This window comes from Pseudomonas gingeri, assembly GCF_013386165.1.
GTDB lineage: Bacteria > Pseudomonadota > Gammaproteobacteria > Pseudomonadales > Pseudomonadaceae > Aquipseudomonas > Aquipseudomonas gingeri_C.
Genome location: NZ_JACAOS010000001.1, coordinates 341,318 through 398,988 on the forward strand (window position 1 = coordinate 341,318; position 57,671 = coordinate 398,988).

Genomic DNA, 57,671 nt, shown 5'->3' on the forward strand with positions numbered 1-57,671 from the left:
CACGATATTTTTGGGTGAGACGCGGTCCTGTAGGAGCCGGCTTGCTGGCGATGGCGTCTGCAAGAACACTGCAAGGCTCAAAGGCCTCATCGCTGGCAAGCCAGCTCCTACAAGGAGCGTGTCGATCGCCATTGTGCGTAAGCGGGCAAGACGGGATCTGCCGGGGAGACGGTCCCGGTCACAGCTGTGGCGGCTGCTCGGTCGGCTTGGTCTTGTCCACACCCGGCACATGCAGGTTGCTGTCCGCCACCTGGCTGCCTTCCAGCTGCGGCTGGGTCACCCAGGTCAGGATGTCGTAGTAACGGCGGATGTTGGCGACGAAGTGCACCGGCTCGCCGCCCCGCGCATAACCGTAGCGGGTCTTGCTGTACCACTGCTTCTGCGCCAGACGCGGCAGCATCTTCTTCACGTCCAGCCACTTGTTCGGGTTCAGGCCTTCCTTCTCGGCCAGCTTGCGCGCATCGTCCAGATGGCCGCTGCCGACGTTGTACGCCGCCAGGGCAAACCAGGTGCGGTCCGGCTCTTCAATCTGTTCGTCCAGCTGATCCTTCATATACGCCAGGTACTTGGCCCCGCCGCTGATGCTCTGCTTCGCATCCAGCCGGTTGGACACGCCCATCGCCTGGGCCGTGCTCTGGGTCAGCATCATCAGGCCGCGTACGCCGGTCTTGGAGGTGACCCCCGGTTGCCATAGCGATTCCTGGTAACCAATGGCCGCCAGCAGCCGCCAGTCGACTTTCTCTTCCTTGGCCGACGCCCGGAAATGCTTCTCGTACTTGGGCAGCCGCTGCTGCAAGTGCTGGGCGAAGGTATAGGCGCCGACGTAACCCAGTACATCGACATGCCCGTAATAACGATCTTTCAGGCGTTGCAAGGTGCCGTTCTTCTGCACCTTGTCGAGGTAGGCGTTGATCTCGTTGAGCAGGCTGTTGTCTTCCCCCGCAGCCACCGCCCAGCGCTGGCTGCGGGCGTCGCCGAGGTCGAAGGCGACCCGCACGTTGGGGAAGTAGACCTGGTTCATCGCCACTTCGTTGGAGTCCACCAGGGTCAGGTCGATCTGACCTTCATCGACCATGCGCAGCAGGTCGACCACCTCAACGGCGTCGGACTCTTCGTATTCGATAGCAGGATTCTGCTTTTTCAGCTCGGCGAGTTGTTCGGCATGGCTGCTGCCCTTGAGCACCGTGATGCGTTTGCCCACCAGGTCCGCCGGTGTGGTGGGGCGGGACTGGCCATTGCGATAGACGATCTGCGGGGTGACTTCGAGGTACGGGTGGGAAAAACGTGCTTGTAATTTGCGTTCGTCGCTGCTCACCAGACCGGCGGCCGCCAGCACCGGACCGTTGGGTTTGCCCAGTTGGCTGAACAGATCGTCGAGGTTGTCGGCGGTTTCGATCTCGAGCTTGACCCCCAGGTCATCGGCAAAGCGCTTGACCAGCTCGTACTCGAAGCCGGTTTCGCCGTTGCGATCCTGGAAATAGGTGGCCGGGCTGTTACGGGTGATCACCCGCAGTACACCGTCCTCCTTTACGCGCTCGAGTGTGCTGGGTTTATCAACACAGGCACCGAGCATCAGGAAGATTCCGGTTGCGATGAGCCACCTGGCACAGCGCGGGCGGAAAGCAGTAGGGAAGAACATTGGCGCAGTATACGCAAAGGACCCCGGCCGCCATATCTCGACAGAATCACGCCGGTCTGCTAGCGATCCCCGGGAAAGGCTGGAGGCTGTAGGAATGGGCTTTTGAGGGTGTATGAACTTTATAAAATAGTGCTTATGAATAATGGTAATGATATGTAGGAATGGGTGATTAGGCGTTGAGAGGCATTTGCTGTGAGGCAAGCGTGCCGTTTCGGGTGCCGTCGCGGGCGGTTTAGGCTAGAATGCACGGCCTCAAAGCACACCCCCTTCCCGAGGCTGTCCCGAAGATGTTGATCCTGCGCGGTGCTCCTGCCCTTTCCGCCTTTCGCCACAGCAAACTGCTCGAGCAACTGAGCCAAAAGGTTCCGGCTGTCAGCGGCTTGTATGCCGAGTTCGCCCATTTCGCCGAAGTGACCGGCGTGCTGACTGGCGACGAACAGCAAGTGCTGGCCCGTCTGCTGAAATACGGCCCGAGCGTGCCGGTCCAGGAGCCGACCGGTCGTCTGTTTCTGGTGTTGCCACGTTTCGGTACCATTTCGCCCTGGTCGAGCAAGGCCAGCGACATCGCGCGTAACTGCGGCCTGGGCAAAGTCCAGCGCCTGGAGCGTGGTATCGCTTTCTACGTCGCGGGCCAATTCAGCGAAGCCGAAGCCGAACTGATCGCTGCGACCCTGCATGACCGCATGACCCAGATCGTGCTGAGCACGCTGGAACAGGCTGCCGGCCTGTTCAGCCACGCCGAGCCGAAGCCGCTGACGGCCATCGATCTGCTGGGCGGTGGGCGCGCCGCACTGGAAAAAGCCAACGTCGAGCTGGGCCTGGCCCTGGCGGAAGACGAGATCGACTACCTGGTCGATGCGTTCAACGGCCTCAAGCGCAACCCCCACGACATCGAACTGATGATGTTCGCCCAGGCCAACTCCGAGCACTGCCGTCACAAGATCTTCAACGCCAGTTGGGATATCGACGGCCAGAGCCAGGAAAAAAGCCTGTTCGGCATGATCAAGAACACCTACCAGATGCACAGCGAAGGCGTTCTGTCGGCTTACAAGGACAACGCCTCGGTGATCGTCGGTAATGTCGCCGGACGTTTCTTCCCGGACCCTGAAACCCGCCAGTACGGCGCGGTGCAGGAGCCGGTGCACATCCTGATGAAAGTCGAGACCCACAACCACCCGACCGCGATTGCCCCGTTCCCGGGTGCCGCCACCGGTTCCGGTGGCGAGATCCGCGACGAAGGTGCAACCGGTCGCGGCGCCAAGCCGAAAGCCGGCCTCACCGGTTTCACCGTATCCAACCTGCAGATCCCCGGCTTCGAACAGCCGTGGGAAGTGCCGTACGGCAAGCCTGAGCGCATTGTGACCGCGCTGGACATCATGATCGAAGGCCCACTGGGTGGCGCCGCGTTCAACAACGAATTCGGTCGTCCGGCCCTGACCGGCTACTTCCGTACGTTCGAGCAATCCATCACCACGCCTCGTGGTGATGAAGTGCGCGGTTACCACAAGCCGATCATGCTGGCCGGCGGTATGGGCAACATCCGCGCCGAACACGTACAGAAAGCTGAAATCGTCGTCGGCTCCAAGCTGATTGTCCTCGGCGGCCCGGCGATGCTGATCGGCCTGGGCGGCGGCGCGGCGTCCTCCATGGCCACCGGCACCAGCTCGGCGGACCTGGACTTCGCTTCGGTACAGCGCGAAAACCCGGAAATGGAACGTCGCTGCCAGGAAGTCATCGACCGTTGCTGGCAGCTGGGCGACAAGAACCCCATCAGCTTTATCCACGACGTGGGTGCCGGTGGTCTGTCCAACGCCTTCCCGGAACTGGTCAACGACGGTGATCGCGGCGGTCGTTTCGAACTGCGCAACATCCCCAATGACGAGCCGGGCATGGCCCCGCACGAAATCTGGTCGAACGAATCCCAGGAACGTTATGTCCTGGCGGTCGGCGCGGCGGACTTCGAACGCTTCCAGGCCATCTGCGAGCGCGAGCGCTGCCCGTTCGCCGTGGTCGGCGAAGCCACTGCCGAGCCGCAGCTTACTGTCACGGATAGCCACTTCGGCAACAGTCCGGTGGACATGCCGCTGGAAGTGCTGCTGGGCAAGGCCCCGCGTATGCACCGTTCGGCGGTCCGTGAAACCGAGCTGGGCGACGATTTCGATCCGAGCACCCTGGCCCTGGCCGAATGCGTGGAACGTGTACTGCATCACCCGGCCGTGGCCAGCAAGAGCTTCCTGATCACCATCGGCGACCGCACCATTACCGGCCTGGTCTCCCGTGATCAGATGGTCGGCCCGTGGCAGGTCCCGGTGGCTGACGTTGCCGTCACCGCCACCAGCTTCGACGTCTACACCGGTGAAGCCATGGCCATGGGCGAGCGCACGCCGCTAGCCCTGCTCGACGCGCCGGCTTCCGGTCGCATGGCGATCGGCGAAACCCTGACCAACATCGCGGCTTCGCGGATCGGCAAGCTGTCCGACATCAAGCTGTCGGCCAACTGGATGTCCGCTGCCGGTCATCCGGGTGAAGACGCCCGCCTGTACGACACCGTCAAAGCGGTCGGTATGGAACTGTGTCCTGAATTGGGCCTGACCATTCCGGTGGGCAAGGACTCCATGTCCATGGCCACTCGCTGGAACGACGAGGGCGCCGACAAGAGCGTGACCTCGCCGCTGTCGCTGATCGTTACCGGTTTTGCGCCGGTTACCGATATTCGCCAGACCCTGACCCCGCAACTGCGCATGGACAAGGGCACCACCGATCTGATCCTGGTCGACCTCGGTCGTGGCCAGAACCGCATGGGGGCCTCGATCCTGGCCCAGGTCTACGGCAAGCTCGGCAAAGTGGCTCCGGACGTCGACGACGCCGAAGACCTGAAGGCTTTCTTCGCGGTGATCCAGGGCCTCAACGCCGACGGTCACCTGCTGGCCTACCACGACCGTTCCGATGGCGGCCTGCTGACTTCCGTGCTGGAAATGGCCTTTGCCGGTCATTGCGGCCTGCACCTGAATCTCGACGGCCTGGCGGAAACCTCCGCCGACCTCGCGGCCATCCTGTTCAACGAAGAGCTCGGTGCGGTGATCCAGGTTCGCCAGGACTCCACCCCGGACGTGTTGGCGCAATTCAGCGCTGCCGGCCTGGGCGACTGCGTATCGGTGATCGGCCAGCCGTTGAACAATGGCGAAGTCAGCATCACCTTCGACGGCGACACGGTCTTCACCGGCGAGCGTCGTCTGTTGCAGCGCCAGTGGGCGGAAACCAGCTACCGTATCCAGCGCCTGCGCGACAACGCCGAATGCGCCGACCAGGAATTCGACGTCCTGCTCGACGAGGGCAACCCGGGCCTGAGCTACAAGACCAGCTTCGATGTGAACCAGGACATCGCCGCGCCTTACATCAAGAAAGGCATTCGTCCACAGGTTGCCGTGCTGCGTGAGCAGGGCGTCAACGGCCAGGTGGAAATGGCTGCGGCGTTCGACCGTGCCGGCTTCAACGCCATCGACGTGCACATGAGCGATATCCTCGCCGGTCGCGTCGACCTGAACGACTTCAAGGGCATGGTCGCCTGCGGCGGCTTCTCCTACGGCGACGTGCTGGGCGCCGGCGAAGGCTGGGCCAAGTCGGCCCTGTTCAACGCCCGTGCCCGCGATGCCTTCCAGGGCTTCTTCGAGCGCAGCGACAGCTTCACCCTCGGCGTGTGCAACGGTTGCCAGATGATGTCCAACCTGCACGAGCTGATTCCGGGCAGCGAGTTCTGGCCGCACTTCGTGCGCAACCGCTCCGAGCAGTTCGAAGCGCGGGTGGCGATGGTGCAGATCCAGGAATCGAATTCGATCTTCCTGCAGGGCATGGCCGGTTCGCGCATGCCGATCGCCATCGCCCACGGCGAAGGCCATGCCGAGTTCGAAAACGAGGAAGCCCTGCTGCAAGCCGACCTGTCGGGTTGCGTGGCGATGCGTTTCGTCGACAACCACGGCAAGGTCACCCAGGCCTACCCGGCCAACCCGAACGGCTCGCCGCGCGGGATCACCGGGCTGACCAGCCGCGACGGTCGCGTCACCATCATGATGCCGCACCCTGAGCGAGTGTTCCGTGCCGTGCAGAACTCCTGGCGCTCGGAAGACTGGAACGAAGACGCGCCATGGATGCGCATGTTCCGCAACGCCCGGACCTGGGTTAACTAAGCGGTCATGTACAAGCTCAGCTTTTTCGTTCCGCCGAGCCATGTGGAACAGGTCAAGAGTGCCGTATTCGCCGCCGGAGGCGGGCGGATCGGTGCTTATGACCAGTGTGCGTGGCAGGTGCTGGGTCAAGGCCAGTTTCGCCCGTTGGACGGCAGCCAGCCGTTTCTCGGGCAGACCGGTGTGGTCGAGCAGGTGGAAGAATGGAAGGTTGAGCTGGTGGTGGCGGACGCCTTGATCGAGGCGGTGGTGTTGGCGCTCAAGCAGAGCCACCCCTACGAAACACCGGCTTATGAAGTCTGGCGTTTGGCGGATTTCTGACCGGTTGCCGGTCTGTGGGCCGTTTCACCGCTTTCACAAAACCCGCCACCTCGGCGGGTTTTGCTTGTCTGGAGATAGCCCGTTTCCAGTGCCTCGCAATGGCTTCCAATCGTGGGGAACCCCTCGATCGCTAGTCTTGAGGCGGAGGCATCTTTCTCTCGCCGACGCACTCGACCGGCAGGCCCACACCTTTGTCGAACCGGCACGCAGACGTCAGCAGCTCGGCCTTGATACCGCCGATGAACGCGACAGCGCCTTCACGTCCGCCGGTGTTAGGTCCTGACAGATCCACCGCCACGCTATCGGGTTTGACTTCATACACCCAGCCACCGTTCTGCGCATCCGCGACCGCCCAGTTCCGGGCGTCGGTATAGTCGCGAAACGCGACGACGACCGAGTTGGTGAAGGCGGGCGATTCCGGGTTGCTCGCCAATCTCAAGTTGGGTGCCAGTGAGTTCCTGGCTCGCAATCCATGGGCCAGTGCGTCCGCTCCCTGTACGGGGTTGATGATCGAGGAGCCGACTGCCCAGAAGGAACGTGTGCTCGTGACCCATGCCAGGCCTTCTGGAGGCGTCACCTGGCTCCAGTCTATGGACATTGCCGCGACCTCCAATCGGCTCTCCTGGCCGGTGGGTTCGCGGTAGGCCGGGTTCGTGACGCAATCAGCGGCATTGTCCTTCTTGCACGCCTGCTTGATAAAGCGCCCTTTGACCCCGCCCGGGAAGCTGATCTCTTCCTCACTGACAATCGGTCCTCCCGATTTTTCCTGGTCGATGCCATGGGGGGCCCTGAACTCGAACACCCATTCCTTGGCGAAACTCTGGGCGATCCGCTGGCTGCGTGTCGTGCTGCTATAGACCGAACGTGCCGCCCCGGCCCCGTGGTTGAACCAGTCGTACATCCACTCGTTGCCGGGGAAATTCACGGCTTTAGGCAAGAGCCCGACCTGGAAGGCCTCAAGCCCCTGATCCGTGGTGTCGCCCCGATAGAGCGTGTCCATGTCGGTTCGCCAATGCAGGGAGGGTTTGCTTTCGCGGATCGGCACGCTGGCATCCGCCGTCACCTGAAGCCAGGCTTGATACCAGGGCTCCTCGTCTCCCTGAGGCGTTCCCGCGCCCCACACGTGGCTGCCCGGTTGCCAGGCAGCTGCCAATACCACCACGGCGACAGACGCCGCCCGTATAAAACCGCCATGTTTCTTCATGATTTGATGCCTCATCCAGAACGCTCAAGCCATGCCGAATCACATACGTCATGACTACACATTCTTCGACGTGACACCTTTCACTGCTTCTGCCGGATAAGGCTCCGCTGAACGGAGCCTCGGTCCACAGCGTGAACCCTGAGTGTAGATTGTCGTCGCGACTAGAGCGGCGCGGCACAGGTTTCCCTGCGGTTCAGTAGCGCCCTCAATGCTTCACTGATGCCGCCGGCCTGGTTTCCCACCAACACATGCCAGGCTCCGCCTTCCACCTGGCTGACACCCTGGCAGCCGAGGACTTTCAGGTCCGCTTCCGATAGCCGCCGGACATCCTCGAGCTGTACCCGCAGCCGCGTCTGGGCGACACACTCCAAGGTGAGCACATTGTCTTTCCCACCCAGCGCGTCCAACCATTGCCCGAGCTGTTGCGCACTGATTGCAAGCGACTCGGCAGGCATCGGTGCACTCGCTACCTTGTCGATCGAACCCGTCACGGGCAAGGCCAGACGGATCTCATCGGCAATGCTGTCGGCCAGTGGCCCGACCACCACTTGCAGACTGCCGCCGTGGCCCGGCCGTACCACCGCCACCGCCCCAAGGTTTTTCAGCTCGGCGTCCACGGCCTTGTCCCGATCCAGCAGTTCCAGCCGCAGGCGGGTGGTGCAGGCACCGACCGTCAGCAGGTTGGCGGCGCCGCCCAGGGCCTGGATATAAGCGGCTGCCCGTTGGTTCTCGCTGAGGATCCGGGTGGCGGTAGCGCTGGCGATGTTTTCGCGTCCGGGCGTCTTCAGGTCGAAGCGACGGATGCAGAAGTCGAACACAAAGTAGTAGAGCAGGGCATAGGCCAGACCCACCGGGAACACCAGCCAGCCGTTGGTGGACTTGCCCCAGCCCAGGGCCATGTCGATGGCGCCGCCGGAGAAGGTGAAGCCCAGGTGGATGTTCAAGGCATTGGTCACCGCCATCGACAGCCCGGTCAACAAGGCATGCAGCACATACAACATCGGCGCGAGGAACATGAAGGCGAATTCGATCGGTTCGGTCACCCCGGTGAGGAACGAGGTCAGGGCCATCGACAGCAACAGCCCGCCCATCAGCTTGCGCCGCTCCGGCAGGGCATTGCGGTACATCGCCAGGCAGGCCGCCGGAAGGCCGAAGACCATTACCGGGAACATGCCGGTCATGAACTGCCCACCCTTCGGGTCGCCGGCGAAGTAACGCGCCAGGTCACCGGTGACCACCAATCCGGTTTCGGGCGAGGTGTAGCTGCCGAACACGAACCACATCATGTTGTTGAGGATGTGGTGCAACCCGGTGACGATCAGCAGCCGGTTGAAGAAACCGAAGACAAAGGCCCCGAGGCTGCCGCTCTCGACCATCAGCAGGCCGAGGCTGTTGATGCCGCTCTGGATCGGCGGCCAGATAAAGCCGAACAGCACCCCCAGGCCCACCGCCGAGAACCCGGTGACAATCGGCACGAAGCGCCGCCCGCCGAAAAACGCCAGGTATTCCGGCAGCTTGATGTCCTTGAAGCGGTTGTACAGCGCGCCGCCCAGCAGGCCGCTGATGATCCCGGCGAGCATGCCCATGTTGATGCTCGCATCGAGCACCTTGAGGGTGGCGATCAGCACCAGGTAACCGATGGCCCCCGCAAGACCTGCAGTGCCATTGTTGTCCCGGGCGAAACCCACGGCGATGCCGATGGCGAAGATCAGTGCCAGGTTGGCGAAGATGGTATTGCCGGCATCGTGGATGATGGCGATGTTCAGCAGGTCGGTATCGCCCAGGCGCAGCAGCAAGCCGGCAATCGGCAGGATGGCGATGGGGAGCATCAACGCCCGTCCCAGGCGTTGCAGACCTTCGATGAAGAACTGGTACATGACGTGTCTCCTTCTTGTTGTTGTGGGCAGGCCTTGGATCAATCAGCCCAGGGGCCAGTGTTGGCGACAGGCTTCACGGACTTTCGCGGCGCTGCCCAGGTGCAGCAGCGACGGAACGATCCGCCGACATTCGGCGGCATCCAGGCTGCGTACCCGGGCCTTGATCTCGCCAATTTGCGGAGTACTGACGGACAGCTCGGTGACCCCCAGGCCAATCAGCACCGGGGTCGCCAGCGGGTCGGAGGCCAGCGCGCCGCAGACCCCGACCCAACGTTTATGCAGGGCGGCACCGGCACAGGTCTGGGCCATCAGCCGCAGTAGCGCCGGGTGCAGGGCGTCGACCCGGGCGGCGAGGCCGGCGTGGTCGCGGTCCATGGCCAGGGTGTACTGCGACAGGTCGTTGGTGCCGATGGACAGGAAGTCCGCATGCTCGGCCAATTGTTCGGCCAGCAGGGCCGCCGAAGGCACTTCGATCATCACCCCCAGCTCCGGGCGCAGGTTGAGCCCCATCTCGCCGGCCAGTTCGTCCAGGCGTCGACGCACCTGCAGCAGTTCGTCGACTTCGCTGATCATCGGCAGCAGGATCCGGCAACGTTGCAGTGGGCTGACCTGCAGCAGGGCGCGCAGTTGCTGGTCGAGCAGTTCCGGTTGCGCCTGGCCCAGGCGGATGCCCCGCAGGCCCAGCACCGGGTTGGCTTCCACCGGCAGCGGCAGGTAATCGAGTTGCTTGTCGCCGCCGACATCGATGGTGCGGATGATCACCGGGCGGTAGCCCATGGCGTCCATCACGCCCTGATAGGCACGGCGTTGTTCCTCTTGATCCGGTGCGCTGCGGCGCTCGACGAAGAGGAACTCGGTGCGCAACAGGCCGACGCCGTCGGCACCGTGGCGGTGGGCCTCGCCGGCTTCGCTGGCCGAGGCGACATTGGCCGCCACTTCGATCGTCAGGCCATCGCGGGTCTCGGCCGGTAATTGGGCCTGGGACTGCTGTTGCTGGCGGCGCAATTGCTGTTGCTCGTGGGCCTGGGCGACGCCTTCGCGGCGGGCCGCATCGGGCCTCAGTTCAAGGCGGCCCCGGTCGGCGTCGAGGACCACCACCTGGCCGGGGGCGATGTCCAGCAGGTCGGCGCCCAAGGCCACCAGGCAGGGCAGGCCCTTGCTTCGCGCCAGGATCGCCACGTGGGAGGTCGCACCGCCGCTGGCCATGCACAACCCGGCCACCTGTTGCTGGCTGAGCAGCAACAGGTCCGAGGGTGTCAGTTCCTGCGCGGCGACAATGGCGCCGGGATGCAGGTCGTAGTGCGCGGCCTCGCCCAGCAGGGCACGCAACACTTGTTGCCGGAGATCGCGCAGGTCGTTGGCGCGCTCGGCCAGCAGCGGATTGCCGAGATTGAGCAGGACCTGGCATTGCGCTTCGATCGACTGGTCCCAGGCATGGGTCGCGGCCTGGCCGGTTTCGATGGCGTGGCTTGCGGCATCCAGTAGAGCGGGGTCTTCGAGCAAGGCCAGGTGGGCGTTGAAGATGTCCTCTTCTTCGCTGTCTTTGCGCTGGCGGGCCTGGATCAGCGTGCCGTGGATGTCCGCGCGGACTTTTTCCAGGGCGGCGTCCAGCGCTTGCAATTGTTCATCGGCAATGTGCCCGCCGGTGTCCGGCGCCAGGGCGATGGCGCTCAGGCGTACCAGTGGGCCACTGACCAGGCCGGGTGAGGCGCACACACCCTGGAGCACGCCATCTTCCCTCGGTTGTTGCGCGGTTGCCTTGAGCTGGGGCAGCGCCGAATGGCCGGCATTGCCCAGGGGTGTACGCAACACCTTCAGCAGAGCCTGCAACGCCGCCTCGCGGTCCGGGCCACGGCAACTGATCTGCACTTCCTGCTGTTCGCCGACGCTGAGCCCCATGATGCCGATCAGGCTGTCGAGGGCGGCGGATTGATCGCCCAGGTGCAGGCGGGCGCTGCAATTGAAGCCCTGGGCGGTCTGGCGCAGCAATGCCGCCGGACGCGCATGCAGGCCGCCGTGATGGGCGACCCGGGCGCTGCCGCGAACTTCGTCGGTGTCAGTGGTCGGCGCAGTCGCGCGCTGTTCGGCGTTGCGATGGGCGACGATGTGCAGCAAGGGTTCGCCGACCTTGACCTGGGTCCGGGCGACGGGCTGCAGGTCGTAATGCTCGCCGTTGGTCAGGATCACCAGGCTCACCAGGCTTTTGCACTGGCGGGCGACCTTGTCCAGGTCGACCCGCAGCAAGGCCTGGCCTTCCTGCACCCGCTCGCCTTCCCCGACCAGCAGGGCAAAACCCTCGCCTTGCAGCTCGACGGTATCCAGGCCCAAGTGCAGCAGCAGCTCGGCGCCGTTATCGCTGCGCAGGGTCAGGGCGTGCCGGGTTCGGGCGATATGGATGATCTCGCCGGCACAGGGTGCATGCAGGCAATTGTTGAGCGGGTCGATGGCCAGTCCCGGACCCATGGCGCCGCTGGCGAATACCGCATCGTCGACGTCGGCAAGCGGGAACACGGGACCGCTCAACGGTGCGCTGAGGGTGATGTTGTTCTTGTTATGCATGGCGCTGTACTCGTCAGTGGGTACGGGTGACTTTGCTCAGGTGGCGCGGTTGGTCGGGGTCCATGCCACGGGCCACGGCCAGGTGGGCGGCCATCACGTAGAAACTCTGGATGGCCAGGATCGGGTCGAGGGCCGGGTGTTCGGCGCAACACAGGTCCAGGTCACGTTCGGCCACGTCCGGCGGTGCCGCCAGCAGCACCCGGGCACCGCGCTGGCGCATCTCGGCGGCGAGCTTGAGCAGCCCGGCCTGCTCGGCACCCCGTGGGGCGAAGACCAGCAACGGATAGCCGGCGTCGATCAGGGCCATGGGGCCGTGACGGACTTCCGCGCTGCTGAAGGCCTCGGCCTGGATCGCCGAGGTTTCCTTGAATTTCAGTGCCGCTTCCTGGGCGATGGCAAAACCGGCGCCACGGCCGATCACCATCAACCGTTCGCAGTCGCGCAGGGTCTCGATGGCTTTGCTCCAGTCGCGGGTGGCGGCCTGGCGCAGGCCTTCCGGCAGGGCCTGTCCGGCGGCGAGCAGCGCCGGGTCCTGGTGCCAGTGGCCGAGCAGTTGGGCACTGGCGCTGAGGGTGGCGATAAAGCTCTTGGTCGCGGCGACGCTTTGTTCCGGCCCGGCCAGCAGCGGGATCGCGTATTCGCAGGCGGCTTCCAGGGGGGAGTCGGGCGCATTGACCAAGGCCACCGTCAGGGCGCCGCGTTCGCGCAGCAGGCACAGGCTGTCCACCAGGTCCGGGCTCTGGCCGGACTGGGAGAAGGCCAGCACGGCCTGGCCGCTGACCTGCAGCGGCGAGTGTTGCAGGGTCACCACCGACATCGGCAGGGACGCCACCGGGACCCCGGTCTGCTGCATGGCGATATAGGCGAAGTAGCTGGCGGCATGGTCGGAGCTGCCCCGGGCGACGGTCATCACCACCTGTGGCGGTTGCTCGCGCAGCCGTGCGCCCAGGGCCATCAGCCGCTCATCGAGCTGCTGCAACTGGCGGCTGACCGCCTCGTGGGCCGACAGCGCCTCTTCAAGCATTCTGGAAGTCAACGGCTTCTCCTTCGACCATGATCGAGGTCAGTGTCAGTGAACGGTCCAGGCGCACACAGTCGGCCCAACTGCCGGGTTGCAGGCGCCCGCGCTCGGGCAGGCCGAGGTAGTCGGCGGGAAATTGCGACAGGCGTTGCGAGGCTTCGGCTAGGGGCAGGCCGATCTTCACCAGATTGCGCAGGGCCTGGTCCATGGTCAGGGTGCTGCCGGCCAGGGTGCCGTCGGCCAGGCGCACGCCGCCCAGACATTTGGTCACGGTGTGGCTACCGAGCTTGTACTCGCCGTCCGGCATGCCGGCCGCCGCCGTGGAATCGGTGACGCAATACAGGCAGGGAATCGAGCGCAGGGCCACGCGCATGGCGCCGGGGTGCACATGCAACAGGTCGGGGATCAGTTCGGCGTAGCGGGCGTGGGCCAGGGCGGCGCCGACGATGCCCGGCTCGCGGTGATGCAGCGGGCTCATGGCGTTATACAGGTGGGTGAAGCTGGTGGCGCCGGCTTCGAGGGCGGCCACGCCTTCTTCATAGCTGCCCAGGGTATGGCCGATCTGCATGCGGATGCCACGGGAACTGAGGTCGCGGATCAACGGCGCGTGGCCGGCGATTTCCGGGGCGATGGTGATCACCCGGATCGGTGCCAGGCGCAGGTAGTCCTCGACCTCGGCGCTGATCGCGGTGTGGGCGAAGTTCGGTTGCGCCCCCAGTTTGCCGGGGTTGATGAACGGACCTTCCAGGTGCACGCCGAGGACCCGGGCGGTGCCGGGCTGGCGTTGTTCGCAATAGACCCCGAGTTGGCCGAGGATCAGGCTGATTTCCTCGGGCGGCGCGGTCATGGTGGTGGCCAGCAGCGAGGTGGTGCCGAAGCGCAAGTGGGTGCGGGCGATGGTCTCGAAGGCGTCGCCGCCCTCCATGATGTCCTTGCCGCCGCCGCCGTGGACGTGCAGGTCGATAAAGCCCGGCAGCAGGTACGGCAGGTCGTTTTCCTGCGGATCGCAGGGCGTGCCCTCGATCTGCGTGACCTTGCCGTGCTGGTGCAGCAGGCGACCGCGAATCCAGCCTTGCGGGGTGAGAATGTTGTCTTCGGACATGGCAGGCTCTCTGAACAGGCTAACGCCGCAGTTCGGCGACGAAGTCGTAGTAATCGTTACGGCAGTAGGTGTCGGTCAGCTCGATGGGGGTGTTGTCCTCGAGGTAGCCGACACGGGTCATCAGCAGCATCGCGGTGCCGGGCTCGATGCCCACCAGCGCGGCGAATTCGGCCGAGGCGTTGATCGCGCGAATATGTTGCAGGGCCCGCACCACGGGACGGCCGATGCTGTCGAGAAAGGCGTAGAGCGAATCGCCGATGGCCTCGGGGTCGGGCAGCAGGGCGGCGGGCAGGGTGCTCATCTCGATGGCCATGACGGTGTCGTCGGCGGTACGCAGGCGCTTGAGCCGAGTGACCTGGTCCCGTGGCGACAAGGCCAGGCGGATCAATTCCTCATGGCTCGGCAGGGCGATTTCACGCTCCAGCCAGCGTGAGCCGGGGACAAAGCCCTTGGCCCGCAACCGTTCGCTGAAACTCGACAGGCGTGACAGCGGTTGTTCCAGGCGTGGGGTGATAAAGGTCCCGGAGCCTTGGCTGCGGCGGATCAGGCCTTGTTCGAGGAGAATTTCCAGGGCTTTGCGCGCGGTGACGCGGGAAATGCTCAACAGCTCGCTCAGGTTGCGCTCCGAGGGCAGTGCCTGTTCGGCTTTCCACTGGCCGGCATGGATCGCCGCTTCCAGGTTGCGTGCCAACTGCAGGTACAGCGGTGTCGGCTGGGACTCGTCGGGTCGCAGGGCGAGGATGTCGTTCATATAGGATTTTTCCTGTGCGTTTGTTAGATGTTTTGCACTCGGACAGTGGTGATGAAAGTAATACCACTTGAATACCATGTCAATGCCAGTGGTTTCGTGCGAGTGCAATAAAAACGCCCGTCATGGGGGACATGACGGGCGTCGGATAGATCAGTGGTATCAGGATGGTGTGGTCAGATCAGGGGCGGATTTCCACCATGGTGCCGTCCTTGACCAGTCCCCAGACCTCGCGCATGTCGACATTGCGCATGGCCACGCAGCCGTCGGTCCAGTCCAGGGTGTGGAACAACTGCTCCGGGTAATCCTCGGAGTCCGGGGTGCCGTGGATCATGATCATGCCGCCGGGGTCGACATTTTCACGGCGGGCGCGGGCCGAATCGCTGATATTGGGGTAGGACAGGTGCATCGACAGGTTGTATTTGTCACTGGTCTTGCGCCAGTCCACCCAATAGAAACCTTCGGGTGTGCGTCGGTCGCCGGCGATCAGTTTCTGCCCCTTGGGGTTTCGCCCCAGGGAAATACGGTAGGTCTTCAGTGGCTTGCCGTCGCTGATCAGTTGCAACTGATGGGCGGACTTGAGGACCAGGATCTTCTCGATGACCCTGCCGTTTAGCGGATCGGCGGCAGAGGCCTGGGACAGAGTGGCGAACGACAGGCAGAAGACAACGAACAACCAGCGCATTAAAACGGTATCCCTGAAGGTGAAGCGTTTCTGATTATTTATTCGGGGGTGCTGCGTGGCATCATCGGCGGCACGGCTTCGCTGCGAACCGGGTACTGCTCGGTCGGGCGGTCGGCGTAGAAGCATTCCAGGGTCCGTCCCACGGTGCGGAACGCCAGCTCGGACCAGGGGATCTCATGTTCTTCGAACAGGCGGACCTCCAGGCTTTCTTCGCCGGCGGCAAATTCCAGGTCCACCAGTTCGGCACGGTAGAACACATGCACCTGGTTGATGTGCGGCACGTCGATAAGCGTATAGATGCTCAGGTTACGCACCTGTGCGCAAGCCTCTTCCAGGGTTTCCCGGCGAGCGGCCTGTTCCACGGTCTCGCCGTTTTCCATAAAGCCGGCGGGCAGCGTCCAGTAACCCCGGCGCGGCTCGATGGCGCGGCGGCAGAGCAGGACCTGAGTACCCCAGACCGGCAGGCAGCCGGCGACGATATTCGGGTTCTGGTAATGAATGGTGTCGCAGTGGTCGCAGACAAACCGCAGGCGTGTGTCGCCCTCGGGTATGCGTTGACTCACCGGTTTGCCGCATTGGCTACAGAACTTCATGCTGGATTCTCTTGGCGATACGCCTATCTTCGCGTGGGCGGCGGTCTGTCGGCAAGTTGTGCTTTCGCGACATGCCCGTGTCGGGGGCTTGGGCAGTTCACTTCTTTTGGTGCATGATGCCGGGTAAGCCGCAAATCGAGATCAGCCATGCTGGATGAGTTACTTCGACGGGTCAGCAGCCATACGCCCCGCCCCCTGGAAACGGACCGTCGTTTTCCCGAGGCGGCGGTACTGGTGCCCATCACTCGCAGTGACGAACCGGAACTGGTGCTGACCCTGCGCGCCAGCGGTCTGTCGACCCACGGTGGCGAAGTGGCTTTCCCCGGTGGCCGCCGTGACCCCGAGGACCCGGACCTGATCTTCACCGCCCTGCGCGAAGCCGAAGAGGAAATCGGCCTGGCCCCGGGGTTGGTGGAAATCATCGGGCCGCTCAGTCCGCTGATCTCCCTGCACGGGATCAAGGTCACGCCTTATGTCGGGGTGGTGCCGGACTTTGTCGACTACCGGGCCAATGACGCCGAGATCGCCGCGGTGTTCAATGTGCCGCTGGCGTTTTTTCGCGAGGACCCGCGCGAGCATACCCACCGTATCGACTACCAGGGCCGCAGCTGGTACGTGCCCAGCTACCGCTTTGGTGAGTACAAGATCTGGGGGCTGACGGCGATCATGATCGTCGAGTTGGTCAACCTGTTGTATGACGCCCGGATCAGCCTGCACAATCCCCCCGAGCGTTTTATCAATATCTAGAATCACCGTTCAGGTGGTCGCAAGCCGTGAGGAAAACCCTATGAAATACCGTCTGGGCGATGCCCGGGTCGAGACGCATCCGCAAAGCTGGGTGGCGCCCAATGCGACCCTGGTCGGCAAGGTCCGGCTGGAGGAGGGTGCCAGTGTCTGGTTCAATGCTGTGTTGCGCGGCGACAACGAGCTGATCCTGATCGGCCGTAACAGCAATGTGCAGGACGGCACGGTGATGCACACCGACATGGGCTATCCGCTGACCATCGGCACCGGGGTGACCATCGGTCATAACGCCATGCTTCATGGTTGCACGGTGGACGATTACAGCCTGATCGGTATCAACGCGGTGATCCTCAACGGCGCGAAGATCGGCAAGCATTGCATCATCGGGGCCAATGCCCTGATCGGCGAGAACAAGGAAATTCCCGACGGTTCGCTGGTGATGGGCTCGCCGGGCAAGGTGGTCCGCGAGTTGACCGAGGCGCAGAAGAAAATGCTCGAAGCCAGCGCCGCCCACTATGTGCACAACGCCCAGCGTTATGCCCGGGACCTGGCGGTCGACGAGGCATGAGTACGATCGAACGTCCGGTGGCGTCGCCTTGCGTGAGCGTTTGCGCGCTGGATGAGCAGGACATCTGCATCGGTTGCCAGCGCACGGTGGCGGAGATCACCCGCTGGAGCCGGATGGACAATGTCGAGCGGCGCGAGGTGCTGGCGCTGTGTCATGAGCGGGCCCGCGCCAGCGGCTTGCTGTGGATACCGAACGCCAAAACCTGATTAGCCGGTTGTGGCGACTGGCCCTTGTGGCGAGCGGGCTTGCCCGCGTTCGGCTGCGAAGCAGTCGTAAAACCATGGTCTCCGTTATTTCTGATACACGGTGATTGCAGATTTTAGGGCCGCTTCGCGCCCCAGCGCGGGCAAGCCCGCTCGCCACACTTGTGTGATCCCTTCAAGGCTTTGGGGTAACCTATACGGCTACATAGACAAGGTAGTCTGCAACCCATGCTCTTTCTTATCGCCTACATCGCCAGCGTCGTGCTGATCAACTTCGCCTTCTCCGCCGCGCCGCACCTGGACATCATCTGGTCGGCTTGGGGCGGCTTGGTGTTTATCCTGCGCGACATGGTGCAGACCCGCTTCGGTCACGGCGCGATTGTCGCGATGATCGCGGCGCTGCTGCTGTCCTACTTCACCTCCGAGCCGGCCATCGCCCTGGCGAGCGCCACCGCCTTCGCGATTTCCGAATGCATCGACTGGCTGGTGTTCAGCATCACCAAGCGCCCGCTGCACGATCGCCTGTGGATAAGTTCGGCACTCAGCATCCCGCTGGACACCTTTATCTTCTTCGGCCTGATCGGCGCGCTGACCCCGGGGGTGATCCTCACGGCCCTGGGCTCGAAATTCGCCGGGGTGACCTGCGTCTGGCTGGCCATGGCCTGGCGGATGCGCAAGGCCGCGCTTTCCAGCTGAAGTCGCGCCCGTTCGGTTCATGTCCCGCTCAGTTCATGTAAAATGCCGGCCTTTCTTACCGACAGGTGCCTGATTGTGCAGGCGCCGTCGCTGATCTTGCTTCCTTGAGGACCTGAAATGACCCGTATCGGAACTCCACTGTCGTCGACCGCGACCCGCGTATTGCTCTGTGGCTGTGGTGAGCTGGGCAAGGAAGTGGTGATCGAGCTGCAACGCCTGGGCGTCGAAGTGATCGCCGTCGACCGTTACGCCGATGCGCCGGCCATGCAGGTGGCGCATCGCAGCCACGTGATCAATATGCTCGACGGCGCGGCCCTGCGGGCGGTGATTGAGGCCGAGAAGCCGCATTTCATCGTCCCGGAAATCGAAGCCATCGCCACCTCGACCCTGGTGGAACTGGAAGCCGAAGGTTTCACCGTGGTGCCGACCGCCCGTGCCGCGCTACTGACCATGAACCGTGAAGGCATCCGTCGCCTGGCCGCCGAAGAGTTGCAACTGCCGACTTCGCCTTACCACTTCGCCGACACCTTCGAGGCCTACAGCCAGGCCGTCACGGACCTGGGCTTCCCGTGTGTGGTCAAGCCGGTGATGAGTTCGTCGGGCAAGGGCCAGAGCTTGCTGCGCAGCGTCGACGACGTGCAGAAGGCCTGGGACTACGCCCAGGAAGGCGGGCGTGCCGGCAAGGGCCGGGTGATTGTCGAAGGGTTTATCGACTTCGACTACGAAATCACCCTGCTGACCGTTCGTCATATTGGCGGCACCACGTTCTGTGCGCCGGTCGGCCACCGTCAGGAGAAGGGCGACTATCAGGAATCCTGGCAGCCGCAGGCCATGAGCCCGTTGGCCCTGGCCGAGTCGGAGCGGGTTGCCAAGGCGGTGACCGAGGCCCTCGGTGGTCGCGGGATGTTTGGCGTCGAGTTGTTTATCAAGGGCGACCAGGTCTGGTTCAGCGAAGTATCGCCGCGTCCCCATGACACCGGCATGGTCACCATGATTTCCCAGGACCTGTCGCAATTCGCGCTGCACGCCCGGGCGATTCTTGGTTTGCCGATTCCGTTGATCCGTCAGTTCGGTCCGTCGGCGTCGGCGGTGATCCTGGTGGAAGGGCAATCGACCCAGACCGCGTTTGCCAACCTCGGTGTGGCATTGAGCGAGCCGGATACCGCCTTGCGTCTGTTCGGCAAGCCGGAAGTCAACGGCCAGCGCCGCATGGGCGTGGCCCTGGCGCGTGACGAGTCGATCGAAGCCGCACGGGCCAAGGCGACCCGCGCTGCGCAGGCGGTTGTGGTCGAGCTGTAACCGCGGCGCGCCCATCGCCAGCAAGCCGGCTCCCACAAGATTGCGTCGTCCACCACAGGGTGGTTTGACGCAAATCCTGTGGGGCCTGCTGATTTCTGCAAGGTCATGCCGTTCACATTCATGCGGTATGACACAAGTCCTGTGGGGCCTGCTGATTTCTGCAAGGTCATGCCGTTCACATTCATGCGGTATGACACAAATCCTGTGGGAGCCGGCTTGCTGGCGATCCGCCAAAGGCGGCCATTCCCCCGTAGCGCTTCAGCCCACCTTGTTCAAATCGTTGTAGCGCGTTTCCTTCAAACAGAAAATCGCCATCAGGCTCAGCACCGCCGCCCCCGACACATACCCGCCGACCCAGCTCAATCCCCCCATCGTCACCAGCTTCTGGGCAAAGAACGGCGCCGCCGAGGCCCCGACGATTCCCCCCAGGTTATACGCCGCCGAGGCGCCGGTATAACGCACGTGGGTTGGAAACAGCTCCGGCAGCAACGCGCCCATCGGTGCGAAGGTAATCCCCATCAGGAATAGCTCAAGGCACAGGAACAGCGCGACTCCAGTGGTCGAGCCATGGCCCAGCAACGGCTCCATGCTGAAACCGGACAACAGCGCCAGCACGCCACCCAGAATCAGCACCGGCTTGCGCCCGAAGCGGTCGCTGGCCCAGGCTGCCAGTGGCGTTGCCGCGGCCATGAACAGCACGGCGAAACACAGCAGCCCGAGGAAGGTCTCGCGACTGTAGCCGAGGTTGGCCACCCCGTAGCTCAGGGAAAACACCGCCGAGATATAGAACAGCGCATAACACACGACCATGGCCAGCGAGCCGAGCAGCACCGGTGCCCAATAGTGGCTGAACAGCTCGACCAGCGGCATCTTCACCCGCTCCTGGCGGGCCACGGCATTGGCGAAGATCGGCGTTTCCTCAAGCTTGAGGCGCACATACAGGCCGACCATCACCAACGCGGCGCTGAGCAAAAACGGAATACGCCAGCCCCAGGCGCGGAACTGTTCGTCGCTCAGGGTCATGGCCAGGATCAGGAACAGACCGTTGGCGGCGAGAAAACCAATGGAGGGACCCAATTGCGGAAACATGCCGAACCAGGCGCGTTTGCCTTCGGGGGCGTTTTCGGTCGCCAGCAGCGCGGCCCCGCCCCATTCCCCGCCAAGCCCCAGGCCTTGACCGAAGCGCAGCAGGCACAAGAGGATCGGTGCCCAGGCGCCAATGGTGGCATAACCCGGCAGCACGCCAATCAGCGTGGTGCAGACACCCATCAGCAGCAACGAGGCGACCAGCGTCGATTTTCGCCCGATGCGGTCACCGAAGTGGCCGAACAGGATCGAGCCCAGCGGGCGGGCGAGGAAAGCGATACCAAAGGTCAGGAAGGCCGAGAGCATCTGTGCGGTGCCGTCGGTCTGGGGGAAAAACACCGGCCCGATCACCAGGGCGGCGGCGGTGGCGTAGACGTAGAAGTCGTAGAACTCGATGGCTGTGCCGATAAAACTGGCGGTCGCCACGCGGGCGGTCGAGTTCAGCGGTTTGTTCGGTGTGGTTGTTTCAAAGGTCGTGCTGGAAGTCATTGCGGGCGTCCCTGAAGGTCTTGCTCGTGCGAATTATTAGTATTGAACGCCCAGGGATAAGGGCTGGTTGCAGTGCGGCTCGGGGTGGGAGACGGCATCAAGCGCTGGCGGATAGGCCGGCTTGATTATAGGAAGGCGTTTGTCGATCAAACAAGGGGAGGTTTTGCCGACTAGCGCGCAATAGCGCCCAACGCGGTCTCTGTAGGAGCGAGCTTGCTCGCGATGGTAGCCGGGGCACCGTGTGGCGTCAGGTTTCCCGCGTTTTCGTTGACGCCCATCGCGAGCGAGCTCGCTCCTACAGGAACCGCCGGTCTACAGGGGCGCGGGCAACCAACTGGTGTGCCAGATCAGCACCCGGCTGACCCGATTGTCCTCGGTCTCGAGGATTTCCAGGCGGTAACGGCCGATCTTCAGGCACACGGCGCTCTCCGGGATGGTTTCCAGCGCTTCGGTGACCAGGCCATTAAGGGTTTTCGGACCATCTGAAGGCAGGTGCCAGCCCAGGCTCTTGTTCAACTCACGAATCGATGCCGCCCCTTCAATCACCAGCCGACCATCGGCCTGGGGATGGATATGCGGGTTGTCGAGGCTGTGCTCGCTTTCGAATTCGCCGACAATCTCTTCAAGGATATCTTCCAGGGTGACGATGCCCAGCACTTCGCCGTATTCGTCCACCACCATGCCCAGGCGTCGCTGCTGCTTGTGGAAGTTCAGCAATTGCAGTTGCAGCGGGGTACTTTCCGGGACGAAATACGGCTCGTGGCAGGCGGCGAGCAGGGCGGCTTTGGTCAGGCTGGCATCGAACAGCAGATTGAGGATCTGGCGGGTATTGATCACCGCCTCGACCTGGTTGATATCGTTGTGGAAGACCGGCAGGCGGGTACGGCGGTTCTTCAGCAACTGGGCGGTGATTTCCTCGATGGAATCGTCGAGGTTGATCCCGTTCACTTCGCTGCGGGGCACCAGGATGTCGTTGACGGTGATGTTGTCCAGGGCCTTGATGCTCGACAGCGACGGGTTGCGCGGCAGGTGCTCCGGTTCGTCTTCCGGGTCGAGGGGCGGCTGGTCTTCATCGATCTGCTTGACTGCGCCGGCCTTGCTGATAAAAGGCCGCAGCAACAGTTGCGCGATACCGCTCAGCAGCCAGGCCGCCGGATAGATGATTTTCAGCGGAATCCCCAGCAGGGCATTGCCGGTGGCCAGGATCGGTTCGGGATAACGGACGGCCAGTTGGCGCGGCAGGTAGTCGGCGAAGACCAGCAGCAGGACCGTGGCCCCCAGGCAGGCCATCCAGGGGCCGTGTTGGCCCCACAGCAGGATCGACAGCAGGGTGGCGATGATGACGACCACGATCCGGCACAAGGTATTGCACAGGATCAGGCTGTCACGGGGGAACTTCAGTCGGGCTGCCGGTTTGTCACCCGAGCGCGAGGCGGGACGCAGGGCGGCGAGTTGTTGTTGCGCAACTTCAACGGCGGTAAACAGCGCCGACCAGAGAATCAGCAGGGCCAATACGGCGAGCATTGGCCCGATGGGCAGGTTGTCCATGGTCTCGTATGCCCGTCAGATGTGCAGGATGTATTCGCGGACCAGCTTGCTGCCGAAATAGGCCAGCATCAGCAGGCAGAAACCTGCCAGGGTCCAGCGAATCGCCTTGTGTCCGCGCCAGCCCAGACGATTGCGCCCCCACAGCAGCACGCTGAAGACGACCCAGGCCAGGCAGGCCAGCAGGGTCTTGTGCACCAGGTGCTGGGCGAACAGGTTTTCGACGAACAGCCAGCCGGAGATCAACGACAGCGACAACAGGCTCCAGCCGGCCCAGAGGAAGCCGAACAGCAGGCTTTCCATGGTTTGCAACGGCGGGAAGTTGCGGATCAGCCCGGAGGGGTGCTTGTTTTTCAACTGGTGGTCCTGCAGCAGCAGGAGCAGGGCCTGGAACACCGCGATGGTGAACATGCCGTAGGCCAGGATCGACAGCAGGATATGGGCGAGGATGCCCGGCTCCTCATCGATGATCTGTACCGTGCCCGAGGGCGTGAACTGCGCCAGCACCACGGTCAGGAAACCCAGAGGGAACAGCAGGATCAGCAGGTTTTCCACCGGAATGCGCGAGCAGGCCACCAGGGTCAGGGCGATCACGGCGACGGCGATCAGGCTGGCGGCGTTGAAAAAATCCAGGCCCAGGCCGATCGGCGTCATCAGGTGGGTGAGCAGGCTGATGGCGTGGGCGATCACGGCGATCACGCCGAGCCCGACCAGCAGGCGTTTGTTCGCCTTGGCGCCCTGGCGCAGGCGGGTGCCTTGATAGAGAGTCGCAGCGGCGTAGATGAAGGCGGCGGCGAGGCTGGTCAGCAAACTGGGTGACAAAGGGAGCATAAGTCCTGTTAGGCAAGCCCGAAAGGCGCTGAGTTTGGCATAGAACCCCCGGTCCACGAAAGACCGTGGCGCTAGTGGCCGCATGCAGTCTCCGCTATAATCCGCGACCTGCCCACGCCGCAGGCTCGCCAGGCGCTGTTTTTCCTTGTTCCGGCAGCCATCACTTCGGTCTCCATATAGGGCCTCAAAGGATCGCGCATGTTTGAAAACCTGACCGACCGTCTCTCGCAGACGCTGCGCCATGTCACCGGCAAGGCCAAGCTGACCGAGGACAATATCAAAGACACCCTGCGCGAAGTGCGCATGGCGTTGCTCGAAGCCGACGTCGCCCTGCCGGTGGTGAAGGACTTCGTCAATTCGGTCAAGGACCGTGCGGTCGGCACCGAGGTGTCGCGCAGTCTGACGCCGGGCCAGGCGTTCGTGAAGATCGTCCAGGCCGAGCTCGAAAGCCTGATGGGCGCCGCCAACGAAGACCTGAACCTCAGCGCCGTGCCGCCTGCGGTGGTGCTGATGGCCGGTCTGCAAGGTGCGGGTAAAACCACCACCGTCGGCAAGCTGGCGCGCTTCCTCAAGGAGCGCAAGAAGAAAAGCGTGATGGTGGTGTCGGCCGACGTTTACCGTCCGGCAGCGATCAAACAGCTGGAAACCCTGGCTGGCGACATCGGCGTGACCTTCTTCCCGTCCGATCTCAGCCAGAAGCCGGTGGACATCGCTGAAGCGGCTATTAAAGAAGCCCGCCTCAAATTCATCGACGTGGTCATTGTCGACACCGCCGGTCGTCTGCACATCGACGACGAGATGATGACCGAGATCAAGCAGCTGCACGCGGCGATCAAGCCCGTGGAGACGCTGTTCGTGGTCGACGCCATGACCGGCCAGGACGCCGCCAACACGGCCAAGGCCTTTGGCGATGCGTTGCCACTGACCGGCGTGATCCTGACCAAGGTCGACGGCGACGCCCGTGGCGGTGCCGCTCTGTCGGTACGGGCCATCACCGGCAAGCCGATCAAGTTCATCGGTATGGGCGAGAAGAGCGAAGCGCTCGAGCCGTTCCACCCGGAGCGGATCGCCTCGCGCATCCTCGGCATGGGCGACGTGCTCAGCCTGATCGAGAAGGCCGAACAGACCCTCGACAAGGAAAAAGCCGACAAACTGGCTAAAAAGCTGAAGAAAGGCAAAGGCTTCGACCTCGAAGACTTCCGCGACCAGCTGCAACAGATGAAGAACATGGGCGGCCTCGGTGGCCTGATGGACAAACTGCCGAACATCGGCGGGGTCAATCTGGCGCAGATGGGCAATGCCCAGGGCGCGGCCGAGAAGCAGTTCAAGCAGATGGAAGCCATCATCAACTCCATGACCCCGGCCGAGCGCCGCGACCCTGAGCTGATCAGCGGTTCGCGCAAACGCCGGATCGCCATGGGCTCCGGCACCCAGGTGCAGGACATCGGACGCTTGATCAAGCAGCACAAGCAGATGCAGAAGATGATGAAGAAATTCTCCGCCAAAGGCGGTATGGCCAAGATGATGCGCGGCATGGGCGGTATGTTGCCCGGCGGCGGCATGCCTAAAATGTAAAAGATTCGCGTCGGCCTGACGGCCGGCGCTACCCCCGCAGGGATGCGGGGGATCGCCAGTAAACCCGCGTTTAGCGGGAGCTGACCTGCCGTCTTGACGACGGCTCTATAGCAAATCTTGATTGCATGGCGCCAGGCGCCGGAAAAAGTCATTTGCAAAAGTCCGGATATTCCTTAGAATATGCGGCCTTTCGGGCACCCATGCCCGCTGTGCATTTAGATTTGCAGCACCGACTACAGGAACGATGTTCACATGCTAACAATCCGTCTTGCCCTTGGCGGCTCCAAAAAGCGCCCGTTTTACCACCTGACCGTAACCGACAGCCGCAACGCTCGTGACGGTTCGCACAAAGAACAAGTGGGTTTCTTCAACCCAGTTGCTCGTGGTCAGGAAGTTCGTCTGTCCGTGAACCAAGAGCGCGTAGCCTACTGGCTGAGCGTTGGTGCACAACCATCTGAGCGTGTTGCTCAGCTGTTGAAGGAAAACGCTAAGGTTGCGGCCTGAGCAATATGAACGCGACGCCGGCTTCTACCGATGATTTGATCGTTATCGGCAAGATCTATTCTGTTCATGGCGTTCGCGGCGAAGTGAAGGTGTATTCCTTTACTGATCCAATTAAAAACCTGTTGGACTACAAAACCTGGACGCTCCGGCGCGAAGGTAGCGTGAAACAGGTAGAGCTGGTCAGCGGACGCGGGAACGACAAGTTCCTGGTCGCAAAGCTCAAGGATCTCGATGATCGTGAAGAAGCGCGTCTTCTGGCCGGTTATGAGATCTGTGTGCCGCGCAACCTGTTCCCAGACCTGACCGACGGCGAGTACTACTGGTACCAGCTGGAAGGTCTCAAGGTTATCGACACCCTCGGACAACTGTTCGGGAAAATCGATCACCTGCTGGAGACTGGCTCGAATGATGTCATGGTGGTCAAGCCTTGCCCGGGCAGCCTGGATGATCGCGAACGCCTGTTGCCCTATACGGAGCAATGCGTGTTGGCTGTCGACCTTGCCGCTGGCGAGATGAAGGTGGATTGGGACGCGGACTTCTAAGCGATGGCTAGCCTACGCGTAGAAGTGATCAGTTTGTTTCCCGAAATGTTTTCCGCCATCAGCGACTACGGCATCACCAGTCGTGCGGTGAAACAGGGGCTCTTGCAGCTGACCTGTTGGAATCCGCGGGACTACACGACGGATCGACATCACACTGTGGATGATCGCCCATTTGGCGGTGGTCCGGGCATGGTGATGAAGATCAAGCCCCTTGAGGACGCCCTGGTTCAGGCCAAGGCAGCAGCAGGGGAGGCGGCGAAGGTCATTTACCTGTCGCCCCAAGGCCGACAACTGAATCAGTTGGCGGTACGCGACCTGGCGAACGAGGATGCCTTGATCCTCATTGCAGGTCGTTATGAAGGCATTGACGAGCGCTTTATAGACGCTCATGTCGATGAAGAGTGGTCGATTGGGGACTATGTTCTTTCCGGTGGCGAGCTGCCGGCGATGGTCCTGATAGATGCGGTTACACGGCTGCTGCCTGGAGCTTTAGGGCATGCGGACTCCGCGGAGGAAGATTCCTTCACGGATGGTTTGCTGGATTGCCCGCACTACACCCGTCCGGAGGTGTATGCGGATCAGCGTGTTCCCGACGTGTTGCTCAGTGGCAACCACGCACATATCCGGCGTTGGCGTCTGAAGCAGTCCCTTGGCAGGACCTCGGAACGACGCGCCGATCTTCTGGAAAGCCGCTCGCTTTCTGGAGAAGAGAAGAAGCTGCTCGAGGAATACATCCGCGAGCGGGACGATAGTTAACAACGTATCGATGGTAGATCGAACGATTTACCTTAGGAGCACAGCATGACTAACAAAATCATTCTGCAACTCGAAGCCGAGCAGATGACCAAAGAGATCCCTACCTTTGCCCCGGGCGACACCATTGTCGTTCAGGTGAAAGTGAAGGAAGGCGACCGTTCGCGTCTGCAAGCGTTCGAAGGCGTGGTAATTGCCAAGCGTAACCGCGGTGTGAACAGCGCGTTCACCGTACGTAAAATCTCCAACGGTGTTGGCGTAGAGCGTACTTTCCAGACCTACAGCCCGCAAATCGACAGCATGGCTGTCAAGCGTCGCGGTGATGTACGTAAGGCCAAGCTGTACTACCTGCGTGACCTGTCGGGTAAAGCAGCTCGCATCAAGGAAAAACTGGCTTAAGTCCAGCTTCCGATGCAGAAAAAAGCAGCCTACGGGCTGCTTTTTTGTTATGTGCCATACCGTGTGTGAGCGTTATCTACCTGGCTGGCTGTGCTGATCTCTACCGTTACGGGGAGCAGTTTGGGTAGCATGGGGGCTTCAGCTGTCGCATCAGCCTCTGAGGTTCAAGCGTGAGATTGCCGGACACTATTCCCCCTCGACTCAATACAGGTACCGCGCTGGGACAGGCCTTGATTTCCATGTTCAAGTCCGTCGAGGCTGAACTCGAGCTTGAAGGCGCTGAGCCGGGTGCAGTCAAGGTGATCGTATTCGGTGGATGTGCTGTTCACTTGTACACAAATCATCGTGTTTCCACGGACGTTGATGCCGAGATTTATGAGGCTAATGTGCCTGAAGGGCTCCATCTTCAAACCTTGCTCGCAGAGGTCCCTGAGCAGTTTGTCGATGAGCGATCGGGGCGGCTGATGGAGTTGAACTACGACCTTCAGTACAATACGAGCTTTGGTCCAGTCCATGAGGACTATTGGGAGCGAAGCCTTCCCCTTCCAGAATTTCCTGTTGGATCTGCGCTGCACCTTCACATTGCTGCGCCTGTCGACATCGCCATTTCCAAGCTGGGTAGGGCCACGGATCAGGATATTGGCGATATCATCGCGCTGCTCAGGGCCGGCTTCATAGTGACCGACGAGTTCCGTCGGCTGGCATTGCAGGCGATTGATGTGTATGTTGGCAACAAAGAGCCCCCAATATCCGTTCTTACCAATATTTTGCGGGACTATCTGGAGACTACAGATGACGAAGCCCCGTAATGGCCACGTCCTCTCATCCGCTTTGGACACATTGGCCAAGAGCCCTTTGAATCAGGCAGATGATGCTGCGCTTGTGAGTGCGGCCAAGGCTGTTTGGTACTCCGATTTGAATCTTGTCAATGAAGCCAGGGTTTTCCTGAGTCGTCATACCAATGAGTTGGAGGTTCGGCGCGCGGGCTATTTGCTTGAGCGGTTCACACGGTTTTCGTGCGTAACTGATAGCCGTGTGGCGGAAACCTTCAATGCCCTTGAGCTTTTTGCGCGCAAGACCCCTAAGCGGGATGTTGAGCCAAAGGTAGCGGTTTCATTGCGAAAGCGCCGTGATGAGCTGGCCTTTTCCTGGGGGCTAAGCGAGGGGCTTGGGTTGAAGGTACAAACCCTCATGCCCTTGCAGACTCGACATTATGAAGCTGAGCAGCGCGCAGCGTTTGCCTGAGTTTCCGGCTTCGGTTTTCGAGTTTCTATGTCCGCCATCGACCATCCCCTTATCGATCAATTCCTCGACGCTTTGTGGCTCGAAAAAGGTCTCTCCGACAATACCCGCGACGCTTATCGCAGCGATCTGGCGCTGTTCAACGGCTGGTTGCAGGAAAAAGGCGTGGAGCTGGACAAGGCCGGTCGCGAACTGATCCTCGATCACCTGGCCTGGCGTCTGGAACAAGCCTACAAACCGCGCTCCACGGCACGTTTTCTCTCCGGTGTGCGGGGTTTCTACCGTTACCTGTTGCGCGAGAGGCTGATTGCCGTCGATCCGACCTTGCAGGTCGAGATGCCGCAGTTGGGCCGGCCGCTGCCAAAATCCCTGTCGGAAGCCGATGTCGAAGCGCTGCTGGCTGCCCCGGACTTGAGCGAGGCCATCGGCCAGCGTGACCGGGCCATGCTCGAAGTGCTCTACGCCTGCGGGCTGCGGGTTACCGAACTGATCAGCCTGACCCTGGAACAGGTCAATCTGCGCCAGGGCGTGTTGCGGGTCATGGGCAAGGGTAGCAAGGAACGGCTGGTGCCCATGGGTGAAGAGGCGATTGTCTGGGTCGAGCGTTACCTGCGCGATGCCCGGGTCGAACTGCTCGGCGGGCGCCCCAGCGATGTGCTGTTTCCCAGCCTGCGGGGCGAACAGATGACCCGCCAGACCTTCTGGCACCGGATCAAGCACCAGGCCAAGGTCGCCGGGATCGGCAAATCGCTGTCGCCACATACCTTGCGCCATGCTTTCGCCACGCACTTGCTCAACCATGGCGCGGACCTGCGGGTGGTGCAGATGTTGCTCGGTCACAGCGACCTCTCGACCACGCAGATCTACACCCATGTGGCCCGGGCACGCCTGCAGGATATGCACGCCAAACACCACCCGCGCGGCTAAGCCACACAGGGGTTCGGCCCCGCCGGGCTTATGTGATAGGCTCTATCGGTTTGCAAAGCGGGCGCTTGAAACCGATCCGTTTCCCCGTGGTCGTATCAGCCTCGGCCCCTTTGCCCGCCTTCAGGAGTTCCCATGCGTTTGACCCAGATTTTCGCCGTCGCTGCCCTTGCCCTGGTCAGCTCCCTGGCCTTGGCCGACGACACCGCCGAGCAGGCGATTCGCAAGAGCCTCGAGAGCCTTCAACTGGAAACCCCGGTGGACAGCATCAGCCCCAGCCCCCTGGCCGGCTTGTATGAAGTCAAGCTCAAGGGCAGCCGCGTACTCTACGCCAGTGCCGACGGCCAGTTCGTCATGCAGGGCTACCTGTTCCAGCTCAAGGACGGCAAGCCGGTCAACCTCACCGAGAAAACCGAACGCCTGGGCGTGTCCAAGCTGATCAACGGTATTCCGGTAGCTGAAACCGTGGTCTACCCGGCCATCGGCGAAACCAAATCGCATATCACCGTGTTCACCGACACCACCTGCCCGTACTGCCACAAGCTGCATGCCGAAGTGCCGGCGCTGAACAAGATGGGCATTGAAGTGCGCTACGTCGCGTTCCCGCGCCAGGGCCTCGGCTCGCCGGGCGACGAGCAGTTGCAGGCGGTCTGGTGCTCGGCCGACAAGAAAGCGGCGATGGACAAGATGGTCGAAGGCGACGATATCAAGGCGGCCAAGTGCGCCAACCCGGTGTCCAAGCAATTCGCCCTCGGTCAATCGATCGGTGTCAACGGCACGCCAGCAATTGTTTTAGCTGATGGTCAGGTAATTCCGGGCTACCAGCCGGCGGCACAAGTTGCCAAACTGGCACTGTCCGCCAAGTAATTCAGCCTCGTCATGCTCAACCTTTGACGAGCATGGCCCGCGGAACGGGTTCCCGGGTCATCAATAGCGAGCCGCTGGCAGTCCAGCGGCTGTTTTCCACGGCCGACCTCGTGTCGGCCGTTTCATGGGGAGTTCAGAGTGAAACCGGTCAAAGTAGGCATCTGTGGGTTAGGTACCGTCGGTGGCGGCACCTTCAACGTACTTCAGCGTAACGCCGAGGAGATTGCCCGCCGTGCCGGGCGTGGAATCGAAGTGGCTCAAATTGCCATGCGTACGCCAAAGCCTCAGTTCCAGACAACCGGTATTGCGATTACCAACGATGTATTCGAAGTCGCGAGCAACCCTGAGATCGATATCGTCGTCGAGCTGATGGGCGGCTACACCGTGGCCCGCGAGCTGGTGCTCTGCGCCATCGAGAACGGCAAGCACGTGGTCACCGCCAACAAGGCGCTGATCGCCGTGCACGGTAACGAAATCTTCGCCAAGGCCCGCGAGAAGGGCGTGATCGTCGCGTTCGAAGCGGCAGTGGCCGGCGGTATCCCGGTGATCAAGGCGATTCGCGAAGGCCTCTCGGCCAACCGCATCAACTGGGTCGCCGGCATCATCAACGGCACCGGTAACTTCATCCTCACCGAAATGCGCGAGAAGGGCCGTACCTTCGAAGACGTGCTGGCCGAGGCCCAGGCCCTGGGTTACGCCGAAACCGATCCGACCTTCGACGTCGAAGGCATCGACGCCGCGCACAAGCTGACGATCCTGGCTTCGATCGCTTTCGGTATCCCGCTGCAGTTCGACAAGGCCTACACCGAAGGCATCACCAAGCTGACCACCGCTGACGTCAACTACGCCGAGGCCCTGGGCTATCGCATCAAGCACCTGGGCGTGGCTCGTAGCACCGCCGCCGGTATCGAGTTGCGGGTTCACCCGACGCTGATCCCTGCCGACCGTCTGCTGGCCAACGTCAATGGCGTGATGAACGCCGTGATGGTCAACGGCGATGCTTCCGGTTCGACCCTGTTCTACGGCGCCGGTGCCGGCATGGAGCCGACGGCTTCATCGGTCATTGCCGACCTGGTGGATGTGGTTCGTGCCATGACCAGCGATCCGGAAAACCGCGTCCCGCACCTGGCCTTCCAGCCGGATTCGCTGTCGGCTCACCCGATACTGCCGATCGAAGAGTGCGAAAGCGCCTACTACCTGCGTATCCAGGCCAAGGACCATCCGGGCGTGCTGGCCCAGGTCGCGAGCATCCTGTCGGAACGCGGCATCAATATCGAATCGATCATGCAGAAGGAAGTCGAAGAACACGACGGCCTGGTGCCGATGATCCTGCTGACCCATCGCGTGCGCGAGCAGCATATCAACGACGCCATCGCGGCGCTGGAGGCCCTGCAAGGCGTGGTTGGCCCTGTCGTGCGGATCCGCGTCGAACATTTGAATTAAACAAGCAGCTGCGAGCTGCAAGCTCCAAGCGGCAAGCAAAAGCCCAGTTGCTTTTGGCTTGCGGCTCGGAGCTTGCAGCTCGCAGCCCAAACCGAAGGTTTGCTCTCATGCGCTACATCAGTACCCGCGGCCAGGCACCGGCCCTGAACTTCGAAGACGTGCTGCTGGCCGGTCTCGCCAGCGACGGCGGCCTGTACGTGCCGGAAAACCTGCCACGTTTCACCCAGGAAGAAATCGCTTCCTGGGCCGGCCTGCCGTATCACGAGCTGGCATTCCGGGTCATGCGCCCGTTCGTCACCGGCAGCATTCCGGACGCCGACTTCAAGAAAATTCTCGAGGAAACCTACGGCGCTTTCTCCCATGGCTCCGTGGCGCCATTGCGCCAGCTGAACGGCAACGAATGGGTGCTCGAGCTGTTCCACGGCCCGACCCTGGCGTTCAAGGACTTCGCCCTGCAACTGCTCGGTCGTCTGCTCGACTATGTGCTGGCCAAACGTGGCGAGCGCGTGGTGATTGTCGGCGCCACCTCCGGTGACACCGGCTCGGCCGCCATCGAAGGCTGCAAGCACTGCGAGAACGTCGACATCTTCATCCTCCACCCGCACAACCGGGTGTCCGAGGTGCAGCGTCGGCAGATGACCACCCTGTTCGGCGACAACATCCACAACATCGCCATCGAAGGCAACTTCGACGACTGCCAGGAAATGGTCAAGAACAGCTTCGCCGACCAGAGCTTCCTCAAAGGCACGCGCCTGGTCGCGGTGAACTCGATCAACTGGGCGCGGATCATGGCCCAGATCGTCTACTACTTCCACGCTGCCCTGCAGTTGGGCGGCCCGGCCCGTTCGGTGGCGTTCTCGGTGCCGACCGGCAACTTCGGCGACATCTTCGCCGGCTACCTGGCGCGCAACATGGGCCTGCCGATCAGCCAGCTGATCGTCGCCACCAACCGCAACGACATCCTGCACCGCTTCATGAGCGGCAACCAGTACGTCAAGGACACCCTGCACGCGACCCTGTCGCCGTCCATGGACATCATGGTTTCGTCGAACTTCGAACGCCTGCTGTTCGACTTGCACGGGCGCAACGGCGCGGCCATCGCCGGCTTGATGGACACCTTCAAGCAAGGTGGCGGTTTCAGTGTCGACCAGGACCGCTGGAGCGAAGCGCGCAAGCTGTTCGACTCCCTGGCCGTGGACGATGCACAGACCTGCGAAACCATCGCTGAAGTCTTCGCCCAGAGCGGTGAAGTCCTCGATCCGCACACCGCCATCGGCGTACGTGCGGCTCGCGAGTGCCGACGTAGCCTGGACACCCCGATGGTGATCCTGGGGACCGCGCATCCGGTCAAGTTTCCTGAGGCAGTGGAGAAAGCTGGCGTAGGAAAAGCACTCGAACTACCTGCGCACCTTTCCGATTTGTTTGAGCGAGATGAGCGTTGCACGGTCTTGGCCAATGACTTGAAAGTCGTTCAGGCCTTTGTCAGCCAGCATGGTAACCGTGGTAAGCCGCTCTGACAGACTAGAACGGTCACACATTAAAGCCCGCCCCTTGGCGGGCTTTATCGTTTTCGCATGTCAAACTTGCCTTGTTTTTTTGCCATTTCTTGAAATGGGCCGAAGGGGGCAAGTCGTTCGTCATGGTGTTTTTGGGTCGATCCATACAATCCGTTCTGGGCATTCTGTGCGGGTGGCTGCTGCTGTGCGTGCCCGTCAGCGCACTGGCGGCCCAGGGCCTGCCGTTCAGCTTGCCGCCCTCGTTCGTCGAGGTCGAGCGCCTGCCCCTGAGTCCGGAGGAGGAGCAATGGCTGGGGCCCGAACGAACCTTGCGGGTGGGGATTTCGGTCGCCGACTATGAGCCCGTCGATATCACCAACGACCGCAACCGCTACCAGGGCATCAGTGCCGATTACGTCGGGCTGATCCGCGATCGCCTGGGGGTGGGGGTCCAGGTGCTCGGCTTCGGCGAGCGCGACCAGGCCGTCGAGGCATTGCGCAACGGCCAGATCGATATTCTCACCAGTGCCAACGGCTACGAGCGCGGCGTGCCCGGGCTGACGTTCTCCAGCGACTATATGCCGGACCGTTCGGTGATCGTCGGCCGCGCCGGCGGCCATGGCTTTCACGATCTGAACGGCAAGAAGGTGGTGTTGCTCGACGGTTACGCCGATGCCCAGGTGGTACACGCGACCTATCCGCAGAGCGAGATCATCCTCGCCCCGACCCTCTACAGTGCCCTGGAGGCATTGTCCCAGGGCGAGGTCGAGGCGTTTATCGGTAACGAGGTGATCGTCCGGGCCTACAAGAGCCTGCGGCCCTACATGGGCGTGCACATCAAGGACAAGAGCGAGTTGCCGCCGATTGGCTTCGCCTTTGCCACGCGCCAGTCCGATCACGTGCTCAGCGACCTGGTGGAGCGGGTCCTGGACAATACCGACAACGCCACGCGGCGGGAGATCCTCGCCCGCTGGACCACCGGCTTCGGCTCGGACATCACCCAGCAGCGCATCAGCCTCACCGCCGCGGAGCTGGCCTGGATCGACCGCCATCCGCGGGTCTCGGTGGTGGCCCAGCCGTATCCGCCACATATCTACAGGGACGGCCATAACCGCTGGGTCGGTCTCAATCCGGACCTGCTGTCGCGCATTTCGCGTATGACCGGCCTGGAGTTCGAGTTCCGCGAAACCGGCTCCACCGCCGAAAGCGTCGATCTGCTGCACGACGGCAAGGCGTTGATGAGCACGACGTTGGCCGAAAGTGTCGAGCGCAAGGCTTTCCTCAATTTCACCTACGCCTTTGGCGGCAGCGCCTGGGTGTTCGTGGTGCGCGTGCACGACTCGCCCCTCGGCTCGCTTTCGCAGTTGTCCGGGCGGGTGCTGGTAATGCCGGAAAAACATGCGCTGGAACCGATGATCCGCAAGAACTACCCGGACATCGAACTGATCACGGTCAAGACGCCGGAGGAGGCCCGGGCGATGGTCGAGCGTGGCGAAGCGACCGCAACGATCCAGAGCGATACGCGGGCCTACCTGTATCCGCCGGGGCGGCTGAAGGTCGGGCGCAGTGTCGAAGGGCTCTGGTCGGCGGACAGTTTCTCGGTGGTCAAGACCGAGCCGGAGCTGCTGAGTATTCTGAACAAGGCCCTGGAGGCGTTTCCCGTGGCCGAACTGCGCGCGCTGCGGATCAAATGGCACGGCGCGATCGGTGTCGCGCCAATGCGTCCGGTCTGGGAACGGGTGCCGCGTTGGGTCTACGTTCTGACGGCGGTGATGATCCTGCTGGGGGGGGTGTCCCTGGCCTGGAACCGTCGGCTGAATATCCAGGTTCGCCAGCGGCGCCGGGCCGAACAGGAACTCAGCGATCAACTGGCTTTCCAGCGCGCCCTGCTGGACGGTATCCCCAATCCGATTTTCGTGCGCGACCTGGACGGTCGCATGATGACCTGCAATCGCAGTTACCAGGAACGTCTTTCCACCACCCTGGAACAGGTCCAGGGCCGACGGATCACCGAAGTGGATATCTTGCCCCAGGCCACCGCGGAGCAACTGCATGCCGAGTTTATCCAGCTGTTCGAGGACCAGCAGCCGCAGTTCAAGGACCGTCAGCTCGACTTTGCCAGCGGTCGGATCGACATCTATCAGTGGATGGTGCCGTTCTATTCGGCGGAGGCGCAATTGCAGGGACTGCTCGGTGGCTGGATCGACATCACCGAACGCAAACAGCTCGAGGCCCAGTTGATGGAGGCACGCCAGCAGGCAGAGCAGGCCAACCAGGCCAAGAGCGCGTTCCTGGCGACCATGAGTCATGAAATTCGCACCCCCATGGTGGCGATCATCGGCCTGCTTGAACTCGAGCGCGAACAGGTCCGGGCTGATGGGCAGGAACTCTCCCAGGCGCTGCAGGTGGCGTACCAGTCGGCACAGGAACTGACGGACTTGATCGGCGACAGCCTCGATCTGGCCAAGATCGAGGCCGGCGGCATGCACCTGGCGTTGCGCGCCGGCTCCCTGGTCGAGCATCTGGAAAGCGTACGGCAACTGTTCGAGGCCACGGCGCGGGGCAAGGGCATCGAGTTGGTCCTGGAGATGGAACCGGGTTTGGCGGGCGATTACTGGTTCGACCCGCTGCGTTTGCGCCAGGTGTTGAACAACCTGATCGGCAATGCACTGAAATTTACCGCCGAGGGCTCCGTGCGTATTCACGTGCGCAGGGCGGCGTCGACAGTAGAGCTGGAAACCTTGCATATCAGCATCGAAGACAGTGGCAAGGGGATCGGCCTTGAACAGCAGAAAACGCTCTTCACCCCCTTTGTCCAGATCCGTGGTCAGGCCGATGAAGAATACGGTGGTACCGGCCTGGGCTTGAGTATCTGCAAGCAACTGGTGGAGTTGATGGGCGGCAGCATCGCCTTGTTGAGCCGGTCGGGAGAAGGCACGCGGGTGCGTATCGAACTGGCCCTCAAACCCGTGGGGCAGGCCCCTGCCGTGCCTCCCTTGGCGGAGGCACCCAGGCCTCGGCTGGCGTCGCTCAAGGTGTTGATTGTCGACGACCTGTCCGCCAACTGCCTGGTGCTCAACCAGCAGTTGCGTTTTCTCGGCCAGCAGGTCGTCGCCTGCCAGAGTGGCGAGGCCGCGTTGCAGGCGTTGCAGGAGGAGCCCTTCGATCTGGTGATCACCGATTGCAATATGCCGGACATGAGCGGTTATGCACTGGCCGAGGCGATACGCCGGATCGAGGCCCGGGAGCAGCGAGCGCCGTGCCCGGTGGTCGGTTGTACGGCCAATGCCATGAGCGACGAACGTCAACGTTGCCTGCAGGCGGGGATGACCGAACTGCTGGTCAAGCCGGTCTCCCTGGATGAGCTGGCGCAACTGCTGGCGAGCATCGAGCCTGAACAGTCCTTTGATATTCAGGCCTTGAGCGCCATGACCTGTGCCAACGCGCAGGTCATGCGCCGGATGTTGCTGGAACTGCGCAAGAACCTCGAACAGGAGCGCGGGGCACTGGAGGTCGCGGCGCAGGTGCACAACTGGGAAGGCCTGGCGGTGGCGGTCCATCGGCTCAAGGGCATCGCCTGCCTGATTGATGCCATCGCCCTGGCACATGCTTGCGCCGACCTCGACAGCAGTGTGCGGCTCAAGTCCAACGAACGGGTGGCGGCGGACTGGCAGGCACTCAAGCACGCCATCGAACGGGTTCTCGACGATATCGAACCGCATCTGCGGGCGGATATTCCGGCACTTTAGGACTTGTCCTATGGGGCGCGGATGGGGTGGTTGATTAAGATCGAGGGTCATTGCGGAGTACGGCCGCCTCATTGTGTGGAGACCCTCGATGCGCGCACTCAAAGTCCTGATTCTCGAAGACAACTCTTTTCAACTGATGGCCCTGCATCAGATGCTCAATGCCGCTGGTGTCTTTGATGTGCTGACGGCGGAAAGCGTCGAGAGCGCCCGGCAGTCGTTGGCCAATCGTGGCCCTATCGATGTGGCTATCTGCGACCTGCACCTGGAGGCGGGGGATGGCCTGACGTTGATTCGTTCCCTGGCCGAGGGGCAGGAAGCGCAGGCACTGATCATCCTCAGCAGTGCCGAGCAGGAGGTGCTCGAGGGGGCTGCGCATATGGCCCGCCAGCAGGGGCTGCATGTCCTCGGTTGCCTGCGCAAGCCAGCGTCGGCCGCGGCCCTGGCGGAATTGCTGGCGAGCTATCAGCAACGTTTCGCCCGACAGCGCCCCGGCCTGCCGCTGGCCCAGGTCTGCGAGTTGCTGTCGCTGCACGAACTCCAGGCCTGCGCCGGGGCTTCGGCCATCGAAAAATACGCGACCGCGCACTTTCAACCCAAGCTGACCCATGACGGCCGAGTCGCCGGGGTCGAGGTACTGCCGCGTTGGCAACACCCGGAACAGGGGCTGTTGCTGCCCGGCAGTTTCATGCCGGTGTTGGAGTACGCCGGGCTGGCGCAGACGCTGATCTGGCAGGTGCTGGAGCAGGCCGTGAGCCTGTCGGCCGAGGTGCGTTTCGCCACGGATGAGGCCTTGCCGGTCACGGTGAGTCTTCCGGGGAACGTGCTGGAACAGCTGGACTTCTCTGAGCAACTGAAGGCCTTGCTGGAGCGTTTCGAACTACCCGCCGAGCGCTTGACCCTTGAGGTACTGGAAACCGCCGAGTCCAGCAGCGTGGCGTTGACTGAAGGCTTGCTGAGGTTGCGCATGCTCGGTTGCCAGTTGTCCGTCGGCGATTTCGGCCTGGGCGGCGGTAGCCTTCAGCGCCTGCTCGAACGGCCCTTCACCGAGCTGAAGATCACCTCGCCCTTCGTGGTCGGGATGGCGGCGGACGCGCGCAAGTCGGCGATTGTCGCCGGCGCCTTGCGCATGGCCCGGGGCATGAACTTGCAGGTGGTACTCAGCGGGGTCGACAGCGAAAGCGACTGCCTGGCGGCCAAGGCCCTGGGCGATTCGCTGATACAAGGAGATTTCGTCGCCGTGTCCATGAGTCGCGCGCAACTGTTGTCCTGGCTTGAAGTGGCGGGTTTCGGTCCGGTTTACCCGCTGTCCGGGCCTTTGAAATACGCCGCCATGAACAGCGTCAATCTGTAGCCGCCGACCCATTCAGGCCAGCCCATGTTCCTGCAGATAGAGAAACAACGCCGCATCGTTGGACAGCCCGAGCTTGCGCATGGCGCTGACCTTCTGCGCACTCACGGTCTGCTTGCTGCGGCACAGTTGCGTGGCGATTTCACCGACGGTGCGCCCGGCCGCCAGCAGGCGCGTCACCTCCAGCTCCCGGGGTGAAAGTTTCTCCTGGTCGCCCAGACGGTGCTCACCGACCTCGCCGGCCAGCGCCAGGGTCTGGCGAATCGAATTGGCCACATAGGGTCGTCGGTGACGTACCTGGGCAATGGCCTCCGGCAGCTCGGCGGCCAGGCTGGCCTTGCTCAGGAGCCCCATGACCCCGAGATCGAGAATGGAACGGAACAGCCCGGCATTGTTGAGCATGGTCACCACCACGACCGGTAGCCGCGGGTGTTGCCGAGTCACGCTTTCGAGCATGCGCAGGCCGTCGTTCTGCTGTTCGACCGGCATCATGAAGTCGGTGACCAGTACTTCGCAGGCGCAGCTTTGCAGGCGCTCCAGAAGGTCCTGCGGCGAGCTCGCCTCGCCCACCACCTTCAGGCCGGGGTCGCGTTCGAGGACGACGCGCAGGCCGATCAGGAAAATCGGATGATCGTCCGCGAGAATGATGCGCAAGGGCGGCGGGGACGTTGAGTCGGGTTGTTTTCTCTCTGTCATCTTTCTCGTTCATGCTCGCAATGGAACGGTAGGAACAGCGGCTGGATGTTCGGCTTGCACGGATATCAGGTTAGCTGGCTTGACGAACTTTCTTCTCTGACTGGCGGTCTTTGACTTCAACCCCTTTGTTTTTGACCTGTCGGGTTTTGACTATTGAGTGGTGATCGAGATGGAAAGTATCAGTCTGTTGCTGAATGAAGCATTGAGTCCTTATCCCGTGACCCTGACACCCTCGGGCAGCCAGGGTGAATGTCTGCTGACCGTGAACAACCGCGCCGGTCTGCTCCTGCTGACCCGTGAAATCAGCCACGCACAATTGAACGACAAGCGCCTGTTGACCGATGTGGTGGATGGGCTGCATCGCGATCTGCGCATTGCCGAAGGGCGCCTGGAACCCTGTGTGATCGCGGCTTTGCGTCATGCGGCCGAGGACAAGATGTTCCGTTCGGCTCGCGTGTAAAATTTTTTGGGAACCTTTTTTCCGAAAGGGTTGTCGTATTTATAACGGCAGGATCAAGCATTGTGCTCCGGTGCTTGTAGCTTGTCGTACTGGTCTTTGTAGGCCACGTTTAACCCCGAGTTGTTTCCCCACTTCTCGGGGTTTCTTTTGTCCGGCGTTTGTCACTGGTCTTCCGGGGCCAGGAAAAACTGCTTGGCGTCTTCCCGATAGGCGTCCCGTTGCTGCGGGTCGAGCCATTGGGCATAGAACTCGACCAACTGGTGCTGGCGCAGCTCTCGCAGGATCCGGTTGACGTGGGCGATCGCCGCGCGCCCCTGTTCCGTATCGGAGCAACCGACGCGGATGAACTGGTACTTGGCGACGCCCTTGATCGGATAGGACACCAGGTCTTCGGTGGCGATGCCTTGTTGCCGGGCCAGGTAGCGGACTTCCGGCCAATAGCCGAGCAGCGCGGTCAGTCGTCCCAGGCGCTGCATTTGCAACAGGCTGCCCAGGGCATCGTTACCGTAATGCGGCGCCAGGTTTTCGACGGGGGTCTGGCGCAGCAGGTCGTCGATCAGCTGGCCATAGCTGCGTTCGGCCACAATCCCCAGTTTCGGGTGATCGCTGGCCAGCAGGGCGGCGAGGTCCACCTGGCCGTCCTGCACAAAGGGTTCGATCAAGGCCCGGTCTGCCTGGCGCACGACCAGCACGTTGCTGACCTGGCCAATGCTGGGAATGGAGAACACCATCTTCTTCGCCCGTTCAGGGGTCCAGAGCAGCATCGGGTCGCAGGTAAACGACGGCTCGGCGAGCATCTGCGTGGCCCGCGCCCGGTTGACGCGCAGGCTCACGTGTTCATATTCGGGCATGGCGGCGACCAGCAAGGGCCGTAACTGATCGATGGCGCCCTGGCCCTTTTGCGGTCCCTCGAAAATGCTCAGCGGCGGCAGGTCGCGCAATAGCCAGATCAGCGTGTCCTTGGCCTGGGCCGCACTCGGCAGGGCACAGGCCAGCGCCGCCAGCAGGGCCAAGGCGGGTGGTCGACAGAGCACGTGTTGCCAGAGAAATCGAGGACTCATGCGGTCCATACCTTCTGCGCAGTCAGGTCAAAGTCTTGCCATGACGGCACTAGATCGCGCCACTTTCACGCAGGCGGGCAATCTGTGCGGCGTCATAGCCGAGGTTACCCAGTACGTGGTTGTTGTGTTCGCCCAACTCCGGCCCCACCCATTCGCTGGAGCCCGGTGTCTCCGATAGTTTTGGCACAATCCCCGGCATCTTGAAAGCCTTGCCGTCGGGCAGCTTGGCCTGGATAAACATTTCCCGGGCGAGAAATTGTGGGTCGCTGAACATGTCTTCGGCGCTGTAGATCCGGCTGGCCGGCACCTCGGCCTGGTTCAGGGTGGCGAGCAGCGCGTCCAGTGGCTGGCTGTTCACCCAGCGATCGATCACGCCGTAGATTTCGTCGCGCCGGCTGTCGCGGCCATCATTGCTGCTCAGTTGCGGATCGTCCGCCAGGTCGTCACGGCCGATGGCCTGCATGAAACGCTTGAAGATCGCGTCGCCATTGGCGCCGATCTGCACATGTTTGCCATCGGCGCTGGTGTGGATTGAGGAGGGCGTGATCCCGGGCATGATGTTGCCGGTGCGCTCGCGGATAAAACCGAACACGTCGAACTCCGGGACCATGCTTTCCATCATGGCGAAGATCGCTTCATACAAGGCCACGTCCACCACCTGGCCGCTACCGCCGTTGACTTCGCGATGACGCAGGGCCATGAGCGCGCCGATCACGCCCCAGAGCGCGGCAATCGAATCGCCGATGGAAATGCCGGTGCGCACCGGTGGGCGATCCTCGAAGCCGGTGATGTAGCGTAACCCGCCCATGGACTCGCCGACCGCGCCGAAACCGGGTTGGTCTTTCATCGGTCCGGTCTGGCCGAAGCCCGACAGGCGCACCATCACCAGTTTCGGGTTCAGGGCGTGCAGGGTTTCCCAGCCGAGGCCGAGTTTTTCCAAGACCCCGGGGCGAAAATTCTCGATGAGGATGTCCGCGTCGCTCAGCAACTGCTTGAGGATGGCCAGGCCGTCCGGGTGTTTCAGGTTCAGGGTCAAGGACTGCTTGTTGCGCGCCTGGACAAACCACCACAGCGAAGTGCCCTCGTACAGCTTGCGCCATTTGCGCAGCGGGTCGCCGCCGTCCGGCGATTCGACCTTGATCACCTGTGCGCCGAATTCGGCGCAGATGCGTGAGGCGAAAGGGCCGGCGATCAGGGTTCCAAGCTCAATGACCTTCAGGCCGGAAAGGGGTTTGGCGGTGAGCGGCATGGTGAATCCTGTTGGACAACACGGGGGCAATGAAGCTTTTTATCATGGCTGGGCGAATCAGCCTAACGGCGAGCAGTCGTTGCTTGCCCTGCGTATCGGTTAGACTGGCCGCCTTTCCTCGTCTTTAGAAGCCCCGTTCATGGCCCAGCCGTCCACGACCTACAAATTCAACCTGACCCTTACCGACCTGGATCGTGGGGTCTACGAGAGCGTCAACCAGACCATCGCCCGCCACCCATCGGAAACCGAAGAGCGCATGACCGTGCGTCTGCTGGCCTACGCCTTCTGGTACAACGAGCTGCTGGCCTTTGGTCGCGGTCTGTCGGAAGTGGATGAGCCGGCACTGTGGGAAAAGAGCCTGGATGATCGTGTCCTGCACTGGATCGAAGTCGGCCAACCGGACGCCGATCGCCTGACCTGGTGCTCCCGTCGCACCGAGCGCACCAGCCTGCTGGCCTACGGCAGCCTGCGGGTCTGGCAGACCAAGGTGGTCGATGCAGTGAAGAACCTGAAGAACGTGCATATCGCCGCCGTGCCCCAGGAGATCCTCGAGACCCTGGCCAAGGACATGCCCCGGGTGATCAAGTGGGACGTGATGATCAGTGAAGGCACGATCTTCGTCACCGACGATCGCGGCCAGCATGAAGTCCAGCTGGAATGGCTGATGGGCGAGCGCGGTTAATTATTCCCATGCGTATCGAACCCCGCCCGCTGCCCGCCACACTGCCGTTTCTCGGTGATCTGCCGCCATTGTTGACCCGCCTGTATGCCGCCCGCGGCGTGGTGTCCGAGGACGAGTTGGACAAGAGCCTGGCGCGGCTGATTCCCTTCCAGCAACTCAAGGGCATCGACGCGGCGGTGGACCTGCTGGTGACGGCGCTGGAGCAGCGCCAGCGGATCCTGATCGTCGGCGACTTCGACGCCGACGGCGCCACCGCCAGCACGGTCGGGGTTTTGGGCCTGCGTTTGCTCGGGGCGGCGCATGTCGACTACCTGGTGCCGAACCGCTTTGAATACGGTTATGGCCTGACCCCGGAAATCGTCGCGGTGGCCTTGCAGCGCGAGCCGCAGTTGCTGATTACCGTGGACAACGGTATTTCCAGCATTGAAGGCGTGCTGGCGGCGAAGGCGGCGGGGCTCAAGGTGCTGGTCACCGACCACCACTTGCCCGGCACCGAATTGCCGCTGGCCGATGCCATCGTCAACCCGAACCAGCCGGGCTGCGAGTTTCCGAGCAAGGCTCTGGCCGGCGTCGGGGTGATTTTCTACGTGTTGATGGCCTTGCGTGCGCGTTTGCGCAGCCTGGGCCATTACGCCAGCAAGCCGCAGCCGAATATCGGTGAACTGCTCGACCTGGTGGCGTTGGGCAGCGTCGCCGACGTGGTGCCGCTGGACGCCAACAACCGCATCCTGGTGCACCAGGGCCTCGAACGCATTCGTGCCGGCCGTGCGCGGCCGGGGCTCAAGGCGATCCTGGAGGTGGCCAAGCGCGAGCATTCGCGGCTGACCTCCACCGACCTCGGCTTTATCCTCGGCCCGCGTCTGAACGCGGCGGGGCGTTTGGACGACATGAGCCTGGGGATCGAATGCCTGCTCTGCGAAGACCCGGTCCTGGCCCAGGAAATGGCCGTCCAGCTCGATGAAATGAACAAGGACCGCAAGTCCATCGAACAGGGCATGCAGCGCGAAGCGTTGGCCCAGCTCAAGGACTTGCCCCTGGAGTCGATGCCGTTCGGCTTGTGCCTGTTCGAGCCGGACTGGCACCAGGGCGTGATCGGTATCCTTGCTTCGCGTATGAAAGAGCGTTACCACCGTCCGACCATCGCTTTTGCCGACGCGGGCGACGGCATGCTCAAGGGCTCCGGTCGTTCGGTGCCGGGCTTCCATATTCGCGATGCCCTGAGCGTGGTTGCAGCGCAACACCCGGACCTGATGGGCAAGTACGGCGGTCATGCCATGGCGGCGGGTCTGAGCCTGCCGCAGGAAAACTTCCCGTTGTTTGCCGAAGCCTTCGATGCCGAAGTGCGCCGTCAGCTGTCCGAAGATGACCTGACCGGGCGCTTGCAGACCGATGGTTCGCTGTCGATCGAGGAGTTCAACCTGGAGTTGGCCCGGGCGCTGCGCAATGCCGGTCCCTGGGGCCAGCATTTCCCCGAACCGCTGTTCCATGGGGTGTTCCAGCTGGTGGAAAAACGTATCGTCGGCGAGCGGCATCTGAAGGTGGTGCTGAAAAGCGAATGCGGTTCGCTGAAACTCGATGGCATTGCCTTCGGCATCGATCCGGAGTTGTGGACCAATGCCCGGGTCGACTGGGTGGAACTGGCCTACAAGCTCGACCTCAATGAGTTTCGCGGCAAGGAAAGCGTGCAACTGATGATTGCCCATATCGAGCCGCGCTGAGACCTCTGCTTTGTTCCCTGAGGGGCCGGTACGCCAGCCCCTCAGGAGAATCTGCGGCTTTAATCCGCTGAACCCTCCCGCCCGTGCCGTTGTCGACTAGGCTCTAAGCACTGTCTGAATGGTCTTGTGACGTCGTCCTGTTTTTCACCCGCTGGGGGGCGGTTATCCACCATTATTGTCACTTGCCGACGTTCTAACAGAACCCTGGAGCCAGCCCACTTGATTTGAGAGGTGCCCCATGAGTCTGCTGCTCGAACCCTATACCCTTCGCCGATTGACCCTGCTCAACCGCATCGCGGTCTCGCCGATGTGCCAGTACTCCAGTGTCGACGGTCTGGCCAATGACTGGCACCTCGTCCACCTGGGCAGCCGGGCGGTGGGCGGTGCCGGGCTGATTTTCACCGAAGCCACCGCAGTCACCGCCGATGGCCGGATTACTGCCCAGGACCTGGGCCTGTGGAACGACGAGCAGATCGAACCGCTGCAACGCATCACCCGTTTTATCACCGCCCAGGGCGCGGTGGCGGGTATCCAGCTGGCCCATGCCGGGCGCAAGGCCAGCACCCATCGGCCTTGGCTGGGCAAACATGGCAGCGTCAAACCCGAGGAAGGCGGCTGGACCCCGGTCGGTCCGTCGTCGATTGCCTTCGATCCGCAGCACACGGCGCCGCTGCCACTGGATGAGCAACAGATCGGTGAGGTGATCCAGGCCTTTGTAGCGGCTGCCAAACGGGCATTGATCGCCGGTTTCAAGGTGGTTGAAGTGCACGCCGCCCACGGTTACCTGCTGCACCAGTTCCTTTCGCCCCTGAGCAATCAGCGTCGTGACCAGTACGGTGGCTCGTTCGAGAACCGCATTCGCCTGGTACTCCAGGTGACCCGGGCGATACGCGCGGCTTGGCCTGAGGAACTGCCGCTGTTTGTACGGGTGTCGGCCACCGACTGGGTGGAGGACGGCTGGAATCCGGATGAAACGGTGGAGTTGGCACGGCGGCTGAAAGCCTTGGGCGTCGACCTGATCGACGTGTCCTCGGGCGGCACCGCCGCCAACGCGGAAATTCCTACCGGGCCCGGTTATCAGACCCGTTTCGCCGAGCGTGTGCGCAAGGAGTCCGATATCGCTACCGGCACCGTCGGACTGATTACCGAACCGGCCCAGGCCGAACACATTCTGCGAACCGGGCAGGCCGATATGATCCTGTTGGCCCGCGAGTTGTTGCGTGACCCTTACTGGCCGCTGCATGCGGATGACGACCTGGGCGGGCGCAAGGCGACATGGCCTGCGCAGTATCAGCGGGCAACCCATCGTGATCAGCCGATTCACGAGTCGGATTTGCGTGAGTGAAAGGTTGAGGGTTGTCATAAGACGTTTAAGTGAATAAGGTCAGTTTCATGAACTCACACCTGAACATTTCGATTATTCCCACCCTCGAGACGAGGGTGGGCTGACGCGTGTTCTGAAAACACCCGAAACCCGCCCACCGAGGCGGGTTTTTTCTGACCGCCTCCTGGGAACTGAACATCAAAAGGAGATTGAAATGTCAGTACCTGAAACCTCAACTGCCCACAATTGCGCTCCAATCCTGCACCTGGTCTGTGGAAAGATCGGCTCGGGGAAATCGACGCTGGCGCAAAACCTGGCGGCAGCACCCTCGACCCTGTTGATCAGCGAGGACGTTTGGCTCGCGCAGCTGTATCCGGGTGAGATCACCGAGATTGCGGACTATGTACGCTGCGCCGCCCGCTTGCGCACGGCCTTGTTCGAGCATGTTGTTGCCATATTGAAAGCCGGGGTCTCGGTGGTCCTCGATTTTCCGTCCAACACCTTGTCCAGCCGGCTTTGGGCCCGTTCGGTCTTTGAACGCGCGGGGGCTGATCATCGGCTGCATTTCCTCGATGTGGGCGATGATGTGTGCAAGGCCCGTCTGAAGCTCCGTAATGAAGCGGGTGATCACCCGTTCAAGACCACTGAGGCCGAGTTCGAGGTGATTTCCCGCTATTTCGAAGTACCGGCGGTGGAAGAGGGGTTTGAGGTGGTGCGGTATGAATAGGCGTACCCTCGTTGCTTATCACGGGCTCTTTCCAGGATGACTTGAGTTTTCTTGCTGGAAATTTCGAAATGTTCTTAGCCTGATTCAGACTGTTCCTACGCTTAGGGTAGGTTTGGACGGTGTGTCCAGGCAGTCGGGTTTTATCCAGCGAGGGAAGGTGGTCATGGCCAAGGCGCGGAGCATTGTCGGTTTCATGCTGTTCCTCTGGACGTTCAGGACGCCATCCCGGCCCCGGATGCGCAAGCTCAGTGATGAGGAGCGGCACCTGCTGGAACGCTATCGGGCGTTGTCGGAAGAGGACCGCAATGCGATGTGCTGTCTGTTGAATGTGATGGAGGGTGTTTCGCGGTTTTGAAACCTGTACGACGGGCCATGTTGTCCGTGGTGCAGCGCTTGTTCGTTTTGCAACGCTGGGCGGTCCGCCCAGCGTGTTTTTCCCTACCCAGTCACGCTATCGGCTGATTTTCCAGGCATCACCCGCCGGCGCCGTGCCACGGTCATAGGGTTTGCCCAGCCACATGTAGAGCAGGCCGAGACCGATGACGATGGCGGTGCTCAGGACCATGGCGTAGTTGATGTACCACGCTGCATCCGGGGTGCGCGGCCAGGCCATGTTGACGATGGCACTGACGCCGTAGACCAGCGCGCCGATATTCACCGGCAGGCCCCAGGCGCCGAGGCTGAACTTGCCGCTGGGTTTCCAGCCGCGCGCCCGGGCGAAGAGGGCCGCGAGTACGATCATCTGGAATGCCAGGTAGATGCCGATGGCGGCGAAGCTGACGATGGTCGCCACCGCGTCCTGCAGGAAGAACCCCAGGGCAATGATCAGCGCTGGCAAGATGCCGGAGACGAACAGTGCCGCCACTGGCACCTGGGTGGTCGGCGAAAGCCGCTTCAGCAGGTGGCTGCCGATGACCATTTCATCCCGAGCGTAGGAATACAGCAGGCGACTGGCGGCCGCTTGCAGGCTGATGACGCAGGAAATGAAGGAAATCATCACCACGCCCATCACCACTTTCGAACCGACGCTGCCGAAGGCATTGTTGAGGATGGTGGTCACCGGGTCCTTGTCGGTGCCGTTGATCACCGCCTGCATGTCCGGCACGGCCAGGATCAGTGCCAGGCAGGCGAACATCGCCGCGATACCGCCGATGTAGATGGTCATGCGCATGGCCACCGGGATCTGCTTGCTCGGGTTCGGGGTTTCCTCGGCCACGTCGCCGCAGGCTTCGAAGCCGTAGTAGAGGAACATGCCCGCCAGGGATGCCGTGAGGAACGCCGGCAGGTAGGAGCCGTCGACGCGGATATCGAAGGTGTTGAACAGCACGCTGAGCGGCTGATGGCGCTCGAACACCAGCAGATAGACGCCGACGATCACCGCGCCGACCAGTTCGCAGAGAAAGCCGAACATGGCGATGCGTGCCAGGACCTTGGTGCCGCTGAGGTTGACCAGGGTGGCGAACAGCGTCAGCACCAGGGCGATGACGATATTGGTGTTGTTGCTCGGCTCGAAACCGAGCATCGCGGCAAGGTAAGGACCGGCGCCGACGGCAACGGCGGCAATGGTTACGCACAGGGCGATGGAGTAGATCCAGCCGACCATCCACGCCCAGCGCTTGCCCACCAGGCGGCGGGCCCAAGGGTAGACGCCCCCGGAAATCGGGAACTGCGAGACCACTTCACCGAAAATCAGGCACACCAGCAGTTGTCCACAGCCCACCAGCAGGTAGGCCCAGAACATTGGCGGGCCGCCAGCGGCCAGGCACAGGCCGAACAGGGTGTAGACGCCGACCACCGGCGAGAGGTAGGTAAAGCCCAGGGCGAAGTTTTCCCACAGGCTCATGCTGCGATTGAAGTTCGAGGTATAGCCCAGTTTGCGCAGCTGTTCGGCATCGCTGTCGGCGGTTGCGCCGAGGTGGGGTTGTGCACTCATGACGGTATTGCTCCGGAAAATCGGCAGATTTCAGGTGTCCGAAACCGTGGCCGGGCCATGATGGCCCGTCCCGGTTCGGTGTTGTTGTAGTGGTTTTGTGCTCAGGGCAAATCGGTAACCAGGTCGATCTGTGCTTAGTGTTTGAACATCACATGGCGCACGGTGGTGTAGTCCTCCAGCCCGTACATGGACATGTCCTTGCCATACCCGGACAGCTTCTGCCCGCCATGGGGCATTTCGCTGACCAGCATGAAGTGGGTGTTGACCCAGGTGCAGCCGTACTGCAAGCGGGCCGCCAGGCGGTGGGCGCGCCCGACATCGGCGGTCCACACCGACGACGCCAGGCCGTAGTCCGAATCGTTGGCCCAGCCCAGCACCTGGGCTTCGTCGTCGAACCGGGTGACCGAGACCACTGGCCCGAACACTTCGCGGCGCACGATTTCGTCATCCTGCTGGGCATCGGCCAGGACCGTCGGCTCGAAGAAGAAACCATTGCCGGGCACCGCCTTGCCACCGGTTACCAGGCGAATATGCGGCTGCGCCACCGCCCGCTCGACAAAGCCGGCCACGCGATCACGGTGTTGGGCGGTGATCAGCGGGCCCAGTTCGGTTTCCGGGTCGTCCTGCAAGCCGTACTTGATGGTGCTGACCGCCGCCCCGAGTTTCTCGACGAACTTCTCGTAGACGCCGGCCTGGGCATAGACCCGGCAGGCGGCGGTGCAGTCCTGGCCGGCATTGTAGAAACCGAAGGTGCGAATGCCGTCGACGGCGGCGTCGATGTCGGCGTCGTCGAAGATGATCACCGGGGCCTTGCCGCCCAGTTCCATGTGCATGCGCTTCACGCTGTCGGCGGTGTTGGCAATGATGTGTGAGCCGGTGGCGATGGAGCCGGTCAGCGAGACCATGCGCACTTTCGGGTGGGTCACCAGCGGGTTGCCCACGCTCGGGCCACGGCCGAAGACCAGGTTGAGTACACCGGCCGGGAAAATCTGCGCCGCCAGTTCGGCCAGGCGCAAGGCGGTCAGCGGGGTCTGTTCCGAGGGCTTGAGTACCACGGTATTGCCGGCGGCCAGGGCCGGGGCGATTTTCCAGGCGACCATCATCAGCGGGTAGTTCCACGGCGCGATGGAGGCGATCACGCCCACCGGGTCGCGGCGGATCATCGAGGTGTGGCCGGGCAGGTATTCGCCCCCCGCCGAGCCGTTCATGCAGCGGCTGGCGCCGGCGAAGAAGCGGAATACGTCGGCGATTGCCGGGATCTCGTCGTTGAGGGCGGCGCTCAGGGGTTTACCGCAGTTGTCCGATTCCAGTTTCGCCAGCTCCGGGCCATGGGCCTCGATGGCGTCGGCGAGTTTCAGCAGCAGTAGCGAACGGTCTTTCGGTGCGGTCTGCGACCAGCTGTCGAAGGCCGCGTCGGCGGCGCGCACGGCGGCGTCGACCTGGGCTTCGCTGGCTTCGTGGATATCCACCAGCACCCGACCCAGGGCCGGGTTGAACACCGATTGGGCCGGGCCTTCGCCGTTGACGAGTTGGCCGTTGATCAACAGTTTGGTTTGCATGTCGGTATCCTCATGACGTCATCAGATGTTTCGATAGACACCGAACCTGTAGGAGCCGGCTTGCCGGCGATGGCGTCCTGATAGGCGATGCAAGGCTAAAGGGCCTCATCGCTGGCAAGCCAGCTCCTACAAGGGGTCGGTGTTAATCCTTGGGAATAGGTTATTTGCCGCCACTACCGGCCACGCTTTCGCCGCCGCGGGTCAGGTAATAGGCGCCGAGAATCGGCAGCATCGTGACCATCATCACCAGCATGGCGACCACGTTGGTCACGGGCACATCCCGTGGCCGGCTGAGCTGGTTGAGCAGCCAGATCGGCAAGGTGCGTTCATGCCCGGCGGTAAAGGTGGTGACGATGATCTCGTCGAACGACAGGGCAAACGCCAGCATGCCGCCGGCCAGCAACGCCGAACCGAGGTTCGGCAGGACGATGTAGCGAAAGGTCTGCCAACCGTCGGCACCCAGGTCCATCGAGGCTTCGATCAGGCTGTGGGAAGTGCGCCGCAAGCGGGCGATGACGTTGTTGTAGACGATCACCACACAGAAGGTCGCGTGGCCGACGATGATGGTGAACATCCCCGGCTCTATCCCAAGACTCTTGAAGGTCGCCAGCAAGGCGATCCCGGTGATGATCCCCGGCAGGGCGATGGGCAGGATCAGCATCAGCGAGATGCCCTGCTTGCCGAAGAAGTCCCGGCGATACAGGGCGGCCGAGGCCAGGGTGCCGAGCAGCATGGCGATCAGCGTGGCAATGGCGGCGATCTGCAACGACAGCTTGATGGCTTCCAGGACATCCGGCCGGCCGAAGGCCACGCTGAACCACTTCAGGGTGAATCCCCGGGGCGGGAAGCTGAAGGCCGCGTCTTCGGTGTTGAAGGCGTAGAGGAAGATGATCAGGATCGGAAAATGCAGGAACAGCAAGCCGCCCCAGGCGGCCAGGCGCAGGCCCCATGAGGCTTTGTCAGCCTGTTGTTGGGTATTAGAGCGCATCGAAGGCCCCCAGGCGTTTGACGATGGACAGGTACACGGCGATCAGCACGATCGGCACCAGGGTGAAGGCCGCCGCCATGGGCATATTGCCGATGGCGCCCTGCTGGGCGTAGACCATGCTGCCGACGAAGTAGCCGGGCGGGCCGATCAGTTGCGGCACGATGAAGTCGCCCAGGGTCAGCGAGAAGGTGAAGATCGACCCCGCCGCGATGCCCGGAATCGACAGCGGCAGGACCACCTGCATAAAGGTCTGGCGCGGCTTGGCACCGAGGTCCGCGGAGGCTTGCAGCAGCGACGGCGGCAGGCGTTCCAGGGAGGCCTGGATCGGCAGGATCATGAACGGCAGCCAGATATAGACGAACACCAGGCAACGTCCCAGGTGCGAGGTCGACAAGGTGCTGCCACCCACCCCGGGAATCCCCAGGACGAACTGCAACAGCGGCTCCAGCCCCAGGTGCTGGACGAACCACTGGGCGACGCCGCCTTTGGCCAGCAGCAGGGTCCAGGCGTAGGCCTTGACGATATAGCTGGCCCACATCGGCATCATCACCGCGATGTAGAAGAACGCCTTGGTCTTGCCCGTGGTGTAACGCGCCATGTAGTAGGCGATGGGGAACGCGATGACCCCGGCGACGATGGACACCACCACCGCCATGCTCAGGGTGCGCAGGATGATGTCGAAGTTCGACGGCGCGAACAGGGCGGCGAAGTTCGCCAGGGTCAGGTCCGGGGTGACCGCCATGGTGAAGTCGTCGAAGGTGTAGAAGCCCTGCCAGAGCAAGGTCAGCAGCGAACCGAGGTAGATCGCGCCGAACCAGATCAATGGTGGTACCAGCAGCAGCGCCAGGTAGAGGTTGGGGCGGCGGTACAGCAGGTTGGCGAGGCGTCGCATCGGCGAGTCGGCCGAGGTCGTCGGGGGGAGGGCGAGGCTGTTCATCTCAGACCTCGCTCGCCAGCACGGTCATGGCTTCCCGCGCCCAGCGCGCGGTGATGCGCTGGCCGGTCTGGTGCCCGCTGCTGGTGGGTTGCCATTGGGTGTTGGGCTGGCTGATGTTCAGGGTCTGGCCGTTGTCTAGTTTCAGTTCGTAGCGGGTGGCGCTGCCCTGGTACTGGATGTCGTGGAGCAGGCCGCTGATCTCGACTTCGTGGTTTTGTACCGGGCCGTCGGCGAAGCGCACGTGTTCCGGGCGGATCGACAGCGGCAGGTCGCTGCCACAGAGCTGTTTGGCCAGGTCGCCGCGGATCACGTTGGAGGTGCCGACGAATTCGGCGACAAACGCGGTGGCCGGTTTCATGTAGAGGTTGCGCGGGCTGTCGACCTGTTCGATCCGGCCCTTGTTGAATACGGCCACGCGGTCGGACATGGACAGGGCTTCGGTCTGGTCGTGGGTGACGAAGATGAAGGTGATGCCCAGTTGCCGTTGCAGCTTTTTCAGCTCGCCTTGCATCTGCTCGCGCAGTTTCAGGTCGAGGGCGCCGAGGGGTTCGTCGAGCAGCAGCACGCGGGGACGATTGACCAGGGCGCGGGCCAGGGCCACGCGTTGGCGCTGACCACCGGAGAGTTGCACCGGCTTGCGCTCGCCGTAGCCGGCCAGGGCGACCATGCCCAAGGCTTCTTCGGCGCGGTTCAGACGTTCGGTTTTACCGACGCCTTTGACTTTCAGGCCGTAGGCGACGTTGTCGCGTACGTTCATATGGGGGAACAGCGCGTAATCCTGGAACACCGTGTTCACGTCGCGCTGGTAAGGCGGCAGGCCGGCGGCTTCTTCGCCATGGATGCGGATCGAGCCGGCGCTGGGTTGTTCGAAACCGGCGATCAGGCGCAGGCAGGTGGTCTTGCCGGAGCCGGAAGGGCCGAGCATGGAAAAGAACTCGCCGTCCTGGATGTCGATGGAAACCCGGTCGACGGCTTTCACTTCGCCGAACTGACGGGAAACGTGGGTGAACTGGACTGCAAGCGTCATGAGGCGGTGCTCCGAGAAGGCGCGGGTTGTTGCAGCGGCCCGGCCTGGACTTCTGAAAAAGCGGAATCGAATACAAATCTGTCAGGGCCGGCGGGGTTCCTGTGGCGAGCAGGCTTGCCCGCGTTGGGCTGCGAAGCAGCCCTGAAACCGGTCACCTCGGTGTACCTGATACAGCGAGTTCTCTGGTTTCAGGGGCGCTTCGCGCCCCAGCGCGGGCAAGCCCGCTCGCCACAAGTGTTGTTATTGCTTGGGGGATTACCTGCCGCCCATGATCGCGATGTAGTCCTGGGTCCAGCGGCTATACGGCACGAACTTGCCGCCCGCAGCTTGCGGGGTGGTCCAGAAGGCGATCTTGTCGAAGTGGTCGAAGCCATTGGTCTTGCAACCTTCGGCCCCCAACAGCTCACTTTCCTTGCACGCCGCCGGTACCGCCGGCAACGAGCCGAACCAGGCCGCGACATCACCCTGGACCTTGGGCTGCAACGACCAGTCCATCCATTTGTAGGCGCAGTTCGGGTGCTTGGCATCGGCGTGCAACATGGTGGTGTCGGCCCAGCCGGTAACGCCTTCCTTCGGAATGGTCGAAGCCACCGGCTGTTTGTCCGCCTGCAGGCCGTTGACCATGTAGCCCCAGGAACTGGAGGCAGCGACGCCTTCGTTCTTGAAGTCGCTCATCTGCACTGTGGCGTCATGCCAGTAACGGTGGATCAGCGGCTGCTGCGCACGCAGCAGATCGAGCACGGCCTTGTACTGGGTTTCGGTCAGTTCATAGGGGTTCTGGATGCCCAGTTCCGGTTTGGCCGACTTCAGGTACAGCGCCGCGTCGGCGATATAGATCGGACCGTCATAGGCCTGCACGCGGCCCTTGTTCGACTTGCCGTCCGGCAGGCTCTGCGCATCGAAGACCACGCCCCAACTGGTGGGCGCCTGCTTGAACACGTTGGTGTTGTACATCAGCACGTTCGGGCCCCATTGATAAGGCGTGCCGTAGGTCTGCTTGTTGACCACGTACCACGGCGCATCCTTGAGACGCGGGTCGAGGTTCTTCCAGTTCGGGATCAATGCGGTGTTGATCGGTTGCACGCGCTTGCCGACGATCAGTCGCAACGAGGCGTCGCCGGACGCCGTGACCAGGTCATAACCGCCCTTGGCCATCAAACTGACCATTTCATCCGAGGTGGCCGCGGTTTTCACGCTGACCTTGCAGCCGGTTTCCTTTTCGAAGCCCGTCACCCAGTCATAGGCCTTGTCGCTTTCGCCGCGCTCGATGTAGCCGGGCCAGGCGACGATATCCAGTTGGCCTTCGCCCGCACCGACGGCTTTCAGTGGCTCGGCGGCCTGGATCGAGACGCTGGCCAGCAGCGCGGTGGTCACTGCACTGAGCAGTGCGGTCTTGTGCACGAACATGGGGATTCCCTCTTCTTTAATTATGGTCGGGGCAGTTGAACGTGATGCAGCGTGCCGTTTGCGGGCTGGTTATTAGAGTAGAGCGTGTTACAGATGCTGGCCGTGGCGCGCCATGATGTGGCGCACCACGCTGTAGTCCTGAAGCGAATCGCTGGACAGATCCTTGCCGTAGCCGGAGCGCTTGAGGCCGCCGTGGGGCATTTCGCTGACCAGCATGAAATGGCTGTTGATCCAGGTGCAGCCGTATTGCAGGCGCGAAGCCACCTGCATGGCCTTGTCCAGGTTCTGGGTCCAGACCGACGACGCCAGGCCGTATTCCGAGTCATTGGCCCAGTCCACCGCCTGGCTCAGTTCGTCGAAACGGGTCACGGTGACCACTGGGCCGAACACTTCGCGTTGGACGATTTCGTCGCTTTGCCTGCAACCGGCGAGCAGGGTCGGCTGGTAATAGAAGCCGGCCCCGGAATGCACGGCGGCCCCAGTGACCCGTTCGATATGCGGCTGGCCGAGGGCGCGTTCGACGAAGCTGGCGACACGGTCGCGCTGGCGGGTACTGATCAGCGGGCCGATTTCATTGTCGGCGTCGCGCTTGCCGGCAAATCTCAGGCTGCCGACCGCTGCGCCAAGCTCGGCCACCAGCTTGTCGTGAATCCCGGCCTGGGCGTAGATCCGGCAGGCGGCGGTGCAATCCTGCCCGGCGTTGTAATAGCCGTAGCTGCGCACCCCTTCGACCACGGCCTGCAGGTCGGCGTCGTTGCAGACGATCACCGGTGCCTTGCCGCCCAGTTCCAGGTGGGTACGTTTCACGCTCTTGGCGGCGGCCTGGAGGATTTTCTGGCCGGTGACGATATCGCCGGTCAGCGACACCATGCGTACTTTCGGGTGGCTGACCAGATGGCTGCCGACCCCCTCGCCGCCCCCGCAGACGATATTGATCACCCCGGCTGGCAACAGCTCGGCGAGCACTGGCGCCAGGGCCAGGATCGACAGCGGTGTGTGCTCCGACGGCTTGAACACCAGGGTGTTGCCGGCGGCCAGGGCCGGGGCGATCTTCCACGCGGCCATCATGATCGGGTAGTTCCAGGGCGCGATGGAGGCCACCACGCCAATCGGGTCGCGGCGCACCATGCTGGTGTAGCCCGGCAGGTATTCACCGGACAACTGGCCGGTCTGGCAACGCACGGCGCCGGCGAAGAAACGGAACACATCGACCGTGGCGCTCAAGTCGTCCTGGCGGGCCAGGTGCAGGGGCTTGCCGCAGTTCAGGGATTCCAGGCGGGCGAGTGAGTCGGCGTTTTTCTCCACCGCGTCGGCAATGGCCAGCAGGATATTGGCCCGTTGCTGCGGGGTGGTCCGCGACCAGCCGGCAAAGGCCCGGTGGGCGGCGAGGATGGCGCTTTCGACCTGTTCGGGGCTGGCTTCGGCGATCTGCGTGAGCACCTCACCTGTCGCCGGGTTGATGATCGGCTCGACAAAACCCTCGCCGGCAACGAGTTCGCCGTCGATCAGCAAGGCGGTGAACAGTGGGGTCGGGTGCGCGCCAGCCATTTTACGAGTTCTCTTTTCTTGTGTGGCCATGGAGCTTCCCCTATCGCTGGAGTCCGGCCTTTCTCTAGATGGATGGCAAGAGACTAGAGGGCGGACGGGAGGTCGACAAATACTAAATACTGAATGCGGCGTTCGATTAAATAGATGGCTTGCGTCCGCCAGGGGGCTGTTCGCGGGCCACGGTCAGGAACGGGTCCACCAACGGTGGGCGGGCGGTGCCCCGGCGCCAGGCCAGGCCGACGTCGAGGGTCTGGCTCAGGTCTGCCAGCGGCCGGGCTTCGATGATGTCGCCTTCCAGGGACCAGGGCCGGTAGGTCATGTCCGGCTGGATCGACACCCCCAGCCCGGCCGCCACCAGGCTACGCACCGCTTCGGTGGAGGCGGTGCGCAAGGTGATCCGCGGTTGCAACCCGGCGCCACGCCACATGCGCTGGGCATTGCGGTCCATTTCATCGACATTGAGCTGGATCAGCGGCTCGCGGGCGACGTCGGCCAGGTTGATGCTGTCGTGTTCCAGCAGTGGGTGCTGGGCCGGCAGCCACAGCCGATGGGGCGAATGGGTCAGGACCTCGGTCTGCAAGGCATGGCGGTCCTCCAGGTTGGAGAGGATCAGCACCCCGACATCGATCTCGCCGCTGACCAGCAAGTGCTCGATATACGGACGCTCGTCCTCCATCACGCGGATTTCCACGTTGGGGTAGGCGCGCTGGAAGCGGGTCAGCAGGTCGGCGAGGTAGTAACCGGCCACCAGGCTGGTCACGCCGATGGTCAGTTGCCCGGCCACCTGGTCGGTGCTCTGTTGCAGGCTGCGCTTGGCGTTGTCGACGGTGGCGAGAATCAGGTGCGCCTGGCGCAGGAACTGGTGGCCCTGGTGGGTCAGGGTCATGCCCTTGGCGTGGCGGTTGAACAGGCTGACGCCAATCTCTTGTTCAAGCTGCTGGATCGCCAGGGTCAGGGTCGACTGGGAAATGAACACCGCCTGGGCGGCAGCCGAGATCGAACCGGTCTCGGCCACGGCGATAAAGTGACGGATCTGACGCAAGGTCATCATGGGGCGCGCACCGATACCGGCTAGCCGGCAGGTTGTTTTTATGGATGCGAACCAGTGTATATCTTTTTAATCGATGGCCTTGTTCGTGATGGGAGAGCCGCTCAGCGCAAATCGCCTGCCTGGGGCGCCGTGTGAAAATGCGCTTGGCCCTTGCCCGCATGCTTGGCGCGGTACAAGGCCCGGTCCGCCAGGCCCAGCACGTCGCTCAGGTCCGACGCATCCAGGGGCCATAGCGCGCCGCCGATGCTGCAACCGATCCAGGCCGGGACATCGTGCACCCGAAACGATTGCCCAAGGCTGGCGAGCACGCGCTCGGCGATGCTGCGTGCCTGGTCGATGGCATCGTGGCGGGGGACCTGCAGGACCATCAGGAATTCGTCGCCGCCCAGGCGTGCCACCAGGTCGCCTTCGCGCAGGCAGACCCGCAAGCGACTCGCCACTTCCCTGAGTAGTTCATCGCCGCCGGCATGGCCGAACTGGTCGTTGATCGGCTTGAAACCGTCCAGGTCCAGGTACAGCAGGGCCAGATAATGGTTCTGCGCCTGGCTGCGTTGCTGGGCGCGTGGCAGGTATTTTTCCAGTGCGGCGCGATTCGGCAGGCCGGTCAGGGCGTCATGGTGGGCCAGGCTTTCCATCATGCCCAAGGCGGTCTGCTGGTTGCTCAGGCTGTCCACCAGGTGGCGGATCGACTGGCTCAACTGGGCGATTTCCCGGGTGCCCTTGAGCTCGGGAATCTCCATGGATTCGCCGAGACTCAGGCGGTCGGCGGCCCTGGCGATGACCTGCAGCGGCCGGGTAAACCAGGTGGCCAGCAACCAGCCGATAAAGGCGACAAGCACCGCCAGGGCAATGCCCCAGACCAGAATGTCGCGCTGCAAATCCTTGGCCGGGGCGTAGGCTTCATCGAGGGTCTGGCGCGACACCACGGTCCAGCCCAGCCCGGCGTAATTGCCGTAGCCGCGACTCACCGCGATCCCGGTCAGGTAGTCGTTGCCGTCTGGCCAGCGCTGGACGCCCCAGCGGGTCTGCTGGCTGCCGAGGTTGTCGAGCAAAGGCAGGGACAAGCGCTGG

50 protein-coding genes (1 of these 50 cut by a window edge) are annotated in these 57,671 nt (G+C 62.6%); 26 read left to right on the forward strand and 24 right to left on the reverse strand.

The features are described 5' to 3' along the window. Nucleotides 1-178: 178 nt before the first annotated feature. Nucleotides 179-1,639, reverse strand: coding sequence for a membrane-bound lytic murein transglycosylase MltF (gene mltF, locus HX866_RS01440; protein WP_177137807.1), 1,461 nt, complete (start codon nt 1,637-1,639; stop codon nt 179-181). 287 nt (nt 1,640-1,926) lie between these two features. On the opposite strand from mltF, the gene purL reads away from it, so the two are divergent. After that, nucleotides 1,927-5,823 carry a phosphoribosylformylglycinamidine synthase gene (gene purL, locus HX866_RS01445; RefSeq protein ID WP_177137809.1) on the forward strand — a complete coding sequence of 1,299 codons (3,897 nt, stop codon included), beginning with the start codon at nt 1,927-1,929 and terminating at the stop codon, nt 5,821-5,823. A 6-nt stretch (nt 5,824-5,829) separates the two neighbouring features. Beyond that, nucleotides 5,830-6,141: a Nif3-like dinuclear metal center hexameric protein gene (locus HX866_RS01450; protein WP_100944717.1), complete on the forward strand. Its 312-nt coding sequence runs from the start codon at nt 5,830-5,832 to the stop codon at nt 6,139-6,141. A 130-nt stretch (nt 6,142-6,271) separates the two neighbouring features. On the opposite strand, the gene HX866_RS01455 is transcribed toward HX866_RS01450, so the two are convergent. The 8 genes from HX866_RS01455 to HX866_RS01490 form a co-directional block, all read right to left on the reverse strand. Next, the gene (locus HX866_RS01455) at nt 6,272-7,345 is read right to left on the reverse strand and encodes a scabin-related ADP-ribosyltransferase (RefSeq protein ID WP_177137811.1); all 1,074 of its coding nucleotides are present in this window, start codon (nt 7,343-7,345) and stop codon (nt 6,272-6,274) included. A 161-nt stretch (nt 7,346-7,506) separates the two neighbouring features. Further along, nucleotides 7,507-9,222, reverse strand: coding sequence for an N-acetylglucosamine-specific PTS transporter subunit IIBC (gene nagE / locus HX866_RS01460; RefSeq protein WP_177137813.1), 1,716 nt, complete (start codon nt 9,220-9,222; stop codon nt 7,507-7,509). Between the two features lie 42 nt (nt 9,223-9,264). Continuing rightward, complete coding sequence (gene ptsP / locus HX866_RS01465; RefSeq protein ID WP_177137814.1) at nt 9,265-11,781, reverse strand: phosphoenolpyruvate--protein phosphotransferase; 2,517 nt, start codon at nt 11,779-11,781, stop codon at nt 9,265-9,267. A gap of 13 nt (nt 11,782-11,794) precedes the next feature. Then, nucleotides 11,795-12,817, reverse strand: coding sequence for an SIS domain-containing protein (locus tag HX866_RS01470; RefSeq protein ID WP_177137816.1), 1,023 nt, complete (start codon nt 12,815-12,817; stop codon nt 11,795-11,797). Next, nucleotides 12,798-13,904 (reverse strand): N-acetylglucosamine-6-phosphate deacetylase, encoded by a 1,107-nt coding sequence (gene nagA, locus HX866_RS01475; protein ID WP_177126457.1) that lies wholly within the window; start codon nt 13,902-13,904, stop codon nt 12,798-12,800. Before nagA ends, HX866_RS01470 begins: the two co-directional genes overlap by 20 nt. 19 nt (nt 13,905-13,923) lie before the next feature. After that, nucleotides 13,924-14,655 (reverse strand): GntR family transcriptional regulator, encoded by a 732-nt coding sequence (locus tag HX866_RS01480; RefSeq protein ID WP_121136993.1) that lies wholly within the window; start codon nt 14,653-14,655, stop codon nt 13,924-13,926. 178 nt (nt 14,656-14,833) lie between these two features. Then, a complete protein-coding gene (locus HX866_RS01485) occupies nt 14,834-15,337 on the reverse strand; it encodes a L,D-transpeptidase family protein (protein WP_177093063.1) in 504 nt (167 codons plus the stop codon). A gap of 38 nt (nt 15,338-15,375) precedes the next feature. Beyond that, complete coding sequence (locus HX866_RS01490) at nt 15,376-15,930, reverse strand: NUDIX hydrolase (protein ID WP_177137819.1); 555 nt, start codon at nt 15,928-15,930, stop codon at nt 15,376-15,378. A 147-nt stretch (nt 15,931-16,077) separates the two neighbouring features. On the opposite strand from HX866_RS01490, the gene HX866_RS01495 reads away from it, so the two are divergent. From HX866_RS01495 to purT, 5 genes are all read left to right on the forward strand, one after another. Next, nucleotides 16,078-16,677 carry a CoA pyrophosphatase gene (locus HX866_RS01495; RefSeq protein WP_177093061.1) on the forward strand — a complete coding sequence of 200 codons (600 nt, stop codon included), beginning with the start codon at nt 16,078-16,080 and terminating at the stop codon, nt 16,675-16,677. A 40-nt stretch (nt 16,678-16,717) separates the two neighbouring features. Then, nucleotides 16,718-17,242 (forward strand): gamma carbonic anhydrase family protein, encoded by a 525-nt coding sequence (locus tag HX866_RS01500; protein ID WP_100944707.1) that lies wholly within the window; start codon nt 16,718-16,720, stop codon nt 17,240-17,242. After that, nucleotides 17,239-17,448, forward strand: coding sequence for a DUF1289 domain-containing protein (locus HX866_RS01505; protein WP_177093060.1), 210 nt, complete (start codon nt 17,239-17,241; stop codon nt 17,446-17,448). Before HX866_RS01500 ends, HX866_RS01505 begins: the two co-directional genes overlap by 4 nt. A gap of 225 nt (nt 17,449-17,673) precedes the next feature. Then, complete coding sequence (locus HX866_RS01510; RefSeq protein WP_100944705.1) at nt 17,674-18,141, forward strand: VUT family protein; 468 nt, start codon at nt 17,674-17,676, stop codon at nt 18,139-18,141. A gap of 117 nt (nt 18,142-18,258) precedes the next feature. Next, complete coding sequence (gene purT, locus HX866_RS01515; RefSeq protein WP_177137821.1) at nt 18,259-19,440, forward strand: formate-dependent phosphoribosylglycinamide formyltransferase; 1,182 nt, start codon at nt 18,259-18,261, stop codon at nt 19,438-19,440. 258 nt (nt 19,441-19,698) lie between these two features. Here purT and HX866_RS01520 read toward each other — a convergent pair whose 3' ends face one another. From HX866_RS01520 to HX866_RS01530, 3 genes are all read right to left on the reverse strand, one after another. Beyond that, a complete protein-coding gene (locus tag HX866_RS01520; protein ID WP_177093057.1) occupies nt 19,699-21,015 on the reverse strand; it encodes an MFS transporter in 1,317 nt (438 codons plus the stop codon). A 312-nt stretch (nt 21,016-21,327) separates the two neighbouring features. After that, nucleotides 21,328-22,563 carry an HlyC/CorC family transporter gene (locus HX866_RS01525; RefSeq protein ID WP_177093056.1) on the reverse strand — a complete coding sequence of 412 codons (1,236 nt, stop codon included), beginning with the start codon at nt 22,561-22,563 and terminating at the stop codon, nt 21,328-21,330. Nucleotides 22,564-22,578: 15 nt separating this feature from the next. Further along, a complete protein-coding gene (locus HX866_RS01530) occupies nt 22,579-23,391 on the reverse strand; it encodes a cytochrome C assembly family protein (RefSeq protein WP_177125617.1) in 813 nt (270 codons plus the stop codon). A 198-nt stretch (nt 23,392-23,589) separates the two neighbouring features. Here HX866_RS01530 and ffh point away from each other — a divergent pair, with 198 nt between their 5' ends. From ffh to HX866_RS01595, 13 genes are all read left to right on the forward strand, one after another. Continuing rightward, nucleotides 23,590-24,966 carry a signal recognition particle protein gene (ffh, locus tag HX866_RS01535; protein ID WP_177093054.1) on the forward strand — a complete coding sequence of 459 codons (1,377 nt, stop codon included), beginning with the start codon at nt 23,590-23,592 and terminating at the stop codon, nt 24,964-24,966. Between the two features lie 252 nt (nt 24,967-25,218). Further along, on the forward strand, nt 25,219-25,470 hold the full coding sequence (rpsP, locus tag HX866_RS01540) for a 30S ribosomal protein S16 (protein ID WP_017124058.1): 252 nt from the start codon (nt 25,219-25,221) through the stop codon (nt 25,468-25,470). Between the two features lie 5 nt (nt 25,471-25,475). Then, nucleotides 25,476-26,012: a ribosome maturation factor RimM gene (gene rimM / locus HX866_RS01545; protein WP_177093053.1), complete on the forward strand. Its 537-nt coding sequence runs from the start codon at nt 25,476-25,478 to the stop codon at nt 26,010-26,012. 3 nt (nt 26,013-26,015) lie between these two features. Continuing rightward, the gene (gene trmD / locus HX866_RS01550) at nt 26,016-26,768 is read left to right on the forward strand and encodes a tRNA (guanosine(37)-N1)-methyltransferase TrmD (protein WP_177093052.1); all 753 of its coding nucleotides are present in this window, start codon (nt 26,016-26,018) and stop codon (nt 26,766-26,768) included. A gap of 45 nt (nt 26,769-26,813) precedes the next feature. Then, entirely contained in the window at nt 26,814-27,164 is a 351-nt protein-coding gene (rplS, locus tag HX866_RS01555) for a 50S ribosomal protein L19 (RefSeq protein ID WP_100944697.1), read from the forward strand. A 239-nt stretch (nt 27,165-27,403) separates the two neighbouring features. After that, on the forward strand, nt 27,404-27,973 hold the full coding sequence (locus tag HX866_RS01560; RefSeq protein ID WP_218177273.1) for a DUF6036 family nucleotidyltransferase: 570 nt from the start codon (nt 27,404-27,406) through the stop codon (nt 27,971-27,973). Continuing rightward, on the forward strand, nt 27,957-28,409 hold the full coding sequence (locus HX866_RS01565) for a hypothetical protein (RefSeq protein WP_177093050.1): 453 nt from the start codon (nt 27,957-27,959) through the stop codon (nt 28,407-28,409). Before HX866_RS01560 ends, HX866_RS01565 begins: the two co-directional genes overlap by 17 nt. Before the next feature lie 27 nt (nt 28,410-28,436). Beyond that, nucleotides 28,437-29,333 carry a site-specific tyrosine recombinase XerD gene (xerD, locus tag HX866_RS01570; protein WP_177137824.1) on the forward strand — a complete coding sequence of 299 codons (897 nt, stop codon included), beginning with the start codon at nt 28,437-28,439 and terminating at the stop codon, nt 29,331-29,333. A 132-nt stretch (nt 29,334-29,465) separates the two neighbouring features. After that, a complete protein-coding gene (locus HX866_RS01575) occupies nt 29,466-30,197 on the forward strand; it encodes a thioredoxin fold domain-containing protein (protein ID WP_177093048.1) in 732 nt (243 codons plus the stop codon). Between the two features lie 138 nt (nt 30,198-30,335). Then, complete coding sequence (locus HX866_RS01580; protein ID WP_177093047.1) at nt 30,336-31,640, forward strand: homoserine dehydrogenase; 1,305 nt, start codon at nt 30,336-30,338, stop codon at nt 31,638-31,640. A gap of 107 nt (nt 31,641-31,747) precedes the next feature. Then, nucleotides 31,748-33,157: a threonine synthase gene (gene thrC, locus HX866_RS01585; RefSeq protein WP_177099523.1), complete on the forward strand. Its 1,410-nt coding sequence runs from the start codon at nt 31,748-31,750 to the stop codon at nt 33,155-33,157. Between the two features lie 122 nt (nt 33,158-33,279). Next, a complete protein-coding gene (locus tag HX866_RS01590) occupies nt 33,280-36,885 on the forward strand; it encodes an ATP-binding protein (RefSeq protein ID WP_177137825.1) in 3,606 nt (1,201 codons plus the stop codon). Between the two features lie 88 nt (nt 36,886-36,973). Further along, entirely contained in the window at nt 36,974-38,236 is a 1,263-nt protein-coding gene (locus HX866_RS01595; protein WP_177093044.1) for an EAL domain-containing response regulator, read from the forward strand. Between the two features lie 12 nt (nt 38,237-38,248). On the opposite strand, the gene HX866_RS01600 is transcribed toward HX866_RS01595, so the two are convergent. Continuing rightward, nucleotides 38,249-38,929 (reverse strand): response regulator transcription factor, encoded by a 681-nt coding sequence (locus tag HX866_RS01600; RefSeq protein ID WP_177093043.1) that lies wholly within the window; start codon nt 38,927-38,929, stop codon nt 38,249-38,251. Nucleotides 38,930-39,098: 169 nt separating this feature from the next. Between HX866_RS01600 and HX866_RS01605 the strand changes: the two genes are divergently transcribed. After that, on the forward strand, nt 39,099-39,389 hold the full coding sequence (locus tag HX866_RS01605; RefSeq protein WP_177093042.1) for a DUF3509 domain-containing protein: 291 nt from the start codon (nt 39,099-39,101) through the stop codon (nt 39,387-39,389). Between the two features lie 161 nt (nt 39,390-39,550). On the opposite strand, the gene HX866_RS01610 is transcribed toward HX866_RS01605, so the two are convergent. Beyond that, entirely contained in the window at nt 39,551-40,450 is a 900-nt protein-coding gene (locus HX866_RS01610; protein ID WP_177093041.1) for a TIGR02285 family protein, read from the reverse strand. Nucleotides 40,451-40,499: 49 nt separating this feature from the next. Continuing rightward, nucleotides 40,500-41,699, reverse strand: a complete 1,200-nt coding sequence (locus tag HX866_RS01615) for a CaiB/BaiF CoA transferase family protein (protein ID WP_177093040.1) — start codon at nt 41,697-41,699, stop codon at nt 40,500-40,502. Nucleotides 41,700-41,838: 139 nt separating this feature from the next. Here HX866_RS01615 and HX866_RS01620 point away from each other — a divergent pair, with 139 nt between their 5' ends. From HX866_RS01620 to HX866_RS01640, 5 genes are all read left to right on the forward strand, one after another. Next, nucleotides 41,839-42,381, forward strand: coding sequence for a YaeQ family protein (locus tag HX866_RS01620; protein WP_177093039.1), 543 nt, complete (start codon nt 41,839-41,841; stop codon nt 42,379-42,381). 8 nt (nt 42,382-42,389) lie between these two features. Then, complete coding sequence (recJ, locus tag HX866_RS01625; protein WP_177093038.1) at nt 42,390-44,099, forward strand: single-stranded-DNA-specific exonuclease RecJ; 1,710 nt, start codon at nt 42,390-42,392, stop codon at nt 44,097-44,099. 238 nt (nt 44,100-44,337) lie between these two features. Further along, the gene (locus HX866_RS01630; protein WP_177093037.1) at nt 44,338-45,444 is read left to right on the forward strand and encodes an NADH:flavin oxidoreductase/NADH oxidase; all 1,107 of its coding nucleotides are present in this window, start codon (nt 44,338-44,340) and stop codon (nt 45,442-45,444) included. 193 nt (nt 45,445-45,637) lie between these two features. Further along, entirely contained in the window at nt 45,638-46,150 is a 513-nt protein-coding gene (locus HX866_RS01635; RefSeq protein ID WP_177137827.1) for an AAA family ATPase, read from the forward strand. A 163-nt stretch (nt 46,151-46,313) separates the two neighbouring features. After that, nucleotides 46,314-46,505: a hypothetical protein gene (locus HX866_RS01640; RefSeq protein ID WP_177099532.1), complete on the forward strand. Its 192-nt coding sequence runs from the start codon at nt 46,314-46,316 to the stop codon at nt 46,503-46,505. A gap of 96 nt (nt 46,506-46,601) precedes the next feature. Here HX866_RS01640 and HX866_RS01645 read toward each other — a convergent pair whose 3' ends face one another. The 9 genes from HX866_RS01645 to HX866_RS01685 form a co-directional block, all read right to left on the reverse strand. Next, a complete protein-coding gene (locus HX866_RS01645) occupies nt 46,602-48,083 on the reverse strand; it encodes an APC family permease (protein WP_177137829.1) in 1,482 nt (493 codons plus the stop codon). Nucleotides 48,084-48,217: 134 nt separating this feature from the next. Then, on the reverse strand, nt 48,218-49,642 hold the full coding sequence (locus HX866_RS01650) for a gamma-aminobutyraldehyde dehydrogenase (protein ID WP_177093033.1): 1,425 nt from the start codon (nt 49,640-49,642) through the stop codon (nt 48,218-48,220). Between the two features lie 160 nt (nt 49,643-49,802). Beyond that, nucleotides 49,803-50,630, reverse strand: a complete 828-nt coding sequence (locus HX866_RS01655; protein WP_177093032.1) for an ABC transporter permease — start codon at nt 50,628-50,630, stop codon at nt 49,803-49,805. Then, nucleotides 50,620-51,567, reverse strand: a complete 948-nt coding sequence (locus tag HX866_RS01660; protein ID WP_177093031.1) for an ABC transporter permease — start codon at nt 51,565-51,567, stop codon at nt 50,620-50,622. The genes HX866_RS01655 and HX866_RS01660 overlap by 11 nt, the downstream gene beginning before the upstream one ends. Before the next feature lies 1 nt (nt 51,568). Then, a complete protein-coding gene (locus HX866_RS01665; RefSeq protein WP_177099542.1) occupies nt 51,569-52,594 on the reverse strand; it encodes an ABC transporter ATP-binding protein in 1,026 nt (341 codons plus the stop codon). Between the two features lie 255 nt (nt 52,595-52,849). Continuing rightward, on the reverse strand, nt 52,850-54,001 hold the full coding sequence (gene ydcS, locus HX866_RS01670) for a putative ABC transporter substrate-binding protein YdcS (RefSeq protein ID WP_177093029.1): 1,152 nt from the start codon (nt 53,999-54,001) through the stop codon (nt 52,850-52,852). Nucleotides 54,002-54,088: 87 nt separating this feature from the next. Beyond that, on the reverse strand, nt 54,089-55,579 hold the full coding sequence (locus tag HX866_RS01675; protein ID WP_177137831.1) for a gamma-aminobutyraldehyde dehydrogenase: 1,491 nt from the start codon (nt 55,577-55,579) through the stop codon (nt 54,089-54,091). Nucleotides 55,580-55,685: 106 nt separating this feature from the next. Beyond that, nucleotides 55,686-56,600 (reverse strand): LysR family transcriptional regulator, encoded by a 915-nt coding sequence (locus HX866_RS01680; protein ID WP_177093027.1) that lies wholly within the window; start codon nt 56,598-56,600, stop codon nt 55,686-55,688. A gap of 101 nt (nt 56,601-56,701) precedes the next feature. Continuing rightward, nucleotides 56,702-57,671, reverse strand: the 3' portion of a protein-coding gene (locus HX866_RS01685; RefSeq protein WP_177137841.1) for a diguanylate cyclase domain-containing protein. The gene runs 698 nt beyond the window's last position; the window shows 970 of its 1,668 coding nt (coding positions 699-1,668); its start codon lies off the right edge, out of view; its stop codon occupies nt 56,702-56,704.

Coding starts and splice junctions, on each gene's coding strand:
- HX866_RS01680 (WP_177093027.1), bottom strand. CDS start 56,600: ATGATGACCTTGCGTCAGATCCGTCACTTTATCGCCGTGGCCGAGACC.
- HX866_RS01650 (WP_177093033.1), bottom strand. CDS start 49,642: ATGCAAACCAAACTGTTGATCAACGGCCAACTCGTCAACGGCGAAGGC.
- HX866_RS01525 (WP_177093056.1), bottom strand. CDS start 22,563: ATGGACAACCTGCCCATCGGGCCAATGCTCGCCGTATTGGCCCTGCTG.
- HX866_RS01495 (WP_177093061.1), top strand. CDS start 16,078: ATGCTGGATGAGTTACTTCGACGGGTCAGCAGCCATACGCCCCGCCCC.
- HX866_RS01610 (WP_177093041.1), bottom strand. CDS start 40,450: ATGAGTCCTCGATTTCTCTGGCAACACGTGCTCTGTCGACCACCCGCC.
- purL (WP_177137809.1), top strand. CDS start 1,927: ATGTTGATCCTGCGCGGTGCTCCTGCCCTTTCCGCCTTTCGCCACAGC.
- HX866_RS01450 (WP_100944717.1), top strand. CDS start 5,830: ATGTACAAGCTCAGCTTTTTCGTTCCGCCGAGCCATGTGGAACAGGTC.
- HX866_RS01665 (WP_177099542.1), bottom strand. CDS start 52,594: ATGACGCTTGCAGTCCAGTTCACCCACGTTTCCCGTCAGTTCGGCGAA.
- HX866_RS01480 (WP_121136993.1), bottom strand. CDS start 14,655: ATGAACGACATCCTCGCCCTGCGACCCGACGAGTCCCAGCCGACACCG.
- HX866_RS01675 (WP_177137831.1), bottom strand. CDS start 55,579: ATGGCCACACAAGAAAAGAGAACTCGTAAAATGGCTGGCGCGCACCCG.
- nagA (WP_177126457.1), bottom strand. CDS start 13,904: ATGTCCGAAGACAACATTCTCACCCCGCAAGGCTGGATTCGCGGTCGC.
- HX866_RS01645 (WP_177137829.1), bottom strand. CDS start 48,083: ATGAGTGCACAACCCCACCTCGGCGCAACCGCCGACAGCGATGCCGAA.
- HX866_RS01530 (WP_177125617.1), bottom strand. CDS start 23,391: ATGCTCCCTTTGTCACCCAGTTTGCTGACCAGCCTCGCCGCCGCCTTC.
- HX866_RS01510 (WP_100944705.1), top strand. CDS start 17,674: ATGCTCTTTCTTATCGCCTACATCGCCAGCGTCGTGCTGATCAACTTC.
- rplS (WP_100944697.1), top strand. CDS start 26,814: ATGACTAACAAAATCATTCTGCAACTCGAAGCCGAGCAGATGACCAAA.
- ffh (WP_177093054.1), top strand. CDS start 23,590: ATGTTTGAAAACCTGACCGACCGTCTCTCGCAGACGCTGCGCCATGTC.
- HX866_RS01655 (WP_177093032.1), bottom strand. CDS start 50,630: ATGCGCTCTAATACCCAACAACAGGCTGACAAAGCCTCATGGGGCCTG.
- HX866_RS01595 (WP_177093044.1), top strand. CDS start 36,974: ATGCGCGCACTCAAAGTCCTGATTCTCGAAGACAACTCTTTTCAACTG.
- HX866_RS01615 (WP_177093040.1), bottom strand. CDS start 41,699: ATGCCGCTCACCGCCAAACCCCTTTCCGGCCTGAAGGTCATTGAGCTT.
- HX866_RS01565 (WP_177093050.1), top strand. CDS start 27,957: ATGACGAAGCCCCGTAATGGCCACGTCCTCTCATCCGCTTTGGACACA.
- recJ (WP_177093038.1), top strand. CDS start 42,390: ATGCGTATCGAACCCCGCCCGCTGCCCGCCACACTGCCGTTTCTCGGT.
- HX866_RS01485 (WP_177093063.1), bottom strand. CDS start 15,337: ATGCGCTGGTTGTTCGTTGTCTTCTGCCTGTCGTTCGCCACTCTGTCC.
- HX866_RS01605 (WP_177093042.1), top strand. CDS start 39,099: ATGGAAAGTATCAGTCTGTTGCTGAATGAAGCATTGAGTCCTTATCCC.
- HX866_RS01590 (WP_177137825.1), top strand. CDS start 33,280: ATGGTGTTTTTGGGTCGATCCATACAATCCGTTCTGGGCATTCTGTGC.
- HX866_RS01520 (WP_177093057.1), bottom strand. CDS start 21,015: ATGACTTCCAGCACGACCTTTGAAACAACCACACCGAACAAACCGCTG.
- HX866_RS01560 (WP_218177273.1), top strand. CDS start 27,404: ATGTTCAAGTCCGTCGAGGCTGAACTCGAGCTTGAAGGCGCTGAGCCG.
- HX866_RS01505 (WP_177093060.1), top strand. CDS start 17,239: ATGAGTACGATCGAACGTCCGGTGGCGTCGCCTTGCGTGAGCGTTTGC.
- mltF (WP_177137807.1), bottom strand. CDS start 1,639: ATGTTCTTCCCTACTGCTTTCCGCCCGCGCTGTGCCAGGTGGCTCATC.
- purT (WP_177137821.1), top strand. CDS start 18,259: ATGACCCGTATCGGAACTCCACTGTCGTCGACCGCGACCCGCGTATTG.
- HX866_RS01600 (WP_177093043.1), bottom strand. CDS start 38,929: ATGACAGAGAGAAAACAACCCGACTCAACGTCCCCGCCGCCCTTGCGC.
- nagE (WP_177137813.1), bottom strand. CDS start 9,222: ATGTACCAGTTCTTCATCGAAGGTCTGCAACGCCTGGGACGGGCGTTG.
- ydcS (WP_177093029.1), bottom strand. CDS start 54,001: ATGTTCGTGCACAAGACCGCACTGCTCAGTGCAGTGACCACCGCGCTG.
- HX866_RS01635 (WP_177137827.1), top strand. CDS start 45,638: ATGTCAGTACCTGAAACCTCAACTGCCCACAATTGCGCTCCAATCCTG.
- HX866_RS01575 (WP_177093048.1), top strand. CDS start 29,466: ATGCGTTTGACCCAGATTTTCGCCGTCGCTGCCCTTGCCCTGGTCAGC.
- HX866_RS01455 (WP_177137811.1), bottom strand. CDS start 7,345: ATGAAGAAACATGGCGGTTTTATACGGGCGGCGTCTGTCGCCGTGGTG.
- HX866_RS01630 (WP_177093037.1), top strand. CDS start 44,338: ATGAGTCTGCTGCTCGAACCCTATACCCTTCGCCGATTGACCCTGCTC.
- xerD (WP_177137824.1), top strand. CDS start 28,437: ATGTCCGCCATCGACCATCCCCTTATCGATCAATTCCTCGACGCTTTG.
- HX866_RS01500 (WP_100944707.1), top strand. CDS start 16,718: ATGAAATACCGTCTGGGCGATGCCCGGGTCGAGACGCATCCGCAAAGC.
- HX866_RS01660 (WP_177093031.1), bottom strand. CDS start 51,567: ATGAACAGCCTCGCCCTCCCCCCGACGACCTCGGCCGACTCGCCGATG.
- trmD (WP_177093052.1), top strand. CDS start 26,016: ATGGCTAGCCTACGCGTAGAAGTGATCAGTTTGTTTCCCGAAATGTTT.
- rimM (WP_177093053.1), top strand. CDS start 25,476: ATGAACGCGACGCCGGCTTCTACCGATGATTTGATCGTTATCGGCAAG.
- HX866_RS01490 (WP_177137819.1), bottom strand. CDS start 15,930: ATGAAGTTCTGTAGCCAATGCGGCAAACCGGTGAGTCAACGCATACCC.
- rpsP (WP_017124058.1), top strand. CDS start 25,219: ATGCTAACAATCCGTCTTGCCCTTGGCGGCTCCAAAAAGCGCCCGTTT.
- HX866_RS01620 (WP_177093039.1), top strand. CDS start 41,839: ATGGCCCAGCCGTCCACGACCTACAAATTCAACCTGACCCTTACCGAC.
- HX866_RS01640 (WP_177099532.1), top strand. CDS start 46,314: ATGGCCAAGGCGCGGAGCATTGTCGGTTTCATGCTGTTCCTCTGGACG.
- thrC (WP_177099523.1), top strand. CDS start 31,748: ATGCGCTACATCAGTACCCGCGGCCAGGCACCGGCCCTGAACTTCGAA.
- ptsP (WP_177137814.1), bottom strand. CDS start 11,781: ATGCATAACAAGAACAACATCACCCTCAGCGCACCGTTGAGCGGTCCC.